74 protein-coding genes and 1 tRNA gene (2 of these 75 only partly in view) are annotated in these 52,450 nt (G+C 68.2%); 65 read left to right on the plus strand and 10 right to left on the minus strand.

Features of this window, described 5'->3' with window-relative positions; genetic code table 11:
* On the plus strand, positions 1 to 565 hold the 3' portion of the coding sequence (locus QNA09_RS01875) for a LysR substrate-binding domain-containing protein (RefSeq protein WP_010594427.1). 317 nt of this gene lie to the left of the window's left edge; the window shows 565 of its 882 coding nt (coding positions 318–882); the start codon falls outside the window, past its left edge; its stop codon occupies positions 563 to 565.
* 141 nt (positions 566 to 706) lie between these two features.
* On the opposite strand, the gene QNA09_RS01880 is transcribed toward QNA09_RS01875, so the two are convergent.
* The 3 genes from QNA09_RS01880 to QNA09_RS01890 are packed head-to-tail and all read right to left on the minus strand — an operon-like array spanning position 707 to position 3,372.
* Positions 707 to 1,897, minus strand: coding sequence for an acetyl-CoA C-acetyltransferase (locus QNA09_RS01880; RefSeq protein WP_308072184.1), 1,191 nt, complete (start codon positions 1,895 to 1,897; stop codon positions 707 to 709).
* A 48-nt stretch (positions 1,898 to 1,945) separates the two neighbouring features.
* Positions 1,946 to 2,608, minus strand: coding sequence for a CoA transferase subunit B (locus QNA09_RS01885; RefSeq protein WP_003938908.1), 663 nt, complete (start codon positions 2,606 to 2,608; stop codon positions 1,946 to 1,948).
* A complete protein-coding gene (locus QNA09_RS01890) occupies positions 2,605 to 3,372 on the minus strand; it encodes a CoA transferase subunit A (protein ID WP_010593713.1) in 768 nt (255 codons plus the stop codon). The genes QNA09_RS01885 and QNA09_RS01890 overlap by 4 nt, the downstream gene beginning before the upstream one ends.
* Before the next feature lie 200 nt (positions 3,373 to 3,572).
* On the opposite strand from QNA09_RS01890, the gene QNA09_RS01895 reads away from it, so the two are divergent.
* Complete coding sequence (locus QNA09_RS01895) at positions 3,573 to 4,355, plus strand: IclR family transcriptional regulator (protein WP_026138139.1); 783 nt, start codon at positions 3,573 to 3,575, stop codon at positions 4,353 to 4,355.
* On the opposite strand, the gene QNA09_RS01900 is transcribed toward QNA09_RS01895, so the two are convergent.
* The gene (locus QNA09_RS01900) at positions 4,352 to 5,383 is read right to left on the minus strand and encodes a phosphotransferase family protein (RefSeq protein ID WP_102031103.1); all 1,032 of its coding nucleotides are present in this window, start codon (positions 5,381 to 5,383) and stop codon (positions 4,352 to 4,354) included. The genes QNA09_RS01895 and QNA09_RS01900 overlap by 4 nt on opposite strands.
* Before the next feature lie 153 nt (positions 5,384 to 5,536).
* Here QNA09_RS01900 and QNA09_RS01905 point away from each other — a divergent pair, with 153 nt between their 5' ends.
* The 12 genes from QNA09_RS01905 to QNA09_RS01960 all read left to right on the plus strand — a co-directional run bounded on the left by QNA09_RS01905 (position 5,537) and on the right by QNA09_RS01960 (position 16,779).
* Entirely contained in the window at positions 5,537 to 6,346 is an 810-nt protein-coding gene (locus QNA09_RS01905; protein WP_026138140.1) for an alpha/beta fold hydrolase, read from the plus strand.
* Positions 6,346 to 7,608: a SpoIIE family protein phosphatase gene (locus QNA09_RS01910; RefSeq protein WP_308072185.1), complete on the plus strand. Its 1,263-nt coding sequence runs from the start codon at positions 6,346 to 6,348 to the stop codon at positions 7,606 to 7,608. Before QNA09_RS01905 ends, QNA09_RS01910 begins: the two co-directional genes overlap by 1 nt.
* A gap of 132 nt (positions 7,609 to 7,740) precedes the next feature.
* Positions 7,741 to 8,580: an enoyl-CoA hydratase-related protein gene (locus QNA09_RS01915; protein ID WP_210062573.1), complete on the plus strand. Its 840-nt coding sequence runs from the start codon at positions 7,741 to 7,743 to the stop codon at positions 8,578 to 8,580.
* Positions 8,567 to 9,601 (plus strand): phosphotransferase family protein, encoded by a 1,035-nt coding sequence (locus tag QNA09_RS01920; RefSeq protein ID WP_308072187.1) that lies wholly within the window; start codon positions 8,567 to 8,569, stop codon positions 9,599 to 9,601. The genes QNA09_RS01915 and QNA09_RS01920 overlap by 14 nt, the downstream gene beginning before the upstream one ends.
* A 33-nt stretch (positions 9,602 to 9,634) precedes the next feature.
* On the plus strand, positions 9,635 to 10,828 hold the full coding sequence (locus QNA09_RS01925; RefSeq protein ID WP_308072188.1) for an acyl-CoA dehydrogenase family protein: 1,194 nt from the start codon (positions 9,635 to 9,637) through the stop codon (positions 10,826 to 10,828).
* On the plus strand, positions 10,825 to 11,922 hold the full coding sequence (locus QNA09_RS01930) for an acyl-CoA dehydrogenase family protein (RefSeq protein WP_010593721.1): 1,098 nt from the start codon (positions 10,825 to 10,827) through the stop codon (positions 11,920 to 11,922). The genes QNA09_RS01925 and QNA09_RS01930 overlap by 4 nt, the downstream gene beginning before the upstream one ends.
* 46 nt (positions 11,923 to 11,968) lie before the next feature.
* A complete protein-coding gene (locus QNA09_RS01935) occupies positions 11,969 to 13,627 on the plus strand; it encodes an AMP-binding protein (RefSeq protein WP_010593722.1) in 1,659 nt (552 codons plus the stop codon).
* Between the two features lie 16 nt (positions 13,628 to 13,643).
* On the plus strand, positions 13,644 to 14,495 hold the full coding sequence (locus QNA09_RS01940; RefSeq protein ID WP_010593723.1) for an acyl-CoA thioesterase II: 852 nt from the start codon (positions 13,644 to 13,646) through the stop codon (positions 14,493 to 14,495).
* Entirely contained in the window at positions 14,492 to 15,145 is a 654-nt protein-coding gene (locus tag QNA09_RS01945) for an HAD family phosphatase (RefSeq protein WP_048773323.1), read from the plus strand. The genes QNA09_RS01940 and QNA09_RS01945 overlap by 4 nt, the downstream gene beginning before the upstream one ends.
* A 28-nt stretch (positions 15,146 to 15,173) precedes the next feature.
* Positions 15,174 to 15,806 (plus strand): nucleotidyltransferase, encoded by a 633-nt coding sequence (locus QNA09_RS01950; RefSeq protein WP_029539981.1) that lies wholly within the window; start codon positions 15,174 to 15,176, stop codon positions 15,804 to 15,806.
* Entirely contained in the window at positions 15,803 to 16,069 is a 267-nt protein-coding gene (locus QNA09_RS01955; protein WP_029539982.1) for a BON domain-containing protein, read from the plus strand. The genes QNA09_RS01950 and QNA09_RS01955 overlap by 4 nt, the downstream gene beginning before the upstream one ends.
* The gene (locus QNA09_RS01960; RefSeq protein ID WP_010593725.1) at positions 16,066 to 16,779 is read left to right on the plus strand and encodes a metallophosphoesterase; all 714 of its coding nucleotides are present in this window, start codon (positions 16,066 to 16,068) and stop codon (positions 16,777 to 16,779) included. Before QNA09_RS01955 ends, QNA09_RS01960 begins: the two co-directional genes overlap by 4 nt.
* A 46-nt stretch (positions 16,780 to 16,825) precedes the next feature.
* On the opposite strand, the gene QNA09_RS01965 is transcribed toward QNA09_RS01960, so the two are convergent.
* The gene (locus tag QNA09_RS01965; protein WP_017682257.1) at positions 16,826 to 17,842 is read right to left on the minus strand and encodes an NADP-dependent oxidoreductase; all 1,017 of its coding nucleotides are present in this window, start codon (positions 17,840 to 17,842) and stop codon (positions 16,826 to 16,828) included.
* A gap of 199 nt (positions 17,843 to 18,041) precedes the next feature.
* A complete protein-coding gene (locus QNA09_RS01970; RefSeq protein WP_308072189.1) occupies positions 18,042 to 19,205 on the minus strand; it encodes a transposase in 1,164 nt (387 codons plus the stop codon).
* A gap of 116 nt (positions 19,206 to 19,321) precedes the next feature.
* Here QNA09_RS01970 and QNA09_RS01975 point away from each other — a divergent pair, with 116 nt between their 5' ends.
* The 3 genes from QNA09_RS01975 to QNA09_RS01985 all read left to right on the plus strand — a co-directional run bounded on the left by QNA09_RS01975 (position 19,322) and on the right by QNA09_RS01985 (position 22,818).
* Complete coding sequence (locus QNA09_RS01975) at positions 19,322 to 21,046, plus strand: AMP-binding protein (protein ID WP_119699389.1); 1,725 nt, start codon at positions 19,322 to 19,324, stop codon at positions 21,044 to 21,046.
* A gap of 144 nt (positions 21,047 to 21,190) precedes the next feature.
* Positions 21,191 to 22,582 (plus strand): lysine N(6)-hydroxylase/L-ornithine N(5)-oxygenase family protein, encoded by a 1,392-nt coding sequence (locus QNA09_RS01980; protein WP_119699390.1) that lies wholly within the window; start codon positions 21,191 to 21,193, stop codon positions 22,580 to 22,582.
* Positions 22,579 to 22,818 carry an MbtH family protein gene (locus QNA09_RS01985; RefSeq protein WP_003936798.1) on the plus strand — a complete coding sequence of 80 codons (240 nt, stop codon included), beginning with the start codon at positions 22,579 to 22,581 and terminating at the stop codon, positions 22,816 to 22,818. The genes QNA09_RS01980 and QNA09_RS01985 overlap by 4 nt, the downstream gene beginning before the upstream one ends.
* 27 nt (positions 22,819 to 22,845) lie before the next feature.
* Here QNA09_RS01985 and QNA09_RS01990 read toward each other — a convergent pair whose 3' ends face one another.
* Positions 22,846 to 24,318, minus strand: coding sequence for a threonine/serine exporter ThrE family protein (locus QNA09_RS01990; protein WP_374121868.1), 1,473 nt, complete (start codon positions 24,316 to 24,318; stop codon positions 22,846 to 22,848).
* Between the two features lie 120 nt (positions 24,319 to 24,438).
* Here QNA09_RS01990 and QNA09_RS01995 point away from each other — a divergent pair.
* Positions 24,439 to 24,510, plus strand: a tRNA-Thr gene (locus QNA09_RS01995).
* A gap of 54 nt (positions 24,511 to 24,564) precedes the next feature.
* Here the strand turns inward: QNA09_RS01995 and QNA09_RS02000 are convergent.
* From QNA09_RS02000 to QNA09_RS02010, 3 genes are all read right to left on the minus strand, one after another.
* Positions 24,565 to 25,764 (minus strand): site-specific integrase, encoded by a 1,200-nt coding sequence (locus QNA09_RS02000; protein WP_308072190.1) that lies wholly within the window; start codon positions 25,762 to 25,764, stop codon positions 24,565 to 24,567.
* A 9-nt stretch (positions 25,765 to 25,773) separates the two neighbouring features.
* On the minus strand, positions 25,774 to 26,223 hold the full coding sequence (locus tag QNA09_RS02005) for a hypothetical protein (RefSeq protein ID WP_308072192.1): 450 nt from the start codon (positions 26,221 to 26,223) through the stop codon (positions 25,774 to 25,776).
* Positions 26,224 to 26,291: 68 nt separating this feature from the next.
* Positions 26,292 to 26,885, minus strand: a complete 594-nt coding sequence (locus QNA09_RS02010; protein ID WP_308072193.1) for a hypothetical protein — start codon at positions 26,883 to 26,885, stop codon at positions 26,292 to 26,294.
* 258 nt (positions 26,886 to 27,143) lie between these two features.
* On the opposite strand from QNA09_RS02010, the gene QNA09_RS29170 reads away from it, so the two are divergent.
* The 47 genes from QNA09_RS29170 to QNA09_RS02240 form a co-directional block, all read left to right on the plus strand.
* Complete coding sequence (locus QNA09_RS29170; RefSeq protein WP_374121872.1) at positions 27,144 to 27,362, plus strand: helix-turn-helix domain-containing protein; 219 nt, start codon at positions 27,144 to 27,146, stop codon at positions 27,360 to 27,362.
* 16 nt (positions 27,363 to 27,378) lie between these two features.
* On the plus strand, positions 27,379 to 28,140 hold the full coding sequence (locus QNA09_RS02015) for a phage antirepressor N-terminal domain-containing protein (RefSeq protein ID WP_308072194.1): 762 nt from the start codon (positions 27,379 to 27,381) through the stop codon (positions 28,138 to 28,140).
* Complete coding sequence (locus QNA09_RS02020; RefSeq protein WP_072636889.1) at positions 28,137 to 28,469, plus strand: hypothetical protein; 333 nt, start codon at positions 28,137 to 28,139, stop codon at positions 28,467 to 28,469. The genes QNA09_RS02015 and QNA09_RS02020 overlap by 4 nt, the downstream gene beginning before the upstream one ends.
* On the plus strand, positions 28,466 to 28,660 hold the full coding sequence (locus QNA09_RS02025; RefSeq protein ID WP_308072195.1) for a helix-turn-helix domain-containing protein: 195 nt from the start codon (positions 28,466 to 28,468) through the stop codon (positions 28,658 to 28,660). Before QNA09_RS02020 ends, QNA09_RS02025 begins: the two co-directional genes overlap by 4 nt.
* The gene (locus QNA09_RS02030; protein ID WP_251550257.1) at positions 28,657 to 28,839 is read left to right on the plus strand and encodes a hypothetical protein; all 183 of its coding nucleotides are present in this window, start codon (positions 28,657 to 28,659) and stop codon (positions 28,837 to 28,839) included. Before QNA09_RS02025 ends, QNA09_RS02030 begins: the two co-directional genes overlap by 4 nt.
* The gene (locus QNA09_RS02035) at positions 28,836 to 28,976 is read left to right on the plus strand and encodes a hypothetical protein (RefSeq protein ID WP_308072196.1); all 141 of its coding nucleotides are present in this window, start codon (positions 28,836 to 28,838) and stop codon (positions 28,974 to 28,976) included. Before QNA09_RS02030 ends, QNA09_RS02035 begins: the two co-directional genes overlap by 4 nt.
* On the plus strand, positions 28,973 to 29,305 hold the full coding sequence (locus QNA09_RS02040; protein WP_308072197.1) for a hypothetical protein: 333 nt from the start codon (positions 28,973 to 28,975) through the stop codon (positions 29,303 to 29,305). The genes QNA09_RS02035 and QNA09_RS02040 overlap by 4 nt, the downstream gene beginning before the upstream one ends.
* A 159-nt stretch (positions 29,306 to 29,464) precedes the next feature.
* Positions 29,465 to 29,731: a hypothetical protein gene (locus QNA09_RS02045; protein ID WP_308072198.1), complete on the plus strand. Its 267-nt coding sequence runs from the start codon at positions 29,465 to 29,467 to the stop codon at positions 29,729 to 29,731.
* Positions 29,728 to 29,967 (plus strand): hypothetical protein, encoded by a 240-nt coding sequence (locus QNA09_RS02050; RefSeq protein WP_308072199.1) that lies wholly within the window; start codon positions 29,728 to 29,730, stop codon positions 29,965 to 29,967. Before QNA09_RS02045 ends, QNA09_RS02050 begins: the two co-directional genes overlap by 4 nt.
* Complete coding sequence (locus tag QNA09_RS02055) at positions 29,964 to 30,524, plus strand: 3'-5' exoribonuclease domain-containing protein (protein ID WP_308072200.1); 561 nt, start codon at positions 29,964 to 29,966, stop codon at positions 30,522 to 30,524. Before QNA09_RS02050 ends, QNA09_RS02055 begins: the two co-directional genes overlap by 4 nt.
* On the plus strand, positions 30,521 to 31,147 hold the full coding sequence (locus QNA09_RS02060; protein ID WP_308072201.1) for a hypothetical protein: 627 nt from the start codon (positions 30,521 to 30,523) through the stop codon (positions 31,145 to 31,147). Before QNA09_RS02055 ends, QNA09_RS02060 begins: the two co-directional genes overlap by 4 nt.
* A complete protein-coding gene (locus tag QNA09_RS02065) occupies positions 31,144 to 31,380 on the plus strand; it encodes a hypothetical protein (RefSeq protein WP_308072202.1) in 237 nt (78 codons plus the stop codon). Before QNA09_RS02060 ends, QNA09_RS02065 begins: the two co-directional genes overlap by 4 nt.
* A complete protein-coding gene (locus tag QNA09_RS02070) occupies positions 31,377 to 31,547 on the plus strand; it encodes a hypothetical protein (RefSeq protein ID WP_308072203.1) in 171 nt (56 codons plus the stop codon). The genes QNA09_RS02065 and QNA09_RS02070 overlap by 4 nt, the downstream gene beginning before the upstream one ends.
* A gap of 113 nt (positions 31,548 to 31,660) precedes the next feature.
* Positions 31,661 to 32,284 (plus strand): hypothetical protein, encoded by a 624-nt coding sequence (locus QNA09_RS02075; protein WP_308072205.1) that lies wholly within the window; start codon positions 31,661 to 31,663, stop codon positions 32,282 to 32,284.
* A complete protein-coding gene (locus QNA09_RS02080; protein ID WP_308072206.1) occupies positions 32,281 to 33,126 on the plus strand; it encodes a PD-(D/E)XK nuclease-like domain-containing protein in 846 nt (281 codons plus the stop codon). The genes QNA09_RS02075 and QNA09_RS02080 overlap by 4 nt, the downstream gene beginning before the upstream one ends.
* On the plus strand, positions 33,119 to 34,207 hold the full coding sequence (locus tag QNA09_RS02085) for a hypothetical protein (RefSeq protein ID WP_308072207.1): 1,089 nt from the start codon (positions 33,119 to 33,121) through the stop codon (positions 34,205 to 34,207). The genes QNA09_RS02080 and QNA09_RS02085 overlap by 8 nt, the downstream gene beginning before the upstream one ends.
* Positions 34,204 to 34,338, plus strand: coding sequence for a hypothetical protein (locus tag QNA09_RS02090; protein WP_308072209.1), 135 nt, complete (start codon positions 34,204 to 34,206; stop codon positions 34,336 to 34,338). Before QNA09_RS02085 ends, QNA09_RS02090 begins: the two co-directional genes overlap by 4 nt.
* Entirely contained in the window at positions 34,335 to 34,628 is a 294-nt protein-coding gene (locus QNA09_RS02095; RefSeq protein WP_308072210.1) for a hypothetical protein, read from the plus strand. The genes QNA09_RS02090 and QNA09_RS02095 overlap by 4 nt, the downstream gene beginning before the upstream one ends.
* Positions 34,625 to 35,038: a hypothetical protein gene (locus QNA09_RS02100; protein ID WP_308072212.1), complete on the plus strand. Its 414-nt coding sequence runs from the start codon at positions 34,625 to 34,627 to the stop codon at positions 35,036 to 35,038. The genes QNA09_RS02095 and QNA09_RS02100 overlap by 4 nt, the downstream gene beginning before the upstream one ends.
* Before the next feature lie 172 nt (positions 35,039 to 35,210).
* Positions 35,211 to 35,387, plus strand: a complete 177-nt coding sequence (locus QNA09_RS02105) for a hypothetical protein (RefSeq protein ID WP_308072213.1) — start codon at positions 35,211 to 35,213, stop codon at positions 35,385 to 35,387.
* Positions 35,384 to 35,572, plus strand: coding sequence for a hypothetical protein (locus QNA09_RS02110; protein ID WP_308072215.1), 189 nt, complete (start codon positions 35,384 to 35,386; stop codon positions 35,570 to 35,572). Before QNA09_RS02105 ends, QNA09_RS02110 begins: the two co-directional genes overlap by 4 nt.
* Positions 35,572 to 36,420, plus strand: a complete 849-nt coding sequence (locus QNA09_RS02115; RefSeq protein ID WP_308072216.1) for an HNH endonuclease — start codon at positions 35,572 to 35,574, stop codon at positions 36,418 to 36,420. The genes QNA09_RS02110 and QNA09_RS02115 overlap by 1 nt, the downstream gene beginning before the upstream one ends.
* On the plus strand, positions 36,395 to 36,736 hold the full coding sequence (locus QNA09_RS02120; RefSeq protein WP_006945250.1) for a hypothetical protein: 342 nt from the start codon (positions 36,395 to 36,397) through the stop codon (positions 36,734 to 36,736). Before QNA09_RS02115 ends, QNA09_RS02120 begins: the two co-directional genes overlap by 26 nt.
* Before the next feature lie 253 nt (positions 36,737 to 36,989).
* Positions 36,990 to 37,373 carry a hypothetical protein gene (locus QNA09_RS02125; protein WP_308072218.1) on the plus strand — a complete coding sequence of 128 codons (384 nt, stop codon included), beginning with the start codon at positions 36,990 to 36,992 and terminating at the stop codon, positions 37,371 to 37,373.
* A 235-nt stretch (positions 37,374 to 37,608) separates the two neighbouring features.
* Positions 37,609 to 37,941, plus strand: coding sequence for a hypothetical protein (locus QNA09_RS02130; protein WP_308072219.1), 333 nt, complete (start codon positions 37,609 to 37,611; stop codon positions 37,939 to 37,941).
* The gene (locus QNA09_RS02135) at positions 37,938 to 38,159 is read left to right on the plus strand and encodes a hypothetical protein (protein WP_308072221.1); all 222 of its coding nucleotides are present in this window, start codon (positions 37,938 to 37,940) and stop codon (positions 38,157 to 38,159) included. The genes QNA09_RS02130 and QNA09_RS02135 overlap by 4 nt, the downstream gene beginning before the upstream one ends.
* A complete protein-coding gene (locus tag QNA09_RS02140) occupies positions 38,156 to 38,992 on the plus strand; it encodes a hypothetical protein (protein WP_308072222.1) in 837 nt (278 codons plus the stop codon). Before QNA09_RS02135 ends, QNA09_RS02140 begins: the two co-directional genes overlap by 4 nt.
* On the plus strand, positions 38,989 to 39,618 hold the full coding sequence (locus QNA09_RS02145) for a hypothetical protein (protein WP_308072223.1): 630 nt from the start codon (positions 38,989 to 38,991) through the stop codon (positions 39,616 to 39,618). The genes QNA09_RS02140 and QNA09_RS02145 overlap by 4 nt, the downstream gene beginning before the upstream one ends.
* A 389-nt stretch (positions 39,619 to 40,007) precedes the next feature.
* On the plus strand, positions 40,008 to 40,133 hold the full coding sequence (locus QNA09_RS02150; RefSeq protein WP_308072225.1) for a hypothetical protein: 126 nt from the start codon (positions 40,008 to 40,010) through the stop codon (positions 40,131 to 40,133).
* 52 nt (positions 40,134 to 40,185) lie between these two features.
* Positions 40,186 to 40,350, plus strand: a complete 165-nt coding sequence (locus QNA09_RS02155) for a hypothetical protein (protein WP_308072226.1) — start codon at positions 40,186 to 40,188, stop codon at positions 40,348 to 40,350.
* 839 nt (positions 40,351 to 41,189) lie between these two features.
* Positions 41,190 to 41,405, plus strand: coding sequence for an HNH endonuclease signature motif containing protein (locus QNA09_RS02160; RefSeq protein WP_308072228.1), 216 nt, complete (start codon positions 41,190 to 41,192; stop codon positions 41,403 to 41,405).
* A 159-nt stretch (positions 41,406 to 41,564) separates the two neighbouring features.
* Positions 41,565 to 42,041, plus strand: a complete 477-nt coding sequence (locus QNA09_RS02165) for a hypothetical protein (RefSeq protein ID WP_308072229.1) — start codon at positions 41,565 to 41,567, stop codon at positions 42,039 to 42,041.
* On the plus strand, positions 42,028 to 43,119 hold the full coding sequence (locus tag QNA09_RS02170; RefSeq protein WP_308072230.1) for a terminase: 1,092 nt from the start codon (positions 42,028 to 42,030) through the stop codon (positions 43,117 to 43,119). Before QNA09_RS02165 ends, QNA09_RS02170 begins: the two co-directional genes overlap by 14 nt.
* Positions 43,088 to 43,699: a terminase TerL endonuclease subunit gene (locus QNA09_RS02175; protein ID WP_308072232.1), complete on the plus strand. Its 612-nt coding sequence runs from the start codon at positions 43,088 to 43,090 to the stop codon at positions 43,697 to 43,699. Before QNA09_RS02170 ends, QNA09_RS02175 begins: the two co-directional genes overlap by 32 nt.
* Before the next feature lie 9 nt (positions 43,700 to 43,708).
* Positions 43,709 to 45,103: a phage portal protein gene (locus QNA09_RS02180; protein ID WP_308072233.1), complete on the plus strand. Its 1,395-nt coding sequence runs from the start codon at positions 43,709 to 43,711 to the stop codon at positions 45,101 to 45,103.
* Positions 45,081 to 47,003 carry a Hint domain-containing protein gene (locus QNA09_RS02185; protein ID WP_308072234.1) on the plus strand — a complete coding sequence of 641 codons (1,923 nt, stop codon included), beginning with the start codon at positions 45,081 to 45,083 and terminating at the stop codon, positions 47,001 to 47,003. The genes QNA09_RS02180 and QNA09_RS02185 overlap by 23 nt, the downstream gene beginning before the upstream one ends.
* A 68-nt stretch (positions 47,004 to 47,071) precedes the next feature.
* The gene (locus tag QNA09_RS02190) at positions 47,072 to 47,659 is read left to right on the plus strand and encodes a hypothetical protein (protein WP_308072235.1); all 588 of its coding nucleotides are present in this window, start codon (positions 47,072 to 47,074) and stop codon (positions 47,657 to 47,659) included.
* Positions 47,660 to 47,680: 21 nt separating this feature from the next.
* Entirely contained in the window at positions 47,681 to 48,064 is a 384-nt protein-coding gene (locus QNA09_RS02195) for a potassium transporter (RefSeq protein ID WP_308072236.1), read from the plus strand.
* Between the two features lie 10 nt (positions 48,065 to 48,074).
* The gene (locus QNA09_RS02200; RefSeq protein ID WP_308072237.1) at positions 48,075 to 49,112 is read left to right on the plus strand and encodes a major capsid protein; all 1,038 of its coding nucleotides are present in this window, start codon (positions 48,075 to 48,077) and stop codon (positions 49,110 to 49,112) included.
* Positions 49,112 to 49,438 carry a hypothetical protein gene (locus QNA09_RS02205; protein ID WP_308072238.1) on the plus strand — a complete coding sequence of 109 codons (327 nt, stop codon included), beginning with the start codon at positions 49,112 to 49,114 and terminating at the stop codon, positions 49,436 to 49,438. The genes QNA09_RS02200 and QNA09_RS02205 overlap by 1 nt, the downstream gene beginning before the upstream one ends.
* Positions 49,401 to 49,790, plus strand: a complete 390-nt coding sequence (locus tag QNA09_RS02210; RefSeq protein WP_308072239.1) for a hypothetical protein — start codon at positions 49,401 to 49,403, stop codon at positions 49,788 to 49,790. Before QNA09_RS02205 ends, QNA09_RS02210 begins: the two co-directional genes overlap by 38 nt.
* Positions 49,790 to 50,164, plus strand: a complete 375-nt coding sequence (locus tag QNA09_RS02215) for a hypothetical protein (RefSeq protein ID WP_308072240.1) — start codon at positions 49,790 to 49,792, stop codon at positions 50,162 to 50,164. Before QNA09_RS02210 ends, QNA09_RS02215 begins: the two co-directional genes overlap by 1 nt.
* Positions 50,164 to 50,334, plus strand: coding sequence for a hypothetical protein (locus QNA09_RS02220; RefSeq protein ID WP_308072242.1), 171 nt, complete (start codon positions 50,164 to 50,166; stop codon positions 50,332 to 50,334). The genes QNA09_RS02215 and QNA09_RS02220 overlap by 1 nt, the downstream gene beginning before the upstream one ends.
* Positions 50,334 to 50,651, plus strand: coding sequence for an HK97 gp10 family phage protein (locus tag QNA09_RS02225; RefSeq protein WP_308072243.1), 318 nt, complete (start codon positions 50,334 to 50,336; stop codon positions 50,649 to 50,651). The genes QNA09_RS02220 and QNA09_RS02225 overlap by 1 nt, the downstream gene beginning before the upstream one ends.
* 441 nt (positions 50,652 to 51,092) lie before the next feature.
* The gene (locus QNA09_RS02230; protein ID WP_308072245.1) at positions 51,093 to 51,500 is read left to right on the plus strand and encodes an HNH endonuclease signature motif containing protein; all 408 of its coding nucleotides are present in this window, start codon (positions 51,093 to 51,095) and stop codon (positions 51,498 to 51,500) included.
* Between the two features lie 19 nt (positions 51,501 to 51,519).
* Positions 51,520 to 51,963: a hypothetical protein gene (locus QNA09_RS02235; RefSeq protein WP_308072247.1), complete on the plus strand. Its 444-nt coding sequence runs from the start codon at positions 51,520 to 51,522 to the stop codon at positions 51,961 to 51,963.
* Between the two features lie 117 nt (positions 51,964 to 52,080).
* On the plus strand, positions 52,081 to 52,450 hold the 5' portion of the coding sequence (locus tag QNA09_RS02240) for a hypothetical protein (protein ID WP_308072248.1). It continues 197 nt past the right edge of the window; the window shows 370 of its 567 coding nt (coding positions 1–370); its start codon is at positions 52,081 to 52,083; its stop codon lies off the right edge, out of view.

The following is a 52,450-nucleotide window of genomic DNA, read 5'->3' on the forward strand; positions in this document are numbered from 1 at the left end:
TCCCGCTGCCTTGGGCCGGTTCCACCGCGCGCACCCGGCGGTGCGCATCGCACTACGGCACGGCGGCAGCGACGAACTCGTGAGCGCACTCCGCGCGGGTCGGGTCGACGTCGCCGTGCTGGGCCTGCCTGACGCGACCACTCCCGACCGTGTCCGGTCCGTCGAGCTGGCACGCGAACGCCTCGTCGCTGTGCTCGCGGCCGATCATGGGCTGGCGGGGCGGCGCCGGCTGCGCTTGCGTGATCTTGCCGGGGAGACCTTCGCGGACTTCCCGGCCGGGACCCAGGGGCGTGCGCAGAGCGACCTCGCCTTCGACGCCGCCGACCTGCGGCGGGAGGTGACCTTCGAATCGATGTCGACCGACCTGATCCTCGACCTCGTGAAGCAGAACCTCGCCGTCGCGCTCCTGCCACCCGCGTTCGTCCCGTCGACCCCGAACCTGGTCACGGTGCCCGTCGGCGACGGGCCGACCCGAGTGGAGTATCTCGCCTGGAGCGACTTCAATCCCGCGCCTGCCGCGGTGGCCTTCCTGGACATACTGCAGCCCCGGGCATCGCCGCGGTGACGTCGATGGTCTGTCGAGCCGGCCGTGGGGTGCTGCCGTCACCGGCACGGTCGCAGGCACCCGCACGCGTTCGGGCGGAGGCGATCGTGTCGCCTCCGCCCGAACGTGACGGTCCTCGACGGATCTTCGAGGTCGCGGGTCCTACGCCTTGGGGACGCGGACGATGAGGGCGTCGCCCTGGCCGCCGCCGCCGCACAGGGCCGCAGCCCCGACCCCGCCGCCGCGGCGGGCCAGCTCGAGGGCCAGGTGCAGCACGATCCGGGCCCCGGACATCCCCAGCGGGTGCCCCAGCGCGATCGCCCCGCCGTTGACGTTGACCCGCTCCGGGTCCAGGCCCAGCTCGCGGGTCGAGGCGATCCCCACCGCGGCGAACGCCTCGTTGATCTCCACCAGGTCCAGCTCGGCCGGCTCGAGGCCCTCCCGCGCGCAGGCCTTCGCGATCGCCCGCGCCGGCTGGGACTGCAGCGTCGAGTCCGGACCGGCGACCACCCCGTGCGCGCCGATCTCGGCGAGCCAGGACAGGCCGAGCTGCTCGGCCTTGGCCTTGGACATCACCACCACCGCGGCCGCGCCGTCGGAGATCTGCGAGGCCGAGCCGGCGGTGACGGTGCCGTCGGGGGCGAACGCCGGCCGCAGCTTGGCCAGGGACTCGGCGGTGGTGTCCGGGCGGATGCCCTCGTCGGCGGTGACCACGACCGGGTCGCCCTTGCGCTGCGGGATCGACACCGGCACGATCTCGTCGTCGAACAGCCCGTCCTTGTGCGCGCGGGCCGCCCGCTGGTGGCTGGCGGCGGCGAACGCGTCCTGCTCGGCGCGGGAGACGGCCGCCGCGCCGGTGTTGGCGGCCTCGGTCAGGGCACCCATGGCCTGGTCGGTGAAGATGTCGTGCAGCCCGTCGAAGGCCAGGTGGTCGCGCAGGGTCACATCGCCGTACTTGAACCCGGCGCGGGAGTCGGCGAGCAGGTGCGGGGCCCGGCTCATCGACTCCTGGCCGCCGGCGACGACGACGTCGAACTCGCCGGCGCGGATGAGCTGGTCGGCCAGCGCGATCGCGTCGATGCCGGACAGGCACACCTTGTTCACGGTCAGGGCGGGGATGTCCATCGGGATGCCGGCGGCGACGGCGGCCTGGCGGGCCGGGATCTGCCCGGCCCCGGCGGTGAGCACCTGCCCCATGATCACGTACTCGACCTGCTCGGGGGCGACCCCGGCCTTGGCCAGGGCCCCGGCGATGGCGACCCCGCCGAGGTCCGAGCCGGAGAAGTCCTTCAGGGCGCCCTGCAGACGCCCCATCGGGGTCCGGGCTCCGGCGACGATGACAGAACTGGTCACGATGGCTTCTCCGATCCTGTTGGCGAGCAGTGGTATTCGACTACGTTCTCAGACGAGCTCGTCGATGCGGACCTCGAGCGGCGCCGCGGTGGCCGCGAGGACCTCGTCGACGGTGACGCCGGGAGCGAGTTCGCGCAGCGCGAGGGTCCCGTCACCCACGACGTCGATCACCGCGAGATCGGTGATGATCCGGTCGACGACACCCTGACCGGTCAGGGGCAGCGAGCAGGTGTCGACGATCTTCGAATTGCCCTCGCGGTCGGTGTGTTCCATGACCACGATGACGCGGCTGGCACCGTGCACCAGGTCCATGGCGCCGCCCATGCCCTTGACCATCTTGCCGGGGACCATCCAGTTGGCCAGGTCACCCGTGCGGGAGACCTGCATGCCGCCGAGCACGGCGGTGTCGATGTGCCCGCCGCGGATCATCCCGAACGACAGTGCCGAATCGAAGAAGGCCGCACCGGGATTGACGGTCACCGTCTCCTTGCCCGCGTTGATCAGGTCCGGGTCGACGTTCTCCTCGGTGGGGTAGGGGCCGGTGCCGAGGATGCCGTTCTCCGAGTGCAGCGTCACGTGCACGTCCGGCGGGAGATGGCCGGGGATGAGCGTCGGCAGTCCGATGCCGAGATTGACGTACTCGCCGTCGATCATCTCCTCGGCCGCGCGGGCCGCCATCTGATCTCGGGTCCATCCCTTGGTGCCGGTCATCGTGCCGCCCCTTCCGTGGCCTGAACTGTCCGCTTCTCGATCCGCTTGACCTGCGGGCCGGTTTCGACGATGCGCTGCACGAAGATTCCCGGCAGGTGCACCTGGGCGGGATCGAGTTCGCCGGGCTCGACGAGTTCCTCGACCTGCGCGACGGTGACCTTGCCGGCCATCGCAGCCAGCGGATTGAAGTTCATCGCCGTCTTGTCGAAGATCAGGTTGCCCGCGGTGTCGCCCTTGACCGCGTGCACCAGTGCGAAGTCGGCGGTGATGCCCTGCTCCATCACGTACCGCTTGTCGCCGAAGGCCCGGGTCTCCTTCGGCGGGGACGCCACGGCCACCGAGCCGTCGACGTTGTACCGCCACGGCAGTCCGCCGTCCGCGACGGGGGTGCCGACACCCGCGGGGGTGAAGAAGGCGGGAATGCCGGCGCCGCCGGCTCGCAGCCGCTCGGCGAGGGTGCCCTGCGGGGTGAGCTCGACCTCGAGCTCACCGGCGAGGTACTGGCGGGCGAACTCCTTGTTCTCGCCGACGTAGGAGGCGGTCACCCGGCGGATCTGCCGGCCGTTGAGCAGCAGGCCCAGGCCGTGGTCGTCGACGCCGCAGTTGTTGGAGAAGACCTCCAGGTCGCCGACGCCGGACTCGACCAGCGCGCGGATCAGGGCGTCGGGGATGCCGCACAACCCGAACCCGCCGACGGCGATCGTCGCGCCGTCGGACACGTCCGCGACGGCCGCCGCGGGCGTACCGAACACTTTCGTTCCCATCAAGACCCCTCTCGAGAATTCGGTCCGTCCGGACCCGGTGCAGGATGTGTTCACTCAATGGACGAGCACACATCGATCGCTTACCACTACAAACTCCCGGCCCGCCGATTTCAAGGCATTGTCAGCGGCCCTTTCGAGATTGCTCGCCCATCGGAACGTCGTTACGGATGGCGTTCACTGAGTGGACGTATTCTGGGGGCATGACGGACGAGCAGAGACCTCAGGTGATCGCGCGGGTCGGAGCGCTCCTGCGGGCGATCGCCGGGCACGAACCGGTCGGATCGTCGACGTCCGACCTCGCGCGGGCGACGAGCCTCGCACGGCCGACGGTGCACCGCCTGCTGACCTCGCTCGCCGACGAGGGACTCGTCGACCGAGACCCGAAGACCGGCCGATGGTCGCTGGGACCCGAGCTCTACCTGCTCGGCTCGCTGGCGGCCGGCCGGTACGACATCACCGACCTCGCCCGGGATGTCCTGCGCGATCTCGCGCGGGAGACCGGTGAGAGCGCCTTCCTGTCCGCCCGGCGCGGGGACGAGACCGTGTGCCTCGCCAGTGAGGAGGGCAGCTTTCCGCTGCGCTCCCACGTCCTGCACGTCGGCATCCGGCTGCCACTCGGGGTCGCGTCCGCGGGCCTGGTCATCCTGTCCCATCTCTCGGACCGCGACATCGACGAGTACCTGTCCCGCACCGACCTGACCGCGGGGTGGGGACCGGACCACACCCGGCACGCGGTGGAGGAACGGATCGCCGCGACGCGCCTGGCCGGCTACTCCACCAATCCCGCCCTGCTCGTGGAGGGAAGCTGGGGGATGGGGGCCGCCGTCTTCGACCACCGGGACGCACCGGCCTGGGCGTTGAGCATCACCGGGGTCGAGAGCCGTTTCCGCGAAGATCGCCGCCCCGAACTCGGGGAACTGCTGCTTCGGCAGGCGCACCGGCTCACCCAGTTGCTGCGCCACCGCCCCCGGCGAACGGGCTAGGACCGTCCGGCGAGGGCCTCGCGGGCCATCTCGGCCAGCTGCGCCGGCCGCCGGGCGAGGGCGTCGACGTCGATGTCCTGACCGCCCATCGTCCCGGCGCGGAACCTCGCCGCCACACCCTCCGCAATGGCGGCGAGCTTCCACAGCGCGAAGGCCTGGTGGTAGCGCAGGTCGTCGAGATCGCGTCCGGTCGTGTCGGCATACCGCGCGGCGACCGTGTCGACGTCGAGGAAACCCTCGGCGGGATCGGGTGCCCAGCCGATCACGTCGGCCGAGGCCCAGGTGGCGGTGAGCCACCCGAGGTCGGCCATGACGTCGCCGACGGTCCACAGTTCCCAGTCGAGAACCGCCCGGACCTCACCGTCGGGCCCGATCAGGAGGTTGCCCGGCCGGAAGTCGCCGTGCACCAACCCGGTCCACCGTTCGGCGGGCAGGTTCCGGGCCAGGAGGTCGTGGACGTCCCACACGGGACCGGGACCGACACCGCCGTCGGCGAGCTGGCGGCTCCAGCGCCGCAACTGGCGCTCGAGGTAGCTGCCGGGTCTGCGCATCTGCGCAGGCGGTCCGGTCGTGGTGTCCACCGCGTGGATCTTCGCGAGGGTGTCCACGATGCTGTGGGAGGCGGCCGGCCGGTGCTGCCGGGGGAGCGCGGCGACCGTCTCGGCATCGTCGAGGACGATGCCGTCGACGTGCGTCATGACGTAGAAGTCCGCGCCCGTCACCGCGTGGTCGGTGCAGTAGCCCAGTACCGGCGGCACCGGCACCGGGCCGCCGGCGAGCAGGTCGAGGATGCGCCACTCCCGCACGACGTCGTGGGCGGAGGAGAGCAGCGTCCCGGTCGGCGGCCGGCGCAGGACCCACCGCGTCCCCGCGTCGTCACGGACCCGGTAGGTCAGATTGGACCGGCCTCCGGTGATCAGTTCGAAGTGCAGCGGCGGTGCGACCGCCGGGAGGTTCTCGACGAACCACGCGGTGACGCGCGCGGCGTCGATCCCGATCGGCTCGCTCGCGGCGTTCGCCTCAGCCATCGCGCTCTGCTCTCGGTGGGAAGTCGTATGTGCGGATCCTTCATGCCTACCCGCCCCGCGCACCGATCGGTGCGTGCCGTGCCGGGCGGGCCGAAAGTTCCGGAACACTGTCCACGAGGGTGGGATCTCGGCGCCCGTGCGAGTATGAGGCCCGTGAATGTCCTCACCAGAAACCACGTACGCGTCACCGGCCGGGCCGGCGCGCCCGTCGTGGTGCTGGCCCACGGGTTCGGTTGCGACCAGAATCTGTGGCGACTGGTGGTGCCGGCCTTGGAACGCGACTTCACCGTGGTGCTGTTCGACCACGTGGGCGCGGGCCGATCGGATCTGTCGGCGTGGAGCGCGGAGCGGTACTCGGATCTCGACGGCTACGCCGACGACGTGCTGGCGGTGTGCCGGACGCTGGATCTCGGACCGGTCGTCTTCGTCGGGCATTCGGTGAGCGCGATGATGGGGGTGCTCGCCGCCGCGCGCGACCCCGGCGCGTTCGCCGGGCTGGTGCTGCTCGCCCCGTCGCCGTGCTTCGTCGACGATCCGTCCACCGGATATCGGGGCGGGTTCAGCGTCGCCGACATCGACGAGCTGCTCGAGTCGCTGGAGGCGAACTACCTGGGCTGGTCGGGTGCGATGGCGCCCGCCATCATGGGCAATCCGGAGCGTCCCGAACTCGGCGAGGAACTGACCGCCGCCTTCTGCCGCACCGATCCGGCCATCGCCCGGGTCTTCGCCCGCGTGACCTTCCTCTCCGACAACCGGGCGGACCTGGCGAACGTGAGTGTTCCGACCGTGGTGGCCCAGTGCTCCCGCGACGCGATCGCCCCGCCGGAGGTGGGTGCGTTCGTCCACGCGCAGATTCCGGGAAGCCGGTTGGTGACGTTGGACGCCACGGGGCACTGCCCGCAGCTCAGTGCCCCGGACGAGACCGTGGCCACGATCGCCGCCTTCGCTGGTTCGGTGGGCTGATGATCCCGACCCGGGAGACGGACGACGGCCGGAACCCGGGCGCCGGGGCGACGGCGGGCGAGGATCGCGAGATGCGCGCCGCGCTGGCCGAGGACAGCGCCGAGAGCCTGTACGAGAACGCGCCCTGCGGCTACCTGTCCACCCTGCCGGACGGGCGGATCGCGAAGATCAACGCGACTCTGCTGCAGTGGCTGGGACTCCGGCGCGACGACGTGGTGGGCCGGCGGTACTTCTCCGACCTGCTCACGGTCGGTGGCCGCCTCTACCACGAGACCCACTTCGCCCCGCTGCTGCGCATGCAGGGGGAAATCAGCGGCATCGCACTGGAATTGAAGACGGTCGACGGCACCCGCCTGCCCGTCCTGGTCACGTCGGTGGTCCGGTACGACAGCGGCGGGCAGCCACTGCTGATCCGCACCACCGTCTTCGACGCCCGGGAGCGCCGGGCGTACGAGACCGAACTGCTGCGCGCTCGCCGGGAGGCCGAGGACGAACGACGACGCCTGCAGCGGCTGACCCGCACCCTCCAGGCGACGTTGCTGCCACCCGACCTGCCCGAGGTGCCCGGTCTCGATGTCGCCGCGCACTACCACATCGCCTCTCCGGACGAGGTCGGCGGCGACTTCTACGACCTGTTCCCGCTCGGTGCCGGCACCTGGGGCCTGTTCCTCGGCGACGTGTGCGGCAAGGGGGCGGCCGCGGCGGTGATGACCTCCGTCGCGCGCTACACCGTGCGTGCCGCGGCCGTCTACGCCTCCGGCCCGGCGGCGGTCCTGGCCGACCTGAACACCGTCCTCGTCGATCGGTACCGCATGCACGATCCGCGGTTCTGCACCGTCGTGTTCGGGATGCTCACCCCCGACGCGTCGCCGGGTAGCTTCCGCGTCACCCTGGCGTCGGGTGGGCACCCGCCGGCTCTGTTGCTGCGCGCCGACGGCAGCGCCGACTACGTGCCCATTCCGGGTGGTCAGCTCATCGGGTTGCTGCCGCGGGCCCACATCGCCAGCGCCGTCGTCCGGCTGGATCCCGGGGACACCCTGGTGCTCTACACCGACGGTCTCACCGAGGCCCGCACCGCTCCGGGCGCCGACGAGCGCTTCGGCGAGCAGGCTCTGCTCGACTTCGCCCGGAGGCTGGGTCCGGTCACCGCCGCGGAGGCCGTCGCCGCCGTCCGCGACCTCCTCGACACCCTCGGCACCGGGGTGGAGGACGACACGGCCGTCCTCGCCGTCCACGCGCCGCGCCGCAGCGTCGGGTCCTGACCCGGGTTCCCGGTCACACGGGGCTGCCGGAAGCGATTGACATCACACCGTCCCCGGCGCACACTATGCAAGCGCTCAGCAACTTGAATCTGACGTCAAGTTATGTGACTCCCTGCTGTGAAGGAGCACCGGATGACCGACGCACCCGCCGCGACGACCCGCGGCGTGGCCACCACCGACGACCTGGTCCTCGCCGAGCGGCGCGGACCGGTCGTCCTGCTCACCCTCAACCGGCCGGCCAAGCTCAACGCCTGGAGCAACGCCCTCGAGGACCGCTACTTCGACCTGCTCGAGCAGGCGGACGACGACCCGCAGGTCCGGGCCGTCGTCGTCACCGGCGCCGGCCGCGGATTCTGCTCCGGTGCCGACCTCGACGACCTGCGCCACGTCGCCGACGCCACGGACGACGACCTGGTGCGCCCGCGCCCGCGCGACTTCCCGCTGCGCGTCCGCAAGCCGATCGTCGCCGCGATCCGCGGCCCCGTCGCGGGACTCGGCCTGGTCGAGGCCCTCTACTGCGACGTCCGCTTCGGCGACGCGACCACCCGCTTCACCACCGCGTTCGCGCGCCGCGGACTCATCGCCGAATACGGCGTCACCTGGCTGCTGCCCCGCGTCGTCGGCCACGGCCGCGCCGCGGACCTGCTGCTGTCGAGCCGCATGATCGACGCCGGCGAGGCCCACCGGATCGGCCTGCTCGATCACCTCGTCACCACCGGCGACGTCGTCGACGCCGCCGTCGCCTACGCGACCGACCTCGCCGTCCACTGCTCACCGCGATCGATGGCGATGATCAAGACGCAGCTGCGCGCCGACGCCGACCGGTCCTACCCCGACGCCGTGGCCGCCGCGGACCGCCTGATGGTCGAGGCCTTCCGCGGCCCCGACGTCGCCGAGGGCGTCGCCAGCCACCTCGAGCGGCGCGCCCCCGAGTTCGCCGCCCTGCCCGGGAGCGCCCATGCCACTGCGTGAAACCGTCGGCATCGACCCGGACGCGATCCTGCGCTGGCTGGGCGAGCTCGGCATCGAGCACACCGCACCGCTGACCTTCGATCGCATCGGCCTCGGCCAGTCGAACCTGACCTACCTCGTGCAGGACGGCGACGGGCGCCGGTGGGTGCTGCGGCGACCACCGCTCGGGCACCTGCTGGCGTCCGCGCACGACGTCGCGCGCGAGGCCCGCATCCTCTCGGCGCTCGAGTCCACCGACGTGCCGACACCGACGGTGTTCGGGCTCACCGACGATCCGGCGATCAGCGACGTGCCGATGGTGCTCATGGAGTACGTCGACGGACAGGTGGTGGACCGGATGTCCGTCGCCGAGTCCCTGACGCCGGAGCGCCGCCGCCGCATCGGGCTGTCGCTCGCGCGGACGCTCGGCCGCATCCACGCCGTGGACCTCGACAGCACGGGCCTCGCCGCCCTGGCCCGGCCCAAGCCCTATGCCCAGCGGCAGCTGCACCGCTGGGCCGGCCAGTGGGAGAAGTCGAAGACCCGCGAGCTGCCCGAACTCGACGACCTGACCCGCCGGCTCCTGGCCGCGGTGCCTCCGCAGCACGAAACCACCCTGGTGCACGGCGATTTCCATTTGCGCAACGTCATCACCTCGTACGACGGCGGTGACGTCGTCGCCGCGCTGGACTGGGAGCTGTCCACCGTCGGCGACCCCCTCGCCGACGTCGGGTCGCTGTTCGCGTACTGGCCCGAGCCGGGGGAGGACACCGGCGGCGACTTCCCCGCCTCCACCCTCGAGGGCTTCCCGAGCCGCGCCGAGCTCGCCGCTGTCTACCTGGACGAGACGGGCCGCGACCCGGCGGCACTGCAGTTCTGGCACGCGCTCGGGTTGTGGAAGGTGGCGGTGATCGCGGAGGGCGTGATGCGCCGCGCCCGCGACGAACCGCAGAACAAGGCCGCGGCCGGCACTCCCACGATCGAACGCATCGACGCCCTGGTCCACAAGGCCCGCGAGATCGCCGACGACGCCGGCATCTGACGCCCCACCACCCTCGACACGCAGGAGACGACGATGTCCCCCGACGAGCAGACGACCGCACGCGACCTCTCCGCGCGTGTGAAGACACTTCTGTCCGAACATGATCCGAGCACAACCCGGCCCGAGGACTTCCTCGGCGCACGGTTCGACGCCGGTCTCGCCTGGGTGCACTTCCCGCCGGGGCACGGCGGGCTCGGCCTGCCGCAGAGCCACCAGGCGCAGGTCGAGGCGGAACTGGCCGCCGCCGGCGCGCCCCGGCCCGCCGCCGCCCGCAACGGCATCGGCCTGGGCATGGCCGCCCCCACCATTGCCGCCTTCGGCACCGAGGAGCAGAAGAGCCGGTTCCTGCGCCCGATCTACACCGGACAGCACATCTACTGCCAGCTGTTCAGCGAGCCCGGCGCCGGCTCCGACCTGGCCGCCGTCGCGACCCGCGCCGTCCGCGACGGTGCCGACTGGATCGTCGACGGCCAGAAGGTGTGGACCTCCGGCGCACAGAACGCGCAGATGGCGATCCTGGTGGCCCGCACCGATCCGTCCGTGCCCAAACACGCAGGGCTGACGTACTTCCTGCTCGACATGAACGATCCCGGCGTCGACGTGCGGCCGCTGCGGCAGATCACCGGTGAGGCCGAGTTCAACGAGGTGTTCCTCACCGGAGTGCGGGTACCCGATGCCGACCGGCTCGGCGACGAAGGGCAGGGCTGGCGCGTCGCCACCACCACCCTCAACAACGAACGCGTCGCGATCGGCTCCGGCGCACCCCGCGAGGGCGGCATGATCGGCAAGGTCACCGAGGCCTGGCGCGAGCGCCCCGAGGTGCGCGACCCGGCGCGGCACGACGAGCTGATGCGGCTGTGGGTCGAGGCAGAGGTGACCCGGTTGACCGGGGAACGCCTGCGTCAGCAACTCGCCGCGGGCCAGCCCGGCCCGGAGGGCTCCGGCATGAAACTCGCGTTCGCCCGGCTCGCCCAGACGATCTCCGGCTTCGAGGTGGAACTGCACGGCGAGCAGGGCCTGCGCTACGACGACTGGACCCTGCGCCGGCCCGAATCGGTGGACTTCACCGGCCGCGAACCCGGATACCGGTACCTGCGCGCCAAGGGCAACTCGATCGAGGGCGGCACGTCGGAGATCCTGCGCAACGTCGTCGCCGAGCGGGTGCTCGGGCTGCCGCCGGAACACCGTGTGGACAAGGACATTCCGTGGAAGGACATGGCGCGATGACCGACCTGCTGTACTCCGACACCGAGGACGCCCTGCGCGACAGCGTCCGTCGCATGCTCACCGAACGCTGCCCTGCGTCCGTCGTGACGACCGCGTACGACGCTGCGCCCGCTGACTTCTCGGGCGTGTGGAAGACCGTGGCCGCCGAACTCGGACTGGCCGGACTGCTGGTCCCCGAATCTCTCGGCGGCGCCGGCGCGAGCACCCGCGAGGCCGCGGTCGTCATGGAGGAGATCGGCCGGGCCGCCGCCCCGGTGCCGTATCTGTCGAGCGCGGTGCTCGCCACCGTCGCGCTGCTGCGTGCCGGCGACACCGGGACCGTGCCGGACCTGGCGGCCGGTGCCGTCACCGGCGCCCTCGCGGTCCCGCTGTCGACGGGGCCGGACGCCGCGATCACCGGGGTGCGTCGCACCGGCGACGGCCTGACCGGCCGGGTCACCAGCGTTGCCGGAGCACACGAGGCCGACGTGCTCGTCGTCCCCGTCGCGGGCGCCGACGGCCTCGAACTGCACACCGTCCGGTCGGACGCCGCCGGCGTCACCGTGACCCCCGTGCTGTCCCTGGACATGACCCGGCCGATCGCCGACATCGAGTTCACCGGGGCCGCCTCCACCCGCGTCGACGACGGCGACGCGGCAGCGGCGGTGGCCGAGGCGCTCCGGTGCGGGGCGGTGCTGCTCGCCTCCGAGCAGCTCGGGGTGGCCCAGTGGTGCCTCGAGACGACCGTCGCCTACGTCAAGGAGCGCCGCCAGTTCGGTCGCGCCGTCGGCTCGTACCAGGCGATCAAGCACCGGCTCGCCGACCTGTGGCTCGAGGTGGGCGCGGCGCAGTCGGCCGCCCGGTACGCAGCCGACGCGTACGCGCGCGGCGACGACGACACCGCGATCGCGACCGCCGTCGCCCAGTCGTACTGCAGCGACGTCGCGGTGCACGCCGCCGAGGAGTGCATCCAGTTGCACGGCGGCATCGGAATGACCTGGGAGTACCCGGCGCACCTCTACCTCAAGCGGGCCAAGGCCGATCAGCTCGCGCTCGGCGTCCCGTCCCGGCACCGGGCCCGCCTGGCCGAGCTCGTCGACCTTCCGGTTGCATGAACTCGACTGCGCTGCAACAACACACGAGAGGACAGGTGTCGCGACGATGAGCTGGTACGACGACAGGCCCTGGATGGCGCAGTACGATCCCCGCGTAGCCGAGGCCGGGCCCGTCCCTCGGCGGACCGCCCTCGAGGTGTTCGCGGACGCCGTCGCCACGGCGCCGGACGGGCCGGCGATCACGTATCTCGGTGCGACGCTGACGTATCGGGAGGTCGACGAGCTCAGCGACGGGGTGGCGGCGTACCTGCTCGCGCAGGGATTCCGCAAGGGTGACCGGCTCGCCGTGTACCTGCAGAACGTGCCGCAGTTCGTCCTCGCGCTGTTCGGTGCGTGGAAGGCCGGCGGCGCGGTGGTGCCGCTGAACCCGATGTACAAGGACGAGCTCGACCACATCCTCACCGACGCAGGCGTCGTCGCCGTCGTGTGCGGTGAACAGGCGTGGGCGGACCGGGTGGCCGAGCGGGCCACCGGGGCGGGCGTGACGATCGCGTTGACGGCGAGCGAGCTGGACCTGCAGACCTCGAACGACGAGCGGCTCTTCACCGGTGTCGAGCGCCGCCGGACCCCGGGTGTCCCCGACCTGCTCGAGGTCGCCCGCGAGTGGGCCGGCCGCCCCGTCCCCGACCCGGGCCTGGTCCCCGACGACATCGCGCTCGTCTCCTACACCTCCGGGACGAGCGGACTGCCCAAGGGCGCCACCAACACCCACGCGAACCTCACCGTCAACTGCGTTCTGCTGCGTCTGTACGACGAGATCCCGGCGGGTTCGCCGATCTTCGCGCTCGCGCCGCTGTTCCACATCACCGGGATGGTCGTGCAGCTGCTCACGGCGGTGGATCTGGCCGGTCCGCTGGTCCTGGCCTACCGCTTCGACGCCGGGGTGGTGCTCGACGTCCTGAAGCGGGAGCGGCCCGCGTTCATGGTCGGCCCGTCGACCGCGTTCATGGCGCTGCTGGCGCATCCGTCGTTCTCCTCGGACGCGTTCGAGTCGCTGCTGACCCTCAATTCCGGTGGCGCACCGCTGCCGCCGGCCATCGTCGAACGCTTCCGTGAGCGGACCGGCCTCTACATCCGCAACGGTTACGGCCTGACGGAGACCAGCGCGCCCTGCGTCGTCGTGCCCTCCGGTCGCGAGGCACCGGTGGATCCGGACTCGGGCACACTGTCCATCGGTCTGCCGCTGCCCACCGCGACGGTGCGCATCGTCGACGAGGACGGCAAGGACCTCGGACCGGGGGAGGTCGGGGAGATCGCCGTCGAGGGGCCGATGGTCGTCCCCGCCTACTGGAATCTGCCCGAGGCCACTGCCCAGTCCATTCCGGGCGGACGGTTGCTGACCGGTGACGTCGGCTTCATGGACGCACAGGGCTGGGTGTACGTCGTCGACCGCAAGAAGGACATGATCAACGCCTCCGGGTTCAAGGTCTGGCCCCGCGAGGTCGAGGACGTGCTCTACCGGCATCCGGCGGTCCGGGAGGCCGCGGTCGTCGGCGTGCCCGACTCCTACCGCGGCGAGTCGGTCGCCGCGTTCGTGAGCCTGCGCCCGGACCAGCAGGTCGACCCGGACGAACTGGTGACCTGGTGCCGCGAGCGGCTGGCCGCCTACAAGGCACCCCGGTCGGTCGAGATCCTCGACGAGCTGCCCAAGACCACCAGCGGGAAGATCCTGCGCCGCGAGATGCGCAGGGTCGCATCGTCCTGACCCGAGGAGGAGACACGTGCCGAGCATCGACGAGATCCTGCGCCTGCGCGAGATCGCCCCGGCGACGTTCCGCGCCGCCCCGGTGCCGACCGAGATGGAGCGCACGTTCGGCGGTCAGGTCGCGGGGCAGGCGCTCGCCGCGGCGGCACGGACTGTGCCGCAGGAGTTCGGCGTGCACTCGGTGCACGGCCACTTCCTGCGCCCCGGCCGGCCGCTCGAGCCCGCCGACTACCACGTGGACGCCGTGCGGGACGGCGGCAGCTTCCGCACCCGCTACGTCACCGCGGTCCAGGACGGCGAGACGGTGTTCACCCTGACCGCCTCCTTCCACCGCGGCGACGACGGGCACACCCACCAGGCGGCCATGCCGCCCACGACCGGACCGGAGGAGGTCACGGAGAACGGGCGCCCGTGGGCCGCGTGGTACGACTTCCCGGAGTGGGACGACTGGGAACGTCGCTGGCTCCCGGCGGACGAGGCCACACCCGACGCGCCGGCGCGCCGGCGGCTGTGGATCCGGCACCGCAGCCCGCTGCCCGACGACCCGGTCCTGCACGCCTGTGCCCTGACCTACTGCAGCGACATGGCGCTGCTCGACATCGCCGTCCTGCCGCATCCCGAACGCCCGATCCAGGGGGCGTCGCTCGACCACGCGGTGTGGTTCCTGCGGCCGTTCCGGGTGGACGAATGGCTGCTGTTCGATCAGGTGTCGCCGTCGTCCGATTCGGGACGCGCCCTGATCCAGGGACAGATCTTCGACACGACCGGACGACTGGTCGCCGCCGTCGCGCAGGAAGGCATGGTGCGGTTCCACACCGAGCGCGCCGCGGCCGTCGGTGCCGGACGCTCAGAAGGGCGGGATCGATGAACCGCGCCGCGCCCGAGCGCTCGGCCGTCCTCGTCGACTTCGGTGGCGTGCTCACCACGAGCGTGTTCGCCGCGTTCGAGCAGTTCGGCGCGGCACTCGGCGATCCGGGACTGCCGCTGCGGCTGCTCGGCGGCGACCCGGACTCGCGACGGCTGCTCGCCGACCACGAGTCGGGGCGCATCGACGCGGAGGAGTTCGAGCAGGGCTTCGCCGGACGGCTCCGCGCCCACGGAGCTGCCGTGACCGCGGAAGGACTCGCCGCCCGGATGCAGGCCGGGCTGCGGCGCGACGACCGGACGGTGGCCCTCCTCGACGATCTGCGGGCCGCCGGCGTGCCGGTGGCGCTGGTGTCCAACGCCTTCGGACGGGACTGCTACGCGGGCTTCGAGCTGACCGCACTCGCGGACGAGGTGGTGATCTCCGCCGAGGTCGGCATCCGTAAGCCGTCACGCCGGATCTACGCCCTCGCGTGCGAGCGCCTGGGGGTCGCCCCCGAACAGGCCGTCATGATCGACGACCTGCAGCAGAACCTCGACGGAGCGGCGCGGATCGGCATCGCCGGTGTGCTGCACACCGACGCCGACCGCACCCGCTCCGAGCTCGCCGAGCGATTCGGCTTCGTGACGGGGCAGGTGCCCGGCCAGGTGTGAGCCCCGGGCGCGCGGGTACCCGCCACCCATGACCAACGCACATCCTCACGGTCTCGATGCCGCGCCGTCCGGCGCTGCGGGCTCGTCGGACGAGTCGGTCAAGGAGAGGCAGCTGCTGCAGGTGCTGACAAAGGCGGTGAACACCCTCGGTGAGGCCGGGGTGCGGTTCGCCGTCGGCGGCGGCTGCGCGGTGTACGCCCGTGGTGGCCCGGCGTCCGACCACGACGTGGACCTGTTCGTCCGCCCGCACGATGTGGACGCCGCGCGGGAGGCGCTCGTCGCCGCCGGCATGCGTCCCGTCGACCCGCCCGAGAACTGGCTGAGCAAGGTCTACGAGGGTGATCACCTCGTGGACCTGATCTTCCGGCCCAACGACCGGGACGTCGACGATTCGATGCTCGCCCGCGCACAGTGGATGCGCATCGGTCCGACCGCGGCGCCGGTGATCAGCGGCACCGACCTGATGAGCGACAAGCTCAACGTGCTCGACGCCCACCGCTGCGACTTCGCGCCGTTGCTGCGTATCGCCCGCGCCCTGCGCGAGCAGGTGGACTGGGGGCAGGTGGCCACCGCGACGGCCGCGTCGCCGTATGCCCGCGCCTTCCTCGGCCTGCTCGCCGATCTGGGCATCATCGAACCCGACCCGGAGGCCCGACGATGAGTCACGAACACCCGGAGCACCCGCAGTACGTGGTGGCGCACCTGCACCGCGCCCTGGCCGAGGACCCCCGCACCGCCGAACAGGGCGTGCGTGTCACGATCCGCGGCACCGACGTCTACCTGACCGGCGAGGTCGCCAGCGCCGCGCGTCGTGACGCGCTGACCGTGGTGGTGCAGGAACAGTTGCCGGGCGTCACCGTCCACAACGACGTGCACGTGGTCGACTCGCGCGACCCCGGAACTTCGGTGGAGGAACTGCGATGAGGATTGCTGCCGTCGGAGACGTACACCTGGCCGAGGACGCCCGCGGGCATCTGCGGCCCGCTCTCGAACACCTGCACGAGCACGCCGATGTGCTGCTGCTCGCCGGTGACCTCACTCGGCACGGCACCGCCGACGAGGCGCGTGTCGTCGCCGACGAGTTCGGCGATCTGCCGGTGCCTGTCGTCGGTGTGCTCGGCAACCACGACTACCACAGCGACGCCCAGGACGAGATCACCGAGCTGCTGCGCGACCGGGGCATCGTCGTGCTCGAGGGGGAGTCGGCCGTCCTCGACGTCGACGGGGCCCGGCTCGGCGTGGCGGGAACCAAGGGGTTCGGCGGGGGTTTCGCGGGCAAGTGCGCGAGCGCGTTCGGTGAGCCGGAGATGAAGCAGTTCGCCGGACACACCGTGGAACTCGCCGACAGGTTCCGTGGCGCCGTCGCCGAGCTCGACGGTGCCGACGTCCGCGTGGCGCTGCTGCACTATTCGCCGATCAGCGACACCCTGCGCGGCGAGCCCGCCGAGATCTATCCGTTCCTCGGGTCGTATCTGCTGGGCGAGCCGATCGACGAGTTCCACCTCGATCTCGCGGTGCACGGGCACGCGCACGCGGGGTGCGAGCGCGGCACGACCCCGGGCGGTGTGCGGGTCCGCAACGTCGCACAGCCGGTCATCCGCACCGCGTACGCGGTGTATCGGTTCGAGAACTGATCGCGCCCGGCCGCGCCGCGGGGCGACCCGGCCGGGCGCGGGGTTCTCAGGAGTCGGCCGTGGTCTTCAGGACGAGTTTGCCGGTGTTGGCACCGTCGAACAGCATGTTGAGTGTGCGTCCGAATGCCTCGACGCCGCCGGTCTCGACCTGTTCACGGGTCACCAGTTCGCCGCGGCGGATCCATTCCGACACGGCAGCCATGCCCTCGGGGAAGCGGTCGAGGTAGTCGAAGACGATGAACCCGGTCATGGATGCCCGGTTCACGAGCAGGGACAGGTAGCGGGACGGGCCCGGCTGCGGGTCGGTCGCGTTGTAGCCGGAGATGGCCCCGCACAACACGACTCGCGCGTGCTTGCGCAGCACGGCCAGCGCCGAGTCGAGCGTCTCCCCGCCGACGTTGTCGAAGTAGATGTCGATCCCGTCCGGTGCGGCGGCGTGCAGCGCCCGGCCCACGGATCCGGCCTTGTAGTCGATGGCGGCGTCGAATCCCAGCTCGTCGGTGAGCCACGCGCACTTCTCGGGTCCGCCGGCGATGCCGATGACGCGGCATCCGCTCAGTTTCGCGATCTGCCCGGCGATGCTGCCGACGGCCCCGGCGGCGCCCGACACGAGCACGGTGTCGCCGGGCTTCATCCGCCCCACGTCGACGAGCCCGAAATATGCCGTCATGCCGGGGAATCCGAGTGCACCCAGCCACACCGGCGGCGGCGCGAGGGACTCGTCGACCGCGACGACGCCGCTGCCGTCGGAGACGGCGTAGTCGCACACGCCGAAGTGCCCGGAGACGAGCTGTCCTTCCTTGTAGCCGTCGTGGCGGGATTCGTGTACCCGCCCGACGGCGTGGGCGCGCATGACCTCACCGATCCCGACCGGCGGGACGTACGACCGGACGTCGTTCAGCCATCCGCGCATGGCGGGGTCGAGGGAGACGTACTCGACGCGGACGGTGAACTCGCCGTCGGCCGGCTGCGGGACCGGGGCGCTGGTGACCTCCCATGTGGAGTCGTCGGGGCGGCCGACCGGTCGTCGTGCCAGTCGGACCTGCCTGTTCACGGACGCCATACGTCTTCCTTTCGATTGCAGAAAAGCCCTGTTGCGGTGCGGTGATTCGGATGTGCGGCGGTCGTCCCGGTCAGTTGAATTCGACGCCGGATTCAACTATACACGGTGGGTGACCGGGATCACCCCGTCGCCGCCGGATGCCCCGAGAACGGAAGGTCGACTTAACGCCTCTCCTTCCCGAAGGCAGGAGATTCCCGACTCAGACCGCAACCGCACCACCACCCGGAGGGAGGTGATCCGCTTGACTCACGTCGTCGACACCGGTGTGGCCACGCTCCGCCACAGCCAGAATCACCCTGGCAGCGTTCCGGTCCCGGCACGCGGTATGCCCGCACGCCCAGCACCGGAAGATACGTTCCCCGAGTCCGAGGCGTTGCTTGGCTCTCGCGAAACACCTCGAACACGTCATGGTCGTGTACGCGGGCCGCACCAGCACCACCTTCCGGCCGGCCCGCCTGCCCCGCTCGAGCAACTCCCGTTTCACCGTCGCGACCGCGGCATCGGCGGCCGTGCGCGCCATCGTCGACCTCGACAGGAACCGGGGTCGGAAATCCTCCACCGCGACCAGATGATGCGCCTCGACCACGGCCCGGGCCCAGATCCGGCCGTCGTGCCGGCTGCGCCGGGCCGCTTTCTTCTGCACCTTCGCGGCCCGGGTGCGGGCCCGGCGATAGCCCCTCGAGGGTGGGTGCCCCGTGCCTCGGCGGCGCCGCGCCATCGTCCGCTGCGCTCTCGCCACCTGCGCCGCACACCGTTTCCGGTGCCCGTGCTGCGGCAGGTCGAACCGCTCCTCGGTGGCCGTCGCGGTGCGGGCCACGCCCCAGTCGATCCCGACCGCGCTGTTCGGGTCGGCGGCCGGGATCGGCTCGGCCTCGCGGGTCACCACGAACGAGGCGTACCAGTGCCCCAACGAATCGCGGGTGATGCGCACACTCGACGGCGCCGACGGCAACACCCGCGACCACACCACCGGCACACGCACGCCCTTGGGCAGCACCAACCGGCCGTGGCGGATCCGGAACCCGCGGCGGGTGTACTCGAGCGAGGGCAGGGTCTTCCTCCGCGCCTTGTACCTGGGCCGGCCCCGGCCCTCGACCGTGCACGACGCGTCGAGCGCGTGCGCGTAGGTGCGCAGCATCTGCTGCTGGGCGACCTGGGAGCCGTCCCGCAACCACGACGAGCGGGCCCGGGCGTCGGTCAACTGCTTGGCCAGCTTCCCGAACGTCGGCCGGCGACCGGCCTTGTGTTGGTGCACCGCCTCGTTCCACAGGAATCGGCAGCGATGCCACTCCTGCATCAGTGCATGTTCGGCGATGGTGCCCGGCCGCAACCGGTAGTTGTAGCGCACCACCTCGACCCCCATGCCCGGCACGCTAACCGACCCCACCGACAGGTTCGCCCGACACCACCACTCCCCCCGAAAGGAGGACGGCGCTTCCTCTCCCTCGTGAACGAGGCAGTATCCGCGCCGCACATCAGATGACACGCGAGCTCAACACGGTCCCCACCGACTCCGACGCCCTCGAGGCTGCACTCACCGGGATCCGGCGGGTGCAGGAAGCGCACTGGCCGCCGGAGGTGCCGCGGACGGTGGAGTACCCGATCGACGAGCGCGCGCTCGTGGACTACCTGCGGCACTGGGCGCACGTGCGCCCGCATGCCCCCGCGATCGAGTTCTACGGTCGCACGGTCGGTTACGCCGAGTACGACGACCTCTCCGACCGGTTCGCCGGCTGGCTGCTCGCCCGCGGCGCCCGGGCCGGCGACCGGATCGGTGTCCACCTCGGCAACTGTCCGCAGTTCCACGTCGCGATGCTCGGCATCCTCAAGATCGGCGCCGTCCACGTACCCGTGAATCCGATGCTGCGCGAACACGAGCTCGCCCACGAGCTCGCCGACGCCGGCGTCACGATCCTGCTCACGCAGCCCGAACTGCTCCCGCTGGTGGAGGCGGTCCGGCCGCGCACGCCGGTGCGGCACGTCGCCGTCACTGCCCTCGGCGACATGCTCACCGGTACGAGGCCGGGGGAGGTGCCGCCACCGTTCCCGGTCACCGATCCCGCCGCGGGCGACTGGGCGAGCATTCTCGACAGTCCCCGCGCACCCGCCGTCGCGACGGACCCGGACGCGCTCGCCGCGCTGAACTACACCGGCGGCACCACCGGCATGCCGAAGGGCTGCGAGCACACCCAGTGGCACATGGTCTACACCGCGGCCGCGGCCACCGTCGGCGGCGGCCGGCGGGTGGGGGAGACCACCGTGGTGCTCAACTACCTGCCCATGTTCTGGATCGCCGGCGAAGTCTTCGGCATCCTCAATCCTCTCGTCAACGGCGGCTCCGTCGTGCTGATGACCCGGTGGGACGCGGACGCCGCGCTGGCTCTCGTCGAGCGGCACGGCGTCACCAGCGCGGTCGGCACCGTCGACAACTACGTCGAACTCATGGACGCGCCCGGCTTCGACGGGAATCGTGCCGCCACGCTCGACAACGCCATGGCGGTGTCGTTCGTGCTGAAGCTCGACCCGGCGATCCGCCGGCGGTGGCGCGACGCGACCGGCCACACCCTGCGGGAGGCGAGCTACGGCATGACCGAGACGAACACCGCGGACACCTTCACCCTCGGCTTCCAGGACGGCGACTTCGACCTCGCGAGCGAGCCGGTGTTCTGTGGCCTGCCCGTGCCGGGCACCGACATCCTGATCGTCGACGAGGCGGGCGCCCCGGCGCCGCTCGGTGAGACCGGGCAGATCGTCGTGCGCAGCCCCTCGGTGACCACCGGGTACTACCGCAACGCCGAGGCTACCGCGGACGCGTTCCAGGGCGACTGGCTGCGCACCGGCGACGTCGGCCGGTTCGACGAGCGCGGTGCGCTGCACTATCTCGCCCGCAACAAGGAGATGATCAAGACCAACGGTATGAGCGTCTTCCCCGCCGAGGTCGAGGCGCTGCTGCGCATGCACCCGGGGGTCGCGACGGTCGCGGTGGTCCCCAGGTCCGATCCGGACAGAGGGCAGGTCGCGTTCGCGTTCGTCCAGCCGGTCCCCGGCGCGACCGTCACGGCCGGCGACCTCACCGCGTGGGCGCGCGAGAACATGGCGGGTTACAAGGTACCGATCGTCGAACTCGTCGAGGCGCTGCCGATGACGGCCACCGGCAAGATCCGCAAGGGTGATCTGTTCGCGCGGGCGGAGGGGAGTCGCTAGGGAGCGGGGTTCCGGCCGACGGGTGACGGCACCCCAACCGGATACAATGATTGGTAGGCTAACCAAACCAAGGGTAGCCTGAGCTATCTTCTTGTGCGATCGATCCATCCGCGGCTGCGGCCCCCGAGCACGGAAGAGCGACCAATGACCGACCGCTCCTGCAACGACAGCGGTGACTCGCCGTCGCCGGACGGCGAACCACCGGAACTCCTCGACCTCGTCGGGATCGGATTCGGACCCGCCAATCTCGCATTGGCGATCGCCGTCGAAGAGCACAATGCCGAAGCCCCGCACGACCCCGTGCGGGCCCGGTTCTTCGACCGGCAGCCCGCGTTCGCCTGGCATCCCGGAATGCTCCTCGAGGGCTCGACCATGCAGATCGCCTTCCCGAAGGACCTGGTCACCTTCCGCAACCCGACGAGCCCCTACACCTTCTTCGCCTACCTGCACGACCGGGGCCGCCTCGTCGACTTCGTCAACCACCAGACGTTCTTCCCCACCCGGCACGAATTTCAGGACTACCTGCAGTGGGCGGCCGCCCGCGTCGATGCCGACGTGCGGTACGGCACCGAGGTCGTCGCCGTCGAGGCCGTACGCGACCCGGCGGGCATCGCCGACCGCCTCGCCGTCCACGCCGCCGACGGCACCGTCGTACACGCCCGCAACATCGTCGTCGGGGTGGGGTTGCGGCCCCGCATCCCCCCGTGGGCCACCGAGACCGTGCGGTGCTTCCACAACCACCGGTTCCTGTTCCATCTGGCCGAGATGCCCGCGCCCGTGCACCAGCGGTTCGTCGTCGTCGGCGCCGGCCAGAGCGCTGCCGAGGTGGTGCAGTACCTGCACGACCACTATCCGCAGGCCGAGGTACACAACGTGTTCGCCCGCTTCGGCTACAGCCCCGCCGACGACAGCCCGTACGCCAACCGCATCTTCGATCCGGCCACGGTCGACGAACTGCACGCCGCACCCGAGGCGGAGCGGGAGCGACTGCTGGCCCTGCACCGCAGCACCAACTACTCCGTCGTCGATCCCGACCTCATCGCGGCGCTGTACGCGGCCGAGTACCGCGAGCGCGTCGGCGGCCGGCGTCGGCTGTTCATGCGGCGTGCGTCCGAGGTCGGCGCCGTCACCGAGACAGCCACCGGAATCGAGGTGGACGTGCGCAGCACACTCGACGGGCTCACCGACACCCTGACGTGCGACGCCCTGGTCCTCGCCACCGGATTCGACGCTGCCCCGCTGCCACCGCTGCTCGGCGCTCTCGCTCCCGAGTCGTCGCCGCTGCGCACGGTCGACCGGGACTACCGCCTGCCCACCGCGGGCGACGTCCGGGCGGGGATCTATCTTCAGGGCGGCACCGAGAAGACCCACGGGCTGACGGCCTCGCTGCTGTCGAACGTGGCGATCCGGTCCGGGGAGATCCTCGGATCCGTCCTCGAGCAGCGCGACGGAAAACTACCAGCGGGTCATGACCGGGCCCCGGACCTTGCTAGGGTACGGGAGCAGCACACCTATGCGACAAGTGAGGCGAGATGAGCACGAATCCTTTTGACGACGAAGACGGCCGCTTCTACGTCCTCATGAACGACGAGGAGCAGTACTCGCTGTGGCCGACTTTCTCCGAGGTGCCGCAGGGGTGGCGCGTGGTGTTCGGGGAGGAGTCGCGTGCAGCGTGCGTCGAGTACGTGGAGAAGAACTGGACCGACATGCGGCCGAAGAGCCTGCGTGACGCCATGGAAGCCGACGAGAAGGCGCGCAACGCCGGCGCCTGACCGTCCGAGGTAACGCGTGGACGAGAGTCACGCCGCGGGTGCGCCACCCGCGGGGTGACTCTCGTGGCGTTTCGACGCCCGGTACGGACGGACCAGGCGGACGCGCCGCAACTGCGGCCGGCGCAGCGACCCCGCCCGCAGCACGCTGCGCGGATGCCGGACCGTGCGGGCCAGCCACTCGCCGAGCGTCACCCCCGCCGCCAGCGCACACCCGATGCCGAACGCCGAGAACAGCGCGGTCAGTCCGAGCAGCAGTTCGTTGCCGATCACCGCATACAGGCCCCGGTACAACGACAGGCCCGGCAGCAGCGGGGTGATACCGGCGACCGCCACCACCAACGGTGGGGTCAGCGCCCGTCGCGCCATCAGGCCACCGGCGAAACCGACCACCGTCGCGGCCGTCGCCGACGAGATGATCGGGCCCACCGCGAACTCCATCGACATCAGGAACACGAGGCTGCCCGCCGCACCGCCGAGCGCGGCAGCCGTCAGCGCCCGCCGCTCGGCGTAGCACGCCAGCGCATAGAACAGCGCCGACGCCGCACCGGCGAGAACCTTCACCGGCAGAGCGGTCGCCGTGGGCAGCGCATCGTTGCTGATCACCGGTAATTCCGCGCCCAGCGCCTCCATCACCTTCAGCGCCGTCGCCACGCCGGCGATGATCCCGCCCGTCATCATCACCAGTTCGAAGAACCGCGCCGACGCGGTGATCGGCGCTCCGGTGATCGCGTCCTGCACCGAACCGACCAGCGACAAGCCCGACAGCAGCACCGTCACGCCGGCCGCGATGATCAGGCCCGGCGGCACGTCGACACCCAACGGCTCGCGCAGGTTGAACAACAGGATCGCGGGCGTCGCGGCGATGATGCCGCCGACGACGTGCTGGAAGAAGAACGGCAGGCCCATGCCGTTGAGCACACGGTTCGTCCGGTCGATGACCGCTGTCGACGCGAACGCCATCGCCGCCACGAGCACGCCACCACCGAGCAGCACCGAGATCGACGCGGCCATCGCCGCCCACGCGAACGTCGCCATCCAGCGGTGATACGGGTGCGGCGCCGTCGTGATCGCCAGCAGATCCTCGCGGGCCTGCGCCGGCGAGATCGCCTCCCGCCGGATGCGCCGGGTCAACCGGTCCACCGCGGCCAGCCGCGTGAAGTCCATCGACCGGTACTGCACGACGCGCATCGTGCTCGCCGGCGGCATCGTCGGCCCCCGGTACGCCGAGAGGACGATCGAGTTGTAGGTCACGTCGACGTCGCACTGGGCCAGGCCGTACGTCGCGGCGACGAAACGCACCTGCTCGGAGGTGTCGATCGCACCGGTGCCCGCGGCCAGCATCACCTCGCCGACGCGGACGGCGACGTCGAGCGCCTCGGCGACTGTCGCGTCGTCGGTCAGGTCGATCGGCTGCAGCGGCGCCGGCGCCTCGGTGATGGTGTCCAGAGTCGCCCGGCGGTCGAGGACAAGCTTTCCGAAGGCGGTTGCCATCGTTCCCACCGCTGTGCGCTCCCAACTCTGTCGTCGTCGATGTCGGCCGTCCCGGCCACCAATCCACCGTAACGAACCGGGGGGTGGCATGCCCGGCCCGGTGTCTCGGTATGATTGGCGCGCTCGACTGCCTCCTTAGCTCAGTGGTAGAGCACTCGCCTTGTAAGCGAGCGGTCGTCAGTTCAATCCTGACAGGGGGCTCAAACAGAGGGGCGCTGACCAGCGGAAACGCAGGTCAGCGCCCCTTCTGCCGTGTCACGACCCGGTCGAGTTGTCACGGTTTGTCACAGTCCGTTGAAGAATGCGCGCAGCGTCCGCCAACGCGTCGTTCTGCGAGTGCATGTAGGTGCGCATCGTGAAGGCCGCATCCGCGTGCCCCAGCCACGCCGAGATCACCACGATCGGCACTCCTTGCAGGTGCATCAACGTGCCGCAGGTGTGCCGTGCATCGTGCAGCCGGATCTGCGACACGCCCGACCGCGTGCACATTTCTCGCCAGAAATCCGAGATCGTATCCGGGTGGTAGGGGCGGCCGGCCTCGTCGCACACCACGTACGTGCCGGGCCCGTACGCCTCACCCAACCGGAGCCGCTCCCGGGCTTGCCGGGTGCGTGCCGCCTTCAGCGCCGCGGTCAGCGCTGGGGTCAGTGGCAGGGTGCGCGCCGAGCGAGTGGACTTGGGTTCACCCTCCGACACCTTCCCGTTCACAGACACCCGGTTGTTGGCAATCGTGATGGTGCCGACGTCGAGGTCGAGGTGCTCCCACTTGAGGCCGGCGATCTCACCGCGCCGCAGCCCCGAGAGGGCGAGGTGCCAGGCGTGCTCGTTGCGGTCGGTCGCCGCGACCTCGAGCAGTGTGCGGACCTCGTCCTCGGTGAAGGTGCGCATCTCCTTCTTCTGCCGTGGCACCCGGTCGACGAGGGCTGCGACGTCTCGCACGAGTTGTCCTTGCTTCACGAGCCCGGACAGCACGGAGGACAGGACGTTGAGCATCGGGTTGACGGTGTTCGCGGTCCACGCCTTGCGTGGGGTGCCGTCCGGTTTCGTGACGGTGCCGGCGAGCAGCTCGGAGACCAAGTCGTCGATGTGTCGTTTGGTCAGCTTCTGCACCGACAGGTCCCCGTACGTGTCGCGCACAGGTTGCAGGGCGTGGGTGTAGGCGCCGAGCGTGGTGGGGCGGACGCGGCGGCCGGCGAGCCAGTCGGCGCAGGCCTGCTCGACGGTGAGGGCCGAGCGGTGCACGTGGGTGCCGCGGGCGACCTCGTTCTGCAGCTCGGAGAGCTTGTCCTTTGCGTCGTCGAGGTTGTCGAACCGCTTCCGGTACTGCTTGCGTCCACCGGTGACGGGGTCGGTGCCGATGTCGACGGTGAGCTGGTAGCGGACGACGGGGCGGCCGCGGACCTTGCGGGCGAGTTCGATCTTCTTGATCTGCGGGGGTAGTTGTTGGCGGGCCACGGGTGGCTCCTAGTTGTTCCAGGGCTGGCGGCGGGCCAGCTCCTCGCGGATGTAGGTGCGTTCCTTCTCGGTGAGGTTGCGAACGCGCGTGATCAAAGTATCGAGCGTGACCCACAGTTCTTCGGCGACATCGTGGTTGACGTGGCCGTGGCTCCATGTGAGTGCGTCGACGAGGGCGTCGAGGCTGATGAGTTCCTCGGCGGTGAGTTTGTCGACGATGCGTTCCTCGAGGGGCCCGAAGTAGGGGTGCTTCGGGGCGGGTCCGCGCTCGTAGTGGTGGAGTTCGTGCAGGAGCGTTTCGCGACGTTCCTTCTGGTTCGAGGTTCGTTCGATCTCGATGCCTCGGCCGGTGAGTCTGCCGAGTCTGCCTCGGTGGGACAGGTCGGTGAAGTGGACGTGCAGGTGGGGGTAGTGGTCACGCAGGCGCCGCCACGGGTGGGGGCGACGTTGGGGTGACATGCATCGCATTCGAACACATTTGCGAACGCGATGCATCCCTACTGGCCGGTTTGTGTCGGACCCCTCTGCTAAGCGCCGTCCTCCGGGCCGTCCGGATCGGGGTGATCCCACGGCTCGCCCTCGGTGCGCCGGCGGCGAAGCTCCTGCGTCTCGCCGGCGCGCGCGGCCAGCTCCTGGTCGTCATCAAGTTCTTCGCCTTGATCGACCGGGTTCAAGTGTCGAACCTTGTCGTCAACTATGGGGGCTCCTGGCCGGCCGCGATCCGCGCCAGCCTTGCTGCGGTGCTCCGGGCCGCCCTCTTGCGTCCGCGGTTCCGGGACTTCTTCGGTGCTTGTTCCATGTCGCGCTCCTTCGGCCATAGCCTTGATGAGTTCGTCGAGTGCTCTGCGCTGACGTTCCCCGAGGAGGTTCGCTTCTGGTGGAGGCGTGTAGCGGCCTAGGGGAGCTGTGGTGTCCCATGCCGCCATCTGGAGTTGCGCCAAGGGGATAGTCAGCACTTCTGCGAGCCGCTCCAGGGACCTGGCTGTCGGTCGTCCGTGCGTGCCGGCCCAGTATCCGGCCAGAGTCCCGTAGGGGAGGGCGATCCCTCGTTCCTTCGCGATGTCTGCCGCTTGGCGGGCACTCACCGGCTGACTGTTCAGCAGGTCGCTCAGCTTGCTCACGGTTTCAGAAGCTCCCATGCTTGGCGCTTGTTCGAATAATCGGAGTGTAACCGCGTCGGTTACAAATTCCCTGGTCGTAATTTTCAGGAACCCAGGTCACGCGTGGTTACAGGGCTTGCGCGATGTAACCGCACGTGGTTACATTTGCTTCGTGATTGACCAAGCGACAAGGTGGTGGTTACAGTGAGACGGCAACACCAGATCGACCGAGGGAGGCTCTGGGTGCGGCTCATTAGCAAGCAGGCTTTCCGGCAGTACATGCAGCACCGCGGCATGAGCAACGCGGACCTAGCTGAGGCGGCCAAGTGCTCGAGGTCGTCCATCGCGTTCTTGCGATCCAATGGCAAGAGCGCCCGCGACACGGTGGGGCCAGAGGTGGCCCGCCGTATCGAGGAGGCCCTCAACGCCCCACCGGGCTCGCTTTTTTCGGCCACTGTGCTTGTCGCTTCGGAAAGCAACAACTACGCAGCAGCATAAGAACGGCCCTCGCCTGATGCCACAGGACGAGGGCCACGACACAGAAGGGAATCCAATGTCTGACATCCAGACTACCGGACAGCTGGTGCAAATCACTGTCCCCGGCACCGCCGCGACGATCACGGCGGCCGAGATCGACGGGGCGCCGATGATCGCCATCCGCCCGATGTGTGAGGCAATCGGCATCGCACACCAGACCCAAGCGGACAAGCTCCGCCGCAGGTCGTGGGCAACCGTAACCCCACGGGTTGTGGTTGCGGCGGACGGCAAGCCCCGCGAGATGCTGATGATCGACCGACGCACCATGACGATGTGGCTTGCCACCCTCGACGAGAACCGCGTCTCCGAAGAGGCCCGACCAACCGTCATCGCGTTCCAGGCCGAGGCCGCCGACGCGCTCGACGCCTACTTCCACTCCGGTCAGGCCATCAACCCCCGCGGGTCGAACCTGTCCACGTTCGACATCCTCCGCGCACAGATCGACCAACTCGAGGCAGCACAGCGCACCGCCGAGGAAGCAAAGGCGATCGCGACGAAGACCGAGGCTCGACTCGATGCGATCGAAGGCCGGCACGACTGGTACTCCGCCCTCGGTTACGCGCGACTCCACGGTCACAACACCAACTCGCAGTACCTGAAGAAGGTGGGAGCGCAAGCCACGTCGATCGCGCGCCGGCAGGACATCAAGCCGGTGAAGGTCCCGCATCAGCTTTTTGGCGAGGTCAACTCCTACCCGGCCTGGGTGTGGGAGCTCGCATTCGAGGGGCGTGCAGCATGAACGAGTACGTGTGGAAGCTCGACGTCGAGTACCCCGAGGAGTCCCTCTTCTCTGAGGACGCCGGGCCGTGGCTGGCGGGACGGCGATGCGCCAGCTGGAAGCCCGAAGGGTGGGAACCTGACGAGGAGTACATCGAACGGTTCAACACGGACCGGTTCATCTGGCCGACCGTCCGGCGCTTCTACCTCTCTCGGAGTGCCGCGGTTGATCGTGCGTTGCTGCTCGAACGCTACGGCGCGAGAGTGCGTCTGCTCCGTTCGAAGCCGATCGAGTTCGAGGAACGTCAGTTCCGCCGCCCGCTTCGTGTGCTTCAAGGCGGTGCGGCATGAGTGCTCCGATCGGACCGAAGCTGCTCCTCAACGCCGCCGAAGCGGCCGAGCTGCTCGGGGTTTCCGAAACCACCATCCGCGAAATGTGGAAGCACGACGAACTCCCGTGCATCCGTATCGGCCGCGGCCGCAAGGTCACCCGCCAGTGGCTCGAGGACTACATCGCTGCACACATGGAGGTGGCATCGTGACCGCGCGTCTGGTGGCTGACCGTGTCGAGACGGTGGTCGAGGTCCTGGACTACCACGAGCATGGCAGCGAACGGTTCGCCCACGTGGTGATCGACGAGGCCTCGTACGGCGACGGACTCGGGGACGCCGAGTTCTGTGTGTCGCTCGACGAACTGTCGGTGATCGGGGGTGCGTCGTGACGTTCGCTCTGTGCCCGATCGTGACCATGGAGAAGATCGCCGACCACGCACCATCCGGCCACATGTGGCTGATGGAGCTCGCCAATGGGCGCACGCAGGTGGGGTTCGGCTACGAGATCAAGGTGCGTGCCGCATGAGTATCCGAGACGAACTCAACAGCATGGAATGGATCGAGAAGTACGGCATCCAATTCTTCGACCATGAAGACGACTGGGGCTGGACAGTTCTCGGTACGCCGTCGTCGCGCCGCATCTTGGCCGCGATCAACTGGCTGGCCCGCGACTACGGAGTCAAGCTCGATCTGAGTGAAGCAACCCCGGACGGGCTCGACGACTTCCAGTTCACCCGGAAGGTTGCGATCAACGTCAGGGAGTGCGTCGAGGAACCCGGTTCCTACACGTGGGACTGGGTAGCCCCGGAGTTCACTGCCGCTGGCCAGCCGATGACGGTGGTGACGCTGCGATGAGCCCGTTCCGCGGGATCGTGTTCGGCTTGCCGCCCGCGCTGCTGCTGTGGGCCGCCGGCATCGCCTCCCTCGCGCTGCTCCTCGCCCTCATCCCATGACTCCGGTTGCGCCGCTGTGGGGATGGCGGCGCAACCGGCACCAACACATAAGGACATTCGAATGAGCCACGAAGACCTCCGCGTCCGACACGCGGAACTGCTCGACCAGTTCAACGCATCGAACGCGCAGACCTACAAGGTGTCTGCGGTTCGTCGCGCGGTACTCAGCGAAGATCTCGCCAACGTCGAATCCCGCCAACTCTCGGCAATCCGAGTCGGCATCGCCAGGGGCGGCGAGGAATCTGTCCTCCTCCTCAGTAGGTCCGATGCAGACCGTCTCATCCAGGCGCTTCGGACCGCGCTCAACGCTACGGAAGGGGAGGAATGATGCAGCACCTCCCGATCTACGAACAGACGCGGCAGTCCGTGCCGTGCGTGTTGCTGTGCGACAACACCCCGGCCGACGAGCTCGAGGCCCTCGACGTCGATGTGGAGCTCGACCACCTGCCCGTGTACTTCGGCCGCCCGAACGAGATGCCGAGCGTGATCCTGGCGATCGTCTCCATGGTCGGCCTGGTGGGGATGCTCGCGTTCATCGCGTACGCCTCGGTGGTGTCCGCATGAGGTACTTCTACGACACCGAGTTCCTCGAGGACGGCCGCACCATCGAGCTGATCTCGATCGGCATCGTCGCCGAGGACGGCCGCGAGTACTACGCCGTCAACTCGGATATGCCCGCCGAATTGATCCGGCGGGATCATTGGCTGCTCAACAACGTGTGGCCGCATCTCCCACTACGCGGGTACAAGTCCTCGCTGCAGTACATCGGAGACGGTCAGCACGCGGTCCGAACCTCCGATGCCGGGACCCTGGACACCTCATCGGTTCTCGTGAAACCGAGGTGGGTCATCGCCAACGAGGTACGTGAGTTCCTCCTGGCCGAGCCCGACCCGGAACTGTGGGCCGACTACGGCGCGTATGACCACGTCGCGCTCGCGCAACTGTGGGGCAAGATGATCTACCTTCCCAAGGGCTTGCCGATGTTCACCCGCGATCTGCAGCAGAAGTGGCACGACCTCGGACGGCCCGAACTGCCGGTGCAGACGGACGGCGAACACGATGCCCTCGCCGACGCGCGCCACCTCAAGGCGTGCTTCGAGCACCTGGCAGGTGCGGCATGAGCATCAACATCGGAGCCGGCGAAACCGTGCCCGGCGCCCAGTTCGGCGACACCACCCTCCCTGACTGGGTCATCGAGCCCGCCCGCCGCACCGTCGCGTCCAATGCGCGCAACGCAGACGACGCCCGCGAACTCCTCGCAATGCTCGGACTGATCCAGCCAACCGCCCAGGCCCAGACACGCACCTGCGCCGGACCCTGCGGCCGGCCCCTGCGTGGACGTCACGACGACCCCGCTGCCCACCCCGGATCCGTTCTCTCCGACAACCGGCACATGTGCAAGACCTGCGCCCGCCACGTCGCACCCACCAAACAGGACCGGCCCAGGGCATGCCGCGGATGCGGAGGAGCCATGCGCCCCAACAAGGCCTCGGCGAAGGACTGGCCCGGCACCAAGTCCCACACCGGCCGCGGCTACTGCTCCAGCTGCTACGACAAGCACCCGGAAGGCCGGACCACGAAGCCTGCCACATTCCGTATGCCGGAGGTGTGCCAAGGCGACTGCAATCGCAGGTTGCGACCGGTGAAAACGTCCGAGACGGAGTTCCCCGGCACGGTTCTGCACTGGAAGAACGGACTGTGCCGCACTTGCCACCGCCACACGCAGAAGGAGGCCGCGGCATGAGCGGCTGGAACGATCCGGGCGCTGACCCCGCCGACGCATGGTCTGTGACGACCCCGCCGCCGATCACGATCCACGACGACCGACTCATCTGGCGACTCCGCACCGGCACCCGCATCCGCGAAGAGTCCGGCCGCATCTTCGCCGTCACCGTCAACGGCCACCTCATCCACGCCGGCACCGGCACCTGGTGCGCCATCGCCGACCTCGAACTCCCAGTGGAGGTACTCCCATGACCACCCCATACATCGACCCGCCGCGAAACCTGTGGCAGTGCAACACCTGCAACGCCATCCGATCCGCCAAGTGCGCCCCCGCCTGCCTCGCCGGCGACCACTACGACCCGCGCGCACACCGCGAGGCCGCCGCCGTCACCGGCCCGGACACCGAGGACGCAGCATGAGCCACCCCGACTGGGACGACCCCGACCGGCCCGTCTTCCTCGAGTTCGACGACGGCGCCCACGCCGATCGCCTCCACGAAGCCCAGGTCGACCGCGAGATGGGAGTCGAATAGATGCATGACCCGATGGTGATGGCGTTCGGTATCCGGCGCCCCTGGCCTAAGATCCGCCGACCGCACGGCTCCAACTCGCCCCGCTGGGGGTGGCGCCGAGGCTCGTGCTTCGCACACGCCGCCGGCCGCGAACTGTACTTCCCATCCCTGATCACCGTGTGGCACGTCGAACCCCACGGAGCAGACGCACTTCGCGGCGAATGCCGCGGCACCCGCTGGCAGTGGCACATCCACCACTGGCACATCCAGTGGAACTTCCTGCAGAACTGGCGCCGCCGTCTCCTCACACGGTGCGCCTGGTGCGGCGGACGATCCCGCAAGGGCGATGCGGTGAACCACTCGCACCAGTGGGGCGGACCTAAACAGCCGCTGTGGCGCGGCGAGCGGGGCCTGTTCCACAGTGACTGCTCGTCGGTGGAACGGGCGCACAACCTGTGCCTGTGCGACGATCCGCTGCTCGACCACGGGGACTACGGGCAGTGCGCGTTCTGCGGGAAGTTCCGCGCGTGGCGCAAGACCCCAACCGACGCCGACCGCCACCTCGCCGCCCTGCCCGTCGGGTCACGGATCCCGCCGGAGGACATACCGCGACTTCAAGCAATGTGGCAGGAGGGCCGATCGTGAGTGACCTCGTCCCCAGTGAGGGCGTCTACGACGGAATCCCAGACAACGAGTACCACGCCGACAAGGGATCACTATCCTCATCCGGCGCCCGCAAACTCCTGCCCCCGTCATGCCCCGCCATCTTCCGATGGGAGCAAGACAATCCGCCGGCACCGAAGGACGAGTACGACATGGGGCACGCCGTACACACCATGGTGCTCGGAGTCGGCGCACCCGTCGTCCGCATCGACGTCGACTCGTGGACCACGAAAGCCGCCCGAGAGCAACGAGACGCAGCACGCGCCGACGGAAACGTCCCCCTGAAGGCGTCGGACTACGACACCGCCGTCGCGATGGCCAACTCCATCCGCCGACACCCAGTCGCAGCAGCCCTGTTCCAGGACGGCGTCGCAGAACAGTCCCTGTACTGGCGCGACCCCGACACCGGCGTCATGCTCCGCTGCCGGCCGGACTGGCTCCCACCGAACCGGACCGGGCGGCTGCTGGTCGTCGATCTCAAGACCAGCACCTCGGCAAACCCCGACAAGTTCGCCAAGTCGTGCGCCGAGTACGGCTATCACCAGCAGGCCGCCTGGTACCTCGACGGCATCGCCGCGTTGCAGCTCGCCGACGATGCTGCGTTCCTGTTCGTCGTCCAGTCCAAGACGCCGCCGTTCGAGGTGACGGTCAACGAACTCGACCACGAATCCCTGCTGCTCGGCCGGCGCCTGAACCGACACGCGATCGACGTCTACGCCGAGTGCGTCGAGTCCGGCGTCTGGCCCGGATACGGCCACGAAGTCAACCGCATCACCCTGCCCGCATGGGCCCACTACCAGTCCGAGGAGATCCTCAGTGTCTAGCCCCGCCCGCTACCAGCCGATCGCTACCCCCGCCGTGCAGCGACCGAACGCAGTCTCACAGGCCACCGCAATCGAGCAGTCCCGCGCTGTCGCCGAAGTCCAGGCCGCCGTGCTCGTGGCGCAGCAGAACCGCCGTAACAAGGCCATCGCCGTCGAAGAGATGCGGGAAGCGACCGCACAGGCGTCCGTCGCCGAGCGTGCATTCTTCAAGTTCCCCCGCGGCGGCCAGACGGTGTCGGGCCCGTCGATTCACCTTGCCCGCGAGCTGGCCCGCTGCTGGGGCAACATCCAGTTCGGTGTCACCGAGCTCCGCCGCGATGACGACAAGGGCGAGTCCGAGATGCAGGCGTACGCCTGGGACTTGGAGACCAACGCCCGCAACGCCACCACGTTCATCGTTCCGCACAAGCGAGACACGAAGAAGGGCGTCGTGCAGCTCGCCGACATGCGCGACATCTACGAGAACAACGCCAACAACGGCGCCCGTCGCTTGCGTGAAGCGATCTTCGCTGTCCTGCCCGGTTGGTTCGTCGACGAGGCCCAGGACCGGTGCAACGAGACCCTCGCCAAGGGTGGGGGAGTGCCGCTGCCGCAGCGCATCGCCAACGGCATCGCCGCATTCGAAGCCATCGGCATCTCACGCCGGCAGCTCGAGGCGAAGATCGGTCGACCCTCGAAGGACTGGAACGAGCACGACATCACAGCACTCGGTGTGTCCCTCAAGTCGATCCGCAACGGTGAAGTCACCAAGGACGAGGAGTTCCCGCCGGCCACGGTGTCGGCTGAGGAGATCACCAACGCGGCCAAACCGCAGGAGGGCAACAAGCCCGAGCCTGATCCGCAGGAGGAGTCGCAGCCGAAACTGATCGCCGAACCGATCTCCGACGAGCAGCTCAAGACCATGCGCAAGCTGCTCGCCAACTGGAAGTACACAACGGTCGCGGAGCGGCTCGAGTACCTGCAGTCCCAGTTCGGGGACCAGCTCAAGAGCGAGAAGGACCTCGACGCCGCGCGCGCTCAGGAGTTCATCGAGTGGTTGCAGACCGAGCAGGCCCGCCCAGCCGCCGGCGGTGCCGAATGAGGACCGCCCTCACCGTCTGCTCGGCCGCCGCACTGTCGGCGGCCGGGTGGGCCACCGCCTCGTGGCTGCTGCTCGTGTGGGTCACGGACTGCATCGACGACATCGAACGCCGAATCGAGGGAACGCGATGAGCGACCGCGAAGAACTGCGAGCCCAAGTGCTCGCCTGGTGCAAGAAGCACGATGGTGGACGTCTCTGCGTCTGGTGGCCCGCAGGATCGACCACCGGTGACGGCTCACAGCCCATCCTCGCAATCAGGTGGGACACCGGCGGGCTCAGTGAAATCGGAGTGTTCTACGACGAAGCCGATGCGGAGAAGGCGCAGTTCATTTGCGATGTGTTCAACGACGCCCTGGAACGCCTCGCGCCGAGTGAAGTCGACTACTTCGGCACCCGCACCTACATCGAGGTGCAGCCATGAGCGCCGCATTCAACCTGCCCAGCGATCCGGGTCGCATCGAGCAGCTCGAAACCACCATCGCCGCCGAGGTGAAGCAAATCGACGACCTGCAGCGCGAGAACGACCGCCTCGAACACCGCAACGCAGACCTCGCCGAACGCCTCGTCGCCGCCGAGACACAGCGCGACAAGGCCCGCGACCTCCTCGAGGTGAAGGAACGCCAGGCGCTCGCGCACGCCGACGAGAACGCCACCCTCAAACGTGAGCTGGACGACGCCCTCAAGGAGAACGCCCGCGTGAAGGCCGATCTCACCCGCTGCCTGCGCCTACTCGGGCAGGGCCTCGACCTCGCCGACACCTGGCGCGGGACATGCGAATGGGCCGAAGCCGTCCACACCTCCCTCACACACCTGCCGGATGGTGACCAGTGAAGCTCCCACTCTGGCTAAAAGGATCGGATAGGGGCGCGACAGTCGCGCTTTCGAAGTGCCGCAATTGCGGACAGGTGAAGGTCGCCTCAAGGCCATGCGGATTCGATCACCTCGCCGCCGTTCTCGAGTTCAACGCGGCCGTGAACGAGCACAAGACATCGGACGGTGACCGATGAGAGTCACCGACGCCAACGCTGCCATCCGCATCGGCCGGTGGGCACTCGACAACCGCGAGATCCTCCCCGACCAAATCCGCCACGACATCGCGCACCTCGCCGAACGCGGCGGCCAGAAGCTCATGGCCGGCCTCACCGGTGAAGAACTCGCCATCCTGCGAGGTGACCGGTGACCGAATACATCACCGACCATGTGGAGCCAGCGGCCGCCAGCAAAGCCGCCGAACACCCACACCACGCCCCCGAGCGCCGCTGCCCCACCTGCGGGCAGCGGCCCCCGGCCGGCATGGTGCGCTGCCCCACCCTCGAATGCCGCGGCGAATGGGCACCCGTCAACGACGAAAAGGAGACCACCTGATGGCCGTCTCGAAACGACTCAGGTACGAGATCCTGCGGCGCGACAACCACTCCTGCCGCTACTGCGGGGCCACCGCGCCTGGCGTGAAGCTGACCGTGGACCACGTCATCCCGCAGGTCCTCGGCGGCAGCGACGATCCGTCCAACCTCGTGACGTCATGCTCGGACTGCAACAACGGCAAATCAGCCACCATGCCGGACGCACCCACTGTCGACGACATCGAGGCCAGATCAGCACAATGGGCCAGCGCGATGCGCCAGGCAGCGGACGAGCTCAGCGCTGACCGGCGCGCAGTCGACGACGTGTGTCGAGCGTTCGACGAAGTGTGGAGCCGATACCGGCCGGTGGGCTGGCGTTCCACTATCGAAGCTGTCTATGCCGCCGGCCTCCCCGCCGACGTCATCGTAGAGATGGCGCACGTCGCCCAAGAGGCCCGCGACGTCGACAGCCGATGGAACTACTTCTGCGGATGCTGCTGGAAACGCGTCGGCCAACTACAGGATCGGGCCGCCCGGATCCTCGATGCACCAGCAGATGCTCGGACGCATGCTAATCAGCATGCTCGTAGCAATGCTCCGAGCATATGCTCCGAGCACATGCTCGATGAGGATGCAATCGAGCGGGTCTGGAACAGTGCGAACGCCGAGTATCGGGCGAAATACGGTCGCTACCTCGCCGAATGCCTCTGCTTCGGTGATTGTGAATCGGACTATCCGAATCTCTGCCGCGCCGGGATAGCCTTCTATATGCAGGGCTGGATGGGCCACGAAGAGGCCTACGGAACGCACTCGATCGGCCAAGAAAACCCATCGGAGGTGACCGATGGGGCTGCCCTGGATCCGGCTTGATACCACCATCGCGGACCACCCGAAGATGCTCGAACTGATCGAAGACAAGGCGTTCCAGTCCGCGTTCGCGCACGTGATGGCGATGGCTTACTGCGGAAAACACGGCACCGATGGGTTCATTTCCAGGTCCGCCCTGCCCTTCATTCACGCCCGCAAGACGGACGCGGACCGCCTGGTCAAGGTCGGGTTGTGGCATGAGGATAGGGGCGGCTGGCTCATCAACGGATGGGACGAATACCAGCTCAGCGACGATGCCGCGAAGAAGCGACGTGAGCGAGCGCAGAAGGCAGCGTCCGCCAGGTGGGGACCGAAGTGACCGATCCAAGCAATGCATCGAGCATATGCATCCCGCATATGCGCCAAGCAATGCATCGAGCATATGCACGTAACGGACGGACGGTACTTACGAAGATGATTGGTTACCTAGAGAACTCATCTCACCTGAGCAACGCGTGCGCGCGCGTACAGAAATTTCCCTCAATTCGGCGCGAACACGGCGGACCGGCACTCGCTTCGCGGTGCCTCGGATCCAACACCCACACGGTTATCCACAGCCTGGGAGCAGCCTGATGGCCCGCAATCGCGCATCCGCCCGCAAGGCCGGCACCGCGTTCGAAACCCTCATCGCCCAAGCCCTCGCACATCACCTCGACGACGACCGCATCGAACGACGCGCCCGCAACGGCGCCAAAGACCGCGGCGACATCGCAGGCGTCCGAATCAGGGGCCAGCGTCTCGTCCTGGAGCTGAAATCGCCCGGGAGGGGTCAGAGGGTCGATCTGCCCGGCTGGACCCGGGAGGCAGCCATCGAGGCCGGAAACGATGATGCCCTCTGCGGCCTCGTCGTCCACAAACGCCACGGCACCACCAACCCCCTCGACCAGTGGGTCACCGGAACCGTCGCCGACCTCATCGCACTCATCACCGGGCACCGACCACAGGAGGACCAGTGAACCCGAAGTGCACCAAGTGCGGCGCAGTCTGGTCCGGGATGAACACCGGTCACTGCACGGCCTGTCACACCACCTTCACCGGAATCACCGCGTTCGACGCCCACCGGCGCGGAGGAACATGCCAAACACCCGATTCAGTCGGTCTCTCACTGACGAAACGGGCCTACCCCTGCTACGGGTACCCCAGCGACGAAACCGGCGGCTGGTGGGCCGACACGAGCGAACGGGAGGACCAGTGACCGACCGCGAAGAACTCACCAACATCATCAGAGCGCCCCGCATACACACGAACACCTCCGGCGACAAACAGCGAGCAATCGCTGACGCAATCCTCGCCGCCGGCTACCGCAAACCCCGCACCGTCACCACCATCGAAGAACTCGACAAGCTTCCCGACGGAGCAGTAATCCGGGGCGCCCACGGCCAAATCTCAGTGATTCACCGAGGCCAAGTTGACGGCCGCCCATACATCGAAGTGCACTACGCCGGTACCGAGGAAATCGACTTCGACTACCAGTACATCAGCCTTCCCGCAATGGTCCTGTACGCCCCCGAGGACCGACCATGAATATCCGCCGCACCGCAGCCTGGAAACTCCGCCACCTCGCAGACCACATCGACCCCACCAGCGGCCCACGCGCACTGTCCGCCCACTTCAACATGGTCCCCGGCGAAGGCATGGTCATCACCCAGACCTTCGGCATCCCAATCCACCCACCAGCACCCGGCTGCCCTCTCTGGTACATGGCCGAGGACTACGACCGCGCATGGAAGGAGCACCCGTGACCGACATCGTCGACCGCATCGACGAACTCGTCGACGAACAGCTCGCGAACTACGACCGGCGCAGCGGCTACGACCACAACGTCAACCAAGTCTGGTGCCCACACTGCTACCGCACCTGGCACGGACTCGCGATCACCGAACGCATCGAACAGATGCGCCACCGCGGCGAGATGGACCCCGACTACCGATACAGCGAAGACGATTCCACGGTCTACTGCCCCGGATCCGACTTCATCGGCCCCATGGCCGACCCCCTCCAATTGGCATGGATGCGCGCCGACACAGAAACCCAGGCTCTGTACCCAGAAGGACGGCTCCCATCGATCAACGCGACACTCAGCGCGGCGATGCAGCTCGGTTCCAATGGCGGCTACCTCCTCGATCCTGAGTTTCCGCCCGAAGTCCAATTCCCGCGCCCCTACCCCTACATCCTTCCGGGCCCCTCGCTAGGCGTGATCGAGCAAGCCCTGAGAGCGGCCAACCTGCGCAACTGGGCGGAATGGAACATTGAGAACACGTCCGATCCAGCGCCGTGCCTGCTGGGACCGGACATCACCGACGGCGACAGAGTCTCCTTCGTCAGCACCAACGGGTTCCGGTACGAGGGCATCGCGCGAGTGGAGCACCGCGGACTTGAGACGGTCATCCACATCGAAGAGACCGACGAGTCCACCGCGGCCCGTACCCACGCCATACGCGGTGGACGTACACCCTCATTGATCTCCGAGGACCTGCCGGATTCCCCGCAGCAGTGCGCTCTGCCACGCCCGTCAACCCAACCGCCCATGTGGGCAAACAACCCCACCCGAACCAACCGGCGGAGGAACCGATGAGCGAAACCTTCTACCTGCCACGCGAGCAGCAGGCCGAACTCACCGAACTCCTCGACACCATCCCCGCCCTCATCGACGACCTCACCATCACCATCGCCAAACAAGACCGCCTCGGCAACGGACCACGCATCAGCCGCGGCAAAACCGCGCAACCTTTACCTTTCAACGTCAACGCCAGTGAAGCCGCCGACCAGCTCCACAACGAACTCGCCTCATGGGTACGCCACACCTGCGAACACCGCACCATGAGCTACGACAGCAGCAACGACACCCTCAGCCTCACCCGCTGGCTCAAACGCTGGATCATCGCACTCGCCCTCTCACCCGGCAGCGAAGAAGCACTCCCCGCCATCAGGGCAGCCATCCACCACGCCCGCAGAGCCACCGACCGCCCTGCGACCAAGCGCACTACAAGCGACGACGGGCACACACTGGAAGACGTAGCGCTCACCAAAGCAGAACTACGGGAGGCGCTCAACATCCGCCTTGGAATCACCATCAAGCGACAGACGCTCGACTCGTGGATCAGGCGTAAGCGCATTACACCCATCGAAGGCGAGGAGCACTACTACTCCCTGAGGGAGGCACTGGCTGTCGTGAAGGAAAGCGCAGGTGTCGTGGCATAAGTCCGCTGCATCACCCAGTATGGTACGATGACGCCGGAGGCGAGGTAGACCCTGAGAGGTCGTCCCTCGCCTTTCGGCGTTGTATGGGGAAGATCCACACAACAGCCGCCGTCGGGTCAACCGCCACTGCCGTCCATCAGTGAGCGCCAAGCCACGCGCTGCCCGACCCCAACTTGGGTGGATGCTCGTCTGTCGGTGGATCAAACCGTCACCCTGGAAACAGGCATAGCCGAGCAGCACTCACTCCGGGCTCCCGTCGGTTGGAGCTGGGAGGCTGGCGACAAATCCCCCATAGGGATTTCCGACTGCCAATGCGGTACGGATAGCTGGCAAGCAGGGGCGCGTCTGACTCAACAACGCGCACACACTTCCACCGAGGAGGAACCCGCATGATCCGTGCAGCACTGTGGCTCGCCATCGACACCACACAAACCCTCCTCGACATCATCAAAATCGCAGCAGCCGACCCCGGCCGCGCGCAAGCAGCCAGGCACTCACTCCTCCAGGCCCACTGATGGCACTCAAACCCTGGCTCTACTGGATCATCTGCCGCATCGGAATCACACGATGACCACACCAGAACTCCGCAACCGCCTCATCGACCTACGCTCACGCATCCGACGCGCACGCTTCGACGCAGACACCGACACACTCGACGTCCTCACCGCAGAACTCGACCGCGTGCTGGACATCTACAACCAACAACGCAAAGCCAATGGCACGCGCACGTAACCGCGTCTGCTCACACCCCGGCTGCCCACAAGTGCAGCCAGCACCCATGTGCCCCACACACACCCGCCAACACGAACAACAACGAGGCAGCAGCACCGCCCGCGGCTACGGCCAAGCCCACCGCAACCTCCGCCAACACTGGCGGCCCATCGTCGAAGCCGGCACCGTCAGCTGCGCCCGCTGCGGCCGACCCATCCAGCCCGGACAACCCTGGGACCTCGGACACGACGACCACGACCGCACCCGCTACCGCGGACCCGAGTGCGTCCCCTGCAACCGGGCCACCGCCGGACGAACACGATGAAGACAACCGCCGACTGATCATCGGCGGCCAGAGAACCCCGACGCTCCCAGGCGTCGGGGTTCTCGCATACCTGGGAGAACACTTGACCCGCAGAGCAGACGGAACACTCCACGGCACACACCACAACAAGACCTGCACCCACTGCGGAACCACCTTCCGAACACGGAAGACAGAAGCCAGGTACTGCAGCTACCGATGCGTGAACCTAGCCAGGTACGACCGCACAGGCAGAGCCGAGAAGCCAGCACCGAGTAGCCGCGTGTGGATCATCGACTGCGACCTGTGCGATGCGACAGCGGCCGTACGATCGCCTGCCTCAACCAAGTGCAGAGACTGCAGGGCGAAACCCATCTCCTGCCGGGTCTTCATCACCGACTGCACCGAATGCGGCACGACATTCGCATCGAAGACCACCACCACCGTCTGCTCCGCAGCATGCTCAGCCACTCGACGGCGAGCAGACAAGCGGGAATACGAGCACCGCAGACGAACCCGCAAGCGAGCCGCCTACGTCTCCAACGTCAACCGCCGGCAGGTGTTCGAACGAGACGGATGGCGCTGCCACATCTGCGGCCAGAAGGTGAACCGCAAGGCCAAGGCACCACACCCCAAGGCCGCAACCATCGACCACGTGATCCCACTGGCCCGCGGCGGCACACACGAGCCGATCAACTGCAGGTGCGCCCACTTCCTATGCAACGCGCTCAAACGCGACACGGGATGCGGCGACCAGCTGCTCCTGATCGCCTGAGGGGTGGGGGCCAACCCCCCGAAGGACCCTCCCTCCCCGACCGCGGGAGAGGTGAGAAATCCGCGCGGAGGGTTCAGACATTCCGGAAGCCCCCCCGCCGCCGGCGCGATGCCGACGGCACGTCCGACGTGGCGCGATGCCACCGAAGGAGTGATCGACATGGCACGTGGAGGTGCACGCAACCGGTCCGGCCCCCAGGCCGATCCGAAGTCCGGCCGCTCGGACCGACGCGGCCTGCAGTTCACGACTCTGCCCAGCGAGGGCTATTCCGGCAAGACACCCGAGTGGCCGTTCCCGAAAGGCTCGACCCGGGAACGCGCTGTGTGGCGGAAGGTCTGGACCTACCCGCAGGCGGCGCAGTGGGCGATCGAGCCGCACCGGTGGGAGACCATCGCGATGTGGGTCCGGTGGAAGGTCCGCGCCGAGGCGCCGGATGCGCCGGCCGCCGACGCGGCCGTGATGCACCGCCTGGCTGATCAGATCGGTCTGACGCCGGCGGGGCTGAAGGAGAATGGCTGGGTGATCGCTGCCGACGAGGTCGCCGCGGCGAAGGCCGAGAAGCCCAGGGCCCAGGACGTCGAGCAGTCGGCCGCTCCGCAGCGGCGCCTGCGGGCGGTGCCTGGTGGAGCTAACTGACGGGTTCCTCGTCGATTTCCCGACGCTCGGGGACATCGGAGAAGCGTGGGTCCGGCGGCACTGCCGAGTCCCGGACGGCTACCGCCGTGGATCGGACTTCGTGTGGTCGGACTGGCAGTTCTGGTGTGGCGCGAAGTACTACGAGATCCGGCCGGGCGTCGAGTGGGGGACAGGCGAGGACGGAAAACCGGAACCGTTGTTCAACCAGGCGTTCGTCTACCGACGCGCTCAGGTCGTGGCGCCGCAGAAGACCGGCAAGGGACCGTGGGCGGCGTCGATGGCGTGCCTCGAGGCGGTCGGGCCGTCGCAGTTCCTCGGCTGGGCCGAGAAGGGCGATGGGTACGCCTGCTCCGATTGGGGTTGTGGGTGCGGCTGGGAGTACGAGTACCTTCCGGGCGAGCCGATGGGGATGCGTCATCCGTCGCCGGTCATCCAGCTGACCGCGAACAACGAGGACCAGGTCGGCAACGTGTACCGGCCGCTGACCGCGATGATCCGTCTCGGTCCGCTGTCGGATCTGATGTCGCCGCGTGAGGGGTTCATCCGTATCGCCGGTGAGGTCGGCGGGGATGACTTCGACCGGATCGACGCGGTCACCTCGAGTGCGCGCGGTCGACTGGGTAACCCGGTGTCCTGGGTGCTGCACGACGAGACCGGCATGTACACGGTGGCCAACAAGATGGTTGGTGTCGCGGAGACACAGCGCCGCGGCGCCGCCGGCATGGGTGGCCGGACGATGGAGACCACGAACGCGTGGGATCCGTCGGAGAACTCGACCGCGCAGCGCACGTACGAGTCGCAGGCCCCGGACATCTTCAAGTTCTATCGGATCCCTCCGAAGGGCTTGTCCTGGGGCAACAAGCGGGACCGCCGGAAGATCCTCAAGTACGTCTACGCGGGCTCGCCGTGGGTGAACCTCGACTCGATCGAGGCCGAGGCCATGGAGCTCAATGAGCGCGACCCTGCACAGGCCGAACGGTTCTTCGGTAATCGGTTGGTCTACGGCCAGGGTTCGTGGCTGCGGGATGGGTTGTGGGAGGACCGCTATGCCGAAGATCGACTGGCTGCCCAATCCTGATCGTGGTACAGCGATCTCGGTCGGATTCGACGGCAGTGAGAACAACGATTTCACGGCGATTCGCTGCGAGACTCGGGATGGGCTGCAGTTCACGCCGCGGTACGGGCCGGATCGGAGGCCTACGATCTGGGATCCGGCTCAGTGGGGCGGGCAGATTCCGCGTGCAGAGGTTCACGCTGCGGTCGACGAGATCTTCTCCACGTGGCAGGTATCGCGGATGTACTGCGATCCGCAGGACTGGTACTCGGAGATCGGAGATTGGGCGCTCGAACACGGCGAGGAGCACGTGTTCGAGTGGGCGACAAACCGCGTCCGGCAGATGTACGACGCGATCCGCCGATTCGAAACCGATCTGGCCACCGGCCGGATCCGTCACGACGGCTGCCCGATCACCGCGGTCCACATCGCCAACGCTCGCAAGGTCGCCAAGCCCGGGCAGAAGTACATCCTCGGTAAGCCGGCCGACCACCAGAAGATCGACGCCGCGATGGCGTCGATTCTCGCCCACGAGGCCGCCGCGGATGCGCGCGAGTCCGGGTGGGAGGACGACGTCGATTCACGAATGTTCTGTTTCGGATAGGAGGCCGGTGTGACTGCACCCGTGCTGCGCACGACGCTCTCCAGTGACGAGCGGGACATGATCAGCAAGTTGAACGCGAAGCTGTCGAAGACGCGTCAACAGGACAAGCTGCACGATGCGTATTTCGAAGGGGAGCAGCGGCTCAAGCAGCTCGGTATTGCGGTTCCCCCGGAGCTTCGTGAGTTCGAGGTGGTCGTGAACTGGCCACGCATGTACGTGAACGAGATCGCGCGGCGGCAGCGTCCGAAGTCGTTGATGCGTCCGGGGGAGGTGACCGCGGACCAGGCCTTGCAGGAGGGGTTCGACGCAAACAACCTCGCTGCCGAGATTCCGATCCTGAACAAGGAGACGATGATCTACGGCCGTTGCTTCATGACGGTCGGTGCGAACGAGGACCAGCCGGAGTACCCGCTGGTGCGTGTGGAGTCTCCGCTCGAGGTGTCGTGCTTGATCGACAAGCGCCGGCGGCGTATGTCGGCGATGTTCCGGCAGTTCGTGGAGGAGGACGGTTCCCGCGTCGGGACGCTGCTGTTGCCAGACCGCACGATTCAGGTCACGGCCGGTAAGCGGGGCTGGGAGGTCGATGACATCGACGTCCATGGTCTCGGTCGTGTACCGGGGATTCTGTTCGTGAATCAGCGCCGGTCCGGGAAGTGGACGGGCGTGTCGGAGATGAAGGACCTGATCCCGCTGACCGACGCCGCGGCGCGGTCGCTGACCAACTTGCAGGTCGCGTTGGAGACGCACTCGGTGCCGCAGAAGTGGGTGCTCGGCATGTCGAAGGGCGATTTTGTCGACAAGGACGGAAACCCGATCCCGGTGTGGCAGTCGTACTACACCGCGATCTGGGCGAACCAGGCCAAGCCGGATCAGGTGAAGGTCGGCCAGTTCACCCCCTCTGATCTGAAGAACTTCCACGAGACCACGAACCACTACGCGGCGCTCGCCTCGAGTGTGACCGGTTTGCCGTTCCGGTACTTCGGGCAGAACACTGCGAACCCGGCCGCCGAGGGCGCGATCCGTGCCGACGAGGCGCGTCTGATCGCGAACGCCGAGGAGAAGAACCGAGATCAGGGCGTCGGGATCGGCTGGGCGATGGCGCTGTACGAGCGATTCCGCACTGGTGAGTGGCCGGAAGCCGGCAAGTCGGTTGTCGTCGAGTGGGCTGATGCGGCCACCCCCACGAAGGCTGAGGAAGCGGACTCGATTCAGAAGCTCAATGGTGGTCGTCCCGTCTACTCGCGCGAGGGCTCGTGGGATGCGATGGGCTGGAACGAGGCCCGGAAGCAGCGTGAGCGGGAGTACTTCGAGCAGGAGGCGCAGGATCCCGTGCTGGAACGTCTCACTCGGGAATTGGCCGGGAACGGCGATCAGGTGAACGATGCTGCCGGCCGCGGCGTCTGATCACTATTCGGAGCAGCGTCGCATCCTGGCCCAGGTGCTGTCGCTGGCGCGCCGGATATGGGGTACGCGGCCGCCGACGGATTTTGATTCATGGTTCGACAGGAACGTCGAGTTGCTCGTCGCGGCTGTGGCTGCTGGGCAGCGGCAGGCCGTGGCCGGCGCCGACGGGTACGTCGAGGACGTGCTCGACGAGCTCGGCACCCCGGTCGCGGCGGCGGCGGAGCCGGTCACCGCGGGGCTGGTGGGGATTGCATCGGATGGGCGCGAGCTAGATTCGCTGATGTACGGCGCGGTGATCACCAGCAAGCGCGGCATCGGCCAGGGGCTTGGGCTGGAGGATGCCTGGGGTCTGGGGATGAAGGCGTTGCTGCTGCGCGTGCAAACCCAGGTCGCCGACGCGGCCAGGGTCGCGACAGGGCTGTCGATCACAGTCAGGCCGGGGGTGGGGTATGTGCGGATGCTCAACCCACCGTCGTGTCCCAAGTGCGCCGTGCTGGCCGGGAAGTTCTACGGCCACAACCGCGGGTTCCTGAGGCACCCGGGCTGTTTCCCGGCAGGGGTGACTGTAAGTGGCCCATCAGCAGAGGCATCCACGCGGCGGTGGTACGAGGGGGAACTCGTTGTCCTCACGACCTCGAGCGGCCAGGACCTCTCCCTGACCGGTAATCACCCGATACTGACACGTCGCGGGTGGATTCCTGCGAATTTCCTCCAGGAAGGTGATTATGTAGTCCGCAGCACCCGGCCCGAGGGCGCTACGCCCCTCGTAGTCCCAAATCATAACCAGGTGCCAACCCTCATCGAGGATGTATGGGGTTCGTTCGCCGTGAACGGACTTCATCGAGTGCCAACCGCCCCCGAGGACTTCCATGGCGACGGGAATGTCGGCGAGGTCGACATTGTATACCCCAATCGCCCTCTGTGGGGTCGTGACAACGCCACGTTGGGCGAGCATAGAGTGGAGCAGTTCTTCTCCGGAAGATCCGAATCTTCCGAGCTTCTCATTGAGAAGGGCTCGTCGAAGCTTGTCGGTGTGCGGGGTCTTGCGCTGTCGAGCAGCTCTGTTCGCGGCGGCGGCTTGGAGCTTCCGTTCGTCTGGCGTCAACTTCGACGCTCGGACCTGTCCGGCTTCCTTGTGGCTCCGGATGGGCACGTGTGCGGCGATGAGTCGTTTGCGGATGATCTCGCGAGAGACTCCGTATTGGCGGGACAGGGCGTACTCGCTGGCTCCGGCCTGGTAGGCGGAAACGATAGTATCGACGGGGAGTTCGACAGTGCGCGTTGGGATGCCCCGGCGCTGCCTTTCTCGGTGGAAAGCCGTGCGGGATACGCCAGTCGTGGCAAGGAGTTGTTCGACCGGCTCACCGGCCAGGTAGAGCTGGATCGCGTGGTCGTACTTCGCAGAGTGGAGTGGAGCGGGCATGTCTACAACCTGACTTCCTCTGAAGGTTGGCATACAGCCAACAATCTCATTGTATCTAACTGCGATTGTAGGCATATCCCGACCCGGGAAGACCGGGCCGACGACGTCACAACTGATCCGAAGGCCTACTTCGACAGCCTGACCGTCGAGCAACAGGACAAGCTGTTCACCAGGTCCGGGGCCGAGGCGATCCGCGCCGGAGCCGACATCAACCAGGTCGTCAACGCCGATCGGGGCATGGCAACCACGCAGGTCTACGGCCGCGAACTGGCCACCACCACCGAGGGTGTCACCCGCAGGGGTCTCGCGTACGACGCAATGCGCCGCGCCGGATACGCCCAGCGCGACACCGACGTCCGCAACGGACGTTACTTCCAAGCCAGAGCGCCCCGGCTCATGCCGGAGGCGATCTACGAGATCGCAGAGGACCGCGCCGATGCGCTGCGCCTTCTGCGCCTGTACGGCTACCTCGCGTAGCCCATCCCACATATTTCCGACCGGCGCGAGGCCGGCCCGGATTCCCCCGCGATGGAGGAGCAACACCGATGAAGCACACCCCTTGGGTTCGACTGATCCTCGGCGCCGGCCACGGCGTCGGCACCGTCACGGATCCGGCTCAGCAGGACCAGGGAGGCGCGACGCCGCCCACTCCCCCGGTGCCGGCAGATCCCGCGGCCGGGAATCAGCCCGATCCCAACGACCAGCCCCTCGGAGAAACGGGACTGCGGGCACTGCAGGCCGAGCGCGACGCTCGTGCCGCCGCAGAACGCGCCGCGGCAGAGCTCGCCGCTCGCGTCAAGGAGTTCGAAGACGCGAACAAGACCGCCGAGGAGCGCGCCGCCGAGCAGCTCGCCGAAGCGCAGCGCGCCGCGGCCGAGAACGCAACCCGGGCGTTGCGGTACGAAATCGCAGCGGAAGCCGGCCTTCCGTTGTCCGCAGCGGGACGTCTGCAGGGGAGCACTCGCGAAGAGATGCTCGCCGACGCCGAGAGTCTGAAGTCGCTCATCGGAGCGGCCCAGCCGGCGCCGGGCACACCGAAGCCCGATTCGCGCCAGGGCGGCGGTGGGCACGAACCGATCGCCTCGCTCGAGTCCGGTCGTGCCGCCTACGACGCGCGCCACAAGAAGAACTAGCCCCGAAGGAGGGGAGTGAACATGCCCGATTTTCAGCTCAAGACGCAGACGTACGGCCAGGACAACCAGACCTGGCTCGGCTCCGCACACGGAACCGATTCGGCCCGCACCGGGACGCTCAACATCGCGACGCTGACGCCCGCGACGCACTACCCGAACGGCCACTTGCCGTCCGGTGTGCCGGTCGGTCGCATCACCGCGACTGGCCTGTACGGCCTGTTCGACAAGGACGCCACCGACGGTCGCCAGGTGCTGGTGGGTCACACGCTCACCGCGCAGAAGGTCGGCACCTCGAACGTCGTGGTCCCGATCCTCGACCACGGCCGCATCATCGAGGCCAACCTCCCGTTCCCCATCGCCGCCGAGGGCAAGACGTCCGCTGCCGGCCGACTGATCTACGTCTGAGGAGTGGACCATGCTGATCAGCACTGACTACGTCGAGCCCGTCACGCTCACCGGCTACGCCCGGAGGGCACTGGCGGACCTCGAGCAGAACCAGTTCACCCTGTCGCAGTTCCTGCCGTCGGTGGAGATCGACGACCTGGACTACCGGTTCACCCGCGGCGGCGAAGGTCTCGCGGAGGCGGCGACGTTCCGCGCCTACGACGCCGAGTCCTCGATCGCGTCGCGGCCCGGCGTCACCCGCGTGTCCGGTGAGCTGCCCCCGGTGTCGCGCAAGATCCGGCTCGGTGAGTACGACCGGCTGCGGCAGCGCAAGGCGGACCAGGCCATCACCGACGGGCTCTTCACCGACAGCGAGCGGATGGTCCGCGCCGTCGCCGCCCGCATCGAACTCGCCCGCGGTCAGGCGCTCACCACCGGCAAGGTCACGATCTCCGAGAACGGTTTCACCGCGGAGATCGACTACGGTCGCCTGCCCGGGCATTCGAACGTCGCCCCGGCGACTCTCTGGTCGGTGTCCGCGTCGGCGACCCCGATCACCGATCTGCTCGCGTGGCAGCAGACGTACGTCACCGACAACGACGGCCAGGCCCCGGGTGCGATCATCACCTCGCTGAAGGTGCTGAACAACATCCTGCGCAGCGCGGAGGTCCGCACCCTCGGCGCCACGGTGGCCGGGTCGCCGCAGATCGTCTCTCGTGCCGTGCTGACGCAGGTGCTCGAGGCGTACGGACTGCCGCCGATCTACGTCAACGACGCTCAGGTCAAGGTGGGTGCCACGGCCACCCGGGTCATCCCCGACACGGCGGTGATTCTGGCGCCTGCGCCGGGTGCGGCCGGGGCGGAAACCGTGCTCGGCAGCACCCTGTGGGGCACCACCGCCGAGTCGCTCGAGTCCGACTTCGGCCTCGCTGGTGGGGACGAGCCGGGCATCGTTGCCGGCGCGTACTCCGACAAGGATCCGGTGGCGCTGTGGACGAAGGCCGCCGCGATCGCGCTGCCGGTCCTCGCCAATCCGAACCTGACGTTCCACGCGAAGGTTCTGGCCTGATGTCCGCCCGACTGGTCACGACGGTGTACGTCCACGACGAAGACGGGCAGACGCACATCTTCGGCCCCGGACACGACGTGCCCGACTGGGCTCAGGCGCGGATCACGAACCCGGGCGTGTGGGGCGCTCCCGTCGCCGAGCCGCCGGTTGGCACGGCGGCGTTCCCCGAGGGGGAGCCGTCGGACGAGTGGAAGCTCGCCGACCTTGTCGCCTACGCGAAGCAGCACGGCATCGACCTGGTCGATGCGAAACGTAAGAGCGACATCCTCTCGACGATCGAGGAGCACCGTGACAGCACCACAGCCGAATCTGGCCGAACAGAGTGATGTCGAGGCTCGGCTGGGGGAGACCCTGGCCGAGTCCGAGGCCGGGCAGGTCGAGTCGCTGCTTGCGTACGCGTCCGCCAAGCTGCGGGCGCTCGTCGGGAACATCGACGACCGGCTCGTCGACGGCTCTCTGCATGAGCAGTTGGTGAGGGGCACCGTCGTCACCGCGGTCTGCCGTGCACTCGACGCGCTCCGGGTGGGGCTGCGAGTTCGATCGGAGCAGTACCCGGAGGTGTCGACGACCTACGCCGACACCGACGGGGCTCTGGTGTACTTCACCGACGAGGAACTCGCGCCGCTACGCCCGGACGCCGGCAGTTCCGGCGGCGCCTTCACCATCCGGATCGCCTGATGCGTCGGCTTCCCGAGAAGTGGGTCCTGCTGCACGACCAGGAGCCGGTGCAGGACGCGTCGACGGGCAACTGGATTCCGCAGCCACCCCAGCAGATTCCGTGGACCGGGTTGCTGCAACAGCGGCAACTCACCTCGTCCTCGGTCGATGCCGGCAACACCGAGATCGCCCCGGGGCACGTCGTGTCGTCGTTCGTGCTGCTGCTCGACCCCGGCATCCCGGTTGTCCCGGACCGTCGGGACCGGTTCCGTGATGCCGACGGCGTGGTCTACCAGGTCGAAGGCAAGCCACGTGTCCGGCGCCCAGCCCGCGGGTCAAGACGGCCCGCGTACATCGCCGCCAACGTGCGGTGCGTATCCGACATGGAGGAATGATGGCTGACAAGAAGAATGACGGCGTCGTCGAGTTCGTCGATGCCGACGGCAACACCCGCTGGGCCGCCGAGGACTCGAAGGCCTACCAGGACCACCTTCGCTCCAAGGACTCGAAGGGGTCGAAGCCGGCCCGCACCGAATCCGCGAAGGTCGACGTCAAGACGGCCTGATGGCCCGGATCACGGTCTACAGCGAGCGGGCGCGTCGGGAAGCGCGCGCGATTTCGTTCGACGATCGGGTGGAGATCGCCGAGCAGGCCGCCGGTGACGCCCGGGCCTCGGCACCGGTCTACACCGGCGCCTACCGGGACGGCATCGGGGTGGAAACGGCGGGGGACCGCGTGTTCATCGTCGACAACGACCCCGACGCGATCTACGTCGAATTTGGCACGGTCGATACCCCGGCGTTCGCCGCACTCACCGATGCCGCGCGCCAATACGGCCGATACAGCGGTTGGCAACCTCGTGGACCTGGCCAGCGCCAGTAAGATCACGAGACCCCGACGAGTGCTGGTAACACTCCAGGGGCGTGGCCAAACCTGTGCGAGAGGTTCGACGTGGGCAATGATACGTGCTGCGTAGCCGAGTGCGGCAAGCCAAGACGGATCCGACACCGGTACTGCGCAATGAACTTTGACCGGGTGAAGCGGCACGGTTCACTACGTGCTCCCGGAGGCGAATGCCGAGTTTCCGGCTGCAGCAACGACGTCCACCGAGGCGGAAAGCGCTGCGAACTACACAAGGATTCGTGCATCGTCACCGGATGCAAGTCCAAGTCCCGTGGGAGGGCAGCGACTTGCAGTAGGCACGGCCATCTGCTGCGCACGACGGGTTCATTCAAAGAGCCCGAACGTATCCCGGACGGCTGCAAGAAGTGCCCGGTCTGCCAGCAAATCAAAAGCAAGTCCGAGTACTCGAAGTCGAACAGGGTGAAGGACAACGGCACCTACTACATGTGCAAGGTGTGCCACCGTGAGTACCGCGCAGCCAACCGCCACAAGATGGAAGCGTGGCGGACGGCGAACCGGGACCGCATCCTGGCGTACAACCGCATGTACGAGCCGCGAATGCTGGAACTTGTCAAGGCTCGGCAGTCGACGATCAAGTCGCGCACGGTTCCGTTCACGGTCGAGCAACTGACTGCTCGGCTCTCGTACTTCGGTAATCGGTGCTGGATCTGCAGTGGGGAAGCTGAACATCTCGATCATGTGAAGCCGATCAAGTCCGGCGGATGGCACATGCTTGCCAACCTCCGCCCGGCTTGCGCTCGGTGCAATCGGCGCAAGAGCTCACTGTGGCCAATTTCCGAAGCTGATCTGCAAAGGATCAGGCAGTAAACAACCGAGGGGGTAACCGGTGTCCATTCCGTTCGCCCCCGGCGCCGCCCGGGCTTATCTGATCGGCCGCCCCGAGATGACGGCACTCGTCCCCGCCGGCAGCATCACCACCCGGGACGTGCCGCACAAGATCACCGGCCCGTTCATCACCCTCCGCGCCACCGGCAACGTCGGCCCGGACCCGATGATGAACAAGCCCATCGTGCAGGTCGACACGTGGGTGCCGAAGATCGAACTCCTCGGTGGCGTCACCGACCCGGACGAGGTCGCCTGGAACGTGTCCGTCAAGGCCCGCGACCTACTGGCGAGGGCCCGCAACGTCCGATTCCGGGACGCGGCGTGGTCCGGCCGGTGGATCGACGGCCCGGTCACCTTCCCCCCCGACGTCACCCGTGGCGTCGACTTCCCACTGTTCCGCGCCACCTGCCGCGTGGAGCTGAAGATGCGGGCTCTGTCCGCCTGACGCCGACCGGCGTCTCCAATCTGTCCCGCCCCCGGGTGCCCCCGCCGGACACGCCCGGGGTGCGGGACTCCCCATCTGCTCACGTTTCGTCGTGGGCCAACCTCAGGAGGTAATTCCGTGAGCACTTACGCGGACCCCACCAAGGCATACGCCTGGCTCGACGGCGACATCTTCCGCGCCCCGGCCGGCACCGCCCTGCCCACCGACCCGTTCGCCCCGACCGTCACGACGGGCACCGCCCCCGGTGTCACCTGGGACGCATTCGGCGGCGTCGAGGCCGGCTTCGAAGTCAACCCGTCCCGCGACATCAAGACCCTGCCGGTCTGGAACCGCCGCAAGGCCCCCTACAAGGTCATCAAGGGCCCCCTCGAGGAACGCGTGAAGTTCCGCGCGGTCGACTACAGCAAGGCCACAGTGCTGACCGCGCTGCAGGGCGGCTCCATCACCGAGATCGGCTCCGGCTCCGGCATCTTCAAGTGGGAACCCG

Origin of the sequence: Rhodococcus sp. AH-ZY2, assembly GCF_030916465.1 — a bacterium.
Taxonomy (GTDB): domain Bacteria; phylum Actinomycetota; class Actinomycetes; order Mycobacteriales; family Mycobacteriaceae; genus Rhodococcus; species Rhodococcus ruber.

Excerpts from the sequence above, each read along its gene's own strand:
- QNA09_RS01885 (WP_003938908.1), bottom strand. The coding sequence starts at position 2,608 with ATGACCGGCACCAAGGGATGGACCCGAGATCAGATGGCGGCCCGCGCG.
- QNA09_RS01890 (WP_010593713.1), bottom strand. The coding sequence starts at position 3,372 with ATGGGAACGAAAGTGTTCGGTACGCCCGCGGCGGCCGTCGCGGACGTG.
- QNA09_RS01895 (WP_026138139.1), top strand. The coding sequence starts at position 3,573 with ATGACGGACGAGCAGAGACCTCAGGTGATCGCGCGGGTCGGAGCGCTC.
- QNA09_RS01900 (WP_102031103.1), bottom strand. The coding sequence starts at position 5,383 with ATGGCTGAGGCGAACGCCGCGAGCGAGCCGATCGGGATCGACGCCGCG.
- QNA09_RS01910 (WP_308072185.1), top strand. The coding sequence starts at position 6,346 with ATGATCCCGACCCGGGAGACGGACGACGGCCGGAACCCGGGCGCCGGG.
- QNA09_RS01915 (WP_210062573.1), top strand. The coding sequence starts at position 7,741 with ATGACCGACGCACCCGCCGCGACGACCCGCGGCGTGGCCACCACCGAC.
- QNA09_RS01920 (WP_308072187.1), top strand. The coding sequence starts at position 8,567 with ATGCCACTGCGTGAAACCGTCGGCATCGACCCGGACGCGATCCTGCGC.
- QNA09_RS01925 (WP_308072188.1), top strand. The coding sequence starts at position 9,635 with ATGTCCCCCGACGAGCAGACGACCGCACGCGACCTCTCCGCGCGTGTG.
- QNA09_RS01930 (WP_010593721.1), top strand. The coding sequence starts at position 10,825 with ATGACCGACCTGCTGTACTCCGACACCGAGGACGCCCTGCGCGACAGC.
- QNA09_RS01935 (WP_010593722.1), top strand. The coding sequence starts at position 11,969 with ATGAGCTGGTACGACGACAGGCCCTGGATGGCGCAGTACGATCCCCGC.
- QNA09_RS01945 (WP_048773323.1), top strand. The coding sequence starts at position 14,492 with ATGAACCGCGCCGCGCCCGAGCGCTCGGCCGTCCTCGTCGACTTCGGT.
- QNA09_RS01950 (WP_029539981.1), top strand. The coding sequence starts at position 15,174 with ATGACCAACGCACATCCTCACGGTCTCGATGCCGCGCCGTCCGGCGCT.
- QNA09_RS01955 (WP_029539982.1), top strand. The coding sequence starts at position 15,803 with ATGAGTCACGAACACCCGGAGCACCCGCAGTACGTGGTGGCGCACCTG.
- QNA09_RS01960 (WP_010593725.1), top strand. The coding sequence starts at position 16,066 with ATGAGGATTGCTGCCGTCGGAGACGTACACCTGGCCGAGGACGCCCGC.
- QNA09_RS01965 (WP_017682257.1), bottom strand. The coding sequence starts at position 17,842 with ATGGCGTCCGTGAACAGGCAGGTCCGACTGGCACGACGACCGGTCGGC.
- QNA09_RS01970 (WP_308072189.1), bottom strand. The coding sequence starts at position 19,205 with ATGGGGGTCGAGGTGGTGCGCTACAACTACCGGTTGCGGCCGGGCACC.
- QNA09_RS01975 (WP_119699389.1), top strand. The coding sequence starts at position 19,322 with ATGACACGCGAGCTCAACACGGTCCCCACCGACTCCGACGCCCTCGAG.
- QNA09_RS01980 (WP_119699390.1), top strand. The coding sequence starts at position 21,191 with ATGACCGACCGCTCCTGCAACGACAGCGGTGACTCGCCGTCGCCGGAC.
- QNA09_RS01985 (WP_003936798.1), top strand. The coding sequence starts at position 22,579 with ATGAGCACGAATCCTTTTGACGACGAAGACGGCCGCTTCTACGTCCTC.
- QNA09_RS02005 (WP_308072192.1), bottom strand. The coding sequence starts at position 26,223 with ATGTCACCCCAACGTCGCCCCCACCCGTGGCGGCGCCTGCGTGACCAC.
- QNA09_RS29170 (WP_374121872.1), top strand. The coding sequence starts at position 27,144 with ATGCAGCACCGCGGCATGAGCAACGCGGACCTAGCTGAGGCGGCCAAG.
- QNA09_RS02015 (WP_308072194.1), top strand. The coding sequence starts at position 27,379 with ATGCCACAGGACGAGGGCCACGACACAGAAGGGAATCCAATGTCTGAC.
- QNA09_RS02020 (WP_072636889.1), top strand. The coding sequence starts at position 28,137 with ATGAACGAGTACGTGTGGAAGCTCGACGTCGAGTACCCCGAGGAGTCC.
- QNA09_RS02025 (WP_308072195.1), top strand. The coding sequence starts at position 28,466 with ATGAGTGCTCCGATCGGACCGAAGCTGCTCCTCAACGCCGCCGAAGCG.
- QNA09_RS02040 (WP_308072197.1), top strand. The coding sequence starts at position 28,973 with ATGAGTATCCGAGACGAACTCAACAGCATGGAATGGATCGAGAAGTAC.
- QNA09_RS02045 (WP_308072198.1), top strand. The coding sequence starts at position 29,465 with ATGAGCCACGAAGACCTCCGCGTCCGACACGCGGAACTGCTCGACCAG.
- QNA09_RS02050 (WP_308072199.1), top strand. The coding sequence starts at position 29,728 with ATGATGCAGCACCTCCCGATCTACGAACAGACGCGGCAGTCCGTGCCG.
- QNA09_RS02055 (WP_308072200.1), top strand. The coding sequence starts at position 29,964 with ATGAGGTACTTCTACGACACCGAGTTCCTCGAGGACGGCCGCACCATC.
- QNA09_RS02060 (WP_308072201.1), top strand. The coding sequence starts at position 30,521 with ATGAGCATCAACATCGGAGCCGGCGAAACCGTGCCCGGCGCCCAGTTC.
- QNA09_RS02065 (WP_308072202.1), top strand. The coding sequence starts at position 31,144 with ATGAGCGGCTGGAACGATCCGGGCGCTGACCCCGCCGACGCATGGTCT.
- QNA09_RS02070 (WP_308072203.1), top strand. The coding sequence starts at position 31,377 with ATGACCACCCCATACATCGACCCGCCGCGAAACCTGTGGCAGTGCAAC.
- QNA09_RS02075 (WP_308072205.1), top strand. The coding sequence starts at position 31,661 with ATGCATGACCCGATGGTGATGGCGTTCGGTATCCGGCGCCCCTGGCCT.
- QNA09_RS02090 (WP_308072209.1), top strand. The coding sequence starts at position 34,204 with ATGAGGACCGCCCTCACCGTCTGCTCGGCCGCCGCACTGTCGGCGGCC.
- QNA09_RS02095 (WP_308072210.1), top strand. The coding sequence starts at position 34,335 with ATGAGCGACCGCGAAGAACTGCGAGCCCAAGTGCTCGCCTGGTGCAAG.
- QNA09_RS02100 (WP_308072212.1), top strand. The coding sequence starts at position 34,625 with ATGAGCGCCGCATTCAACCTGCCCAGCGATCCGGGTCGCATCGAGCAG.
- QNA09_RS02105 (WP_308072213.1), top strand. The coding sequence starts at position 35,211 with ATGAGAGTCACCGACGCCAACGCTGCCATCCGCATCGGCCGGTGGGCA.
- QNA09_RS02115 (WP_308072216.1), top strand. The coding sequence starts at position 35,572 with ATGGCCGTCTCGAAACGACTCAGGTACGAGATCCTGCGGCGCGACAAC.
- QNA09_RS02120 (WP_006945250.1), top strand. The coding sequence starts at position 36,395 with ATGGGGCTGCCCTGGATCCGGCTTGATACCACCATCGCGGACCACCCG.
- QNA09_RS02125 (WP_308072218.1), top strand. The coding sequence starts at position 36,990 with ATGGCCCGCAATCGCGCATCCGCCCGCAAGGCCGGCACCGCGTTCGAA.
- QNA09_RS02135 (WP_308072221.1), top strand. The coding sequence starts at position 37,938 with ATGAATATCCGCCGCACCGCAGCCTGGAAACTCCGCCACCTCGCAGAC.
- QNA09_RS02145 (WP_308072223.1), top strand. The coding sequence starts at position 38,989 with ATGAGCGAAACCTTCTACCTGCCACGCGAGCAGCAGGCCGAACTCACC.
- QNA09_RS02150 (WP_308072225.1), top strand. The coding sequence starts at position 40,008 with ATGATCCGTGCAGCACTGTGGCTCGCCATCGACACCACACAAACCCTC.
- QNA09_RS02155 (WP_308072226.1), top strand. The coding sequence starts at position 40,186 with ATGACCACACCAGAACTCCGCAACCGCCTCATCGACCTACGCTCACGC.
- QNA09_RS02165 (WP_308072229.1), top strand. The coding sequence starts at position 41,565 with ATGGCACGTGGAGGTGCACGCAACCGGTCCGGCCCCCAGGCCGATCCG.
- QNA09_RS02175 (WP_308072232.1), top strand. The coding sequence starts at position 43,088 with ATGCCGAAGATCGACTGGCTGCCCAATCCTGATCGTGGTACAGCGATC.
- QNA09_RS02185 (WP_308072234.1), top strand. The coding sequence starts at position 45,081 with ATGCTGCCGGCCGCGGCGTCTGATCACTATTCGGAGCAGCGTCGCATC.
- QNA09_RS02190 (WP_308072235.1), top strand. The coding sequence starts at position 47,072 with ATGAAGCACACCCCTTGGGTTCGACTGATCCTCGGCGCCGGCCACGGC.
- QNA09_RS02195 (WP_308072236.1), top strand. The coding sequence starts at position 47,681 with ATGCCCGATTTTCAGCTCAAGACGCAGACGTACGGCCAGGACAACCAG.
- QNA09_RS02200 (WP_308072237.1), top strand. The coding sequence starts at position 48,075 with ATGCTGATCAGCACTGACTACGTCGAGCCCGTCACGCTCACCGGCTAC.
- QNA09_RS02205 (WP_308072238.1), top strand. The coding sequence starts at position 49,112 with ATGTCCGCCCGACTGGTCACGACGGTGTACGTCCACGACGAAGACGGG.
- QNA09_RS02215 (WP_308072240.1), top strand. The coding sequence starts at position 49,790 with ATGCGTCGGCTTCCCGAGAAGTGGGTCCTGCTGCACGACCAGGAGCCG.
- QNA09_RS02220 (WP_308072242.1), top strand. The coding sequence starts at position 50,164 with ATGGCTGACAAGAAGAATGACGGCGTCGTCGAGTTCGTCGATGCCGAC.
- QNA09_RS02225 (WP_308072243.1), top strand. The coding sequence starts at position 50,334 with ATGGCCCGGATCACGGTCTACAGCGAGCGGGCGCGTCGGGAAGCGCGC.